At 71.5% G+C, this 57,671-nt stretch carries 33 protein-coding genes, 16 pseudogenes and 1 riboswitch; of the genes and pseudogenes, 31 read left to right on the forward strand and 18 right to left on the reverse strand.

Annotated elements, in window-relative coordinates:
• Window positions 1–96: 96 nt before the first annotated feature.
• The 3 genes from BJF85_RS13090 to BJF85_RS13100 form a co-directional block, all read right to left on the reverse strand.
• Window positions 97–564 (reverse strand): hypothetical protein, encoded by a 468-nt coding sequence (locus BJF85_RS13090; RefSeq protein ID WP_075847757.1) that lies wholly within the window; start codon window positions 562–564, stop codon window positions 97–99.
• Window positions 565–813: 249 nt separating this feature from the next.
• Complete coding sequence (locus tag BJF85_RS13095) at window positions 814–1,599, reverse strand: IclR family transcriptional regulator (RefSeq protein WP_075847759.1); 786 nt, start codon at window positions 1,597–1,599, stop codon at window positions 814–816.
• A 329-nt stretch (window positions 1,600–1,928) separates the two neighbouring features.
• A complete protein-coding gene (locus tag BJF85_RS13100) occupies window positions 1,929–2,852 on the reverse strand; it encodes a cobalamin biosynthesis protein (RefSeq protein WP_075847761.1) in 924 nt (307 codons plus the stop codon).
• 36 nt (window positions 2,853–2,888) lie between these two features.
• Between BJF85_RS13100 and BJF85_RS13105 the strand changes: the two are divergent.
• The 3 genes and pseudogenes from BJF85_RS13105 to BJF85_RS13115 all read left to right on the forward strand — a co-directional run bounded on the left by BJF85_RS13105 (window position 2,889) and on the right by BJF85_RS13115 (window position 5,382).
• A pseudogene (locus BJF85_RS13105) lies at window positions 2,889–3,550 on the forward strand (bifunctional adenosylcobinamide kinase/adenosylcobinamide-phosphate guanylyltransferase).
• Window positions 3,551–3,642: 92 nt separating this feature from the next.
• A pseudogene (gene cobT / locus BJF85_RS13110) lies at window positions 3,643–4,607 on the forward strand (nicotinate-nucleotide--dimethylbenzimidazole phosphoribosyltransferase).
• A gap of 16 nt (window positions 4,608–4,623) precedes the next feature.
• Entirely contained in the window at window positions 4,624–5,382 is a 759-nt protein-coding gene (locus BJF85_RS13115) for an adenosylcobinamide-GDP ribazoletransferase (protein WP_075847763.1), read from the forward strand.
• Window positions 5,383–5,419: 37 nt separating this feature from the next.
• Here the strand turns inward: BJF85_RS13115 and cobC are convergent.
• The 4 genes and pseudogenes from cobC to BJF85_RS13135 all read right to left on the reverse strand — a co-directional run bounded on the left by cobC (window position 5,420) and on the right by BJF85_RS13135 (window position 10,422).
• Window positions 5,420–6,426 (reverse strand): annotated as a pseudogene (gene cobC / locus BJF85_RS13120) (Rv2231c family pyridoxal phosphate-dependent protein CobC).
• Window positions 6,419–7,782 (reverse strand): annotated as a pseudogene (locus tag BJF85_RS13125) (cobyrinate a,c-diamide synthase). Before BJF85_RS13125 ends, cobC begins: the two co-directional pseudogenes overlap by 8 nt.
• Window positions 7,776–8,378: a cob(I)yrinic acid a,c-diamide adenosyltransferase gene (gene cobO / locus BJF85_RS13130; RefSeq protein WP_075847765.1), complete on the reverse strand. Its 603-nt coding sequence runs from the start codon at window positions 8,376–8,378 to the stop codon at window positions 7,776–7,778. The pseudogene BJF85_RS13125 and the gene cobO overlap by 7 nt, the downstream one beginning before the upstream one ends.
• Window positions 8,378–10,422: pseudogene (locus BJF85_RS13135) on the reverse strand (magnesium chelatase subunit D family protein). The gene cobO and the pseudogene BJF85_RS13135 overlap by 1 nt, the downstream one beginning before the upstream one ends.
• Window positions 10,423–10,486: 64 nt before the next feature.
• Window positions 10,487–10,579: riboswitch (adenosylcobalamin (AdoCbl) riboswitch) on the reverse strand.
• 68 nt (window positions 10,580–10,647) lie between these two features.
• On the opposite strand from BJF85_RS13135, the gene cbiE reads away from it, so the two are divergent.
• Genes cbiE through BJF85_RS13150 form a run of 3 tightly spaced genes read left to right on the forward strand, consistent with a single transcriptional unit; the run spans window position 10,648 to window position 13,294 of the window.
• Entirely contained in the window at window positions 10,648–11,844 is a 1,197-nt protein-coding gene (gene cbiE, locus BJF85_RS13140) for a precorrin-6y C5,15-methyltransferase (decarboxylating) subunit CbiE (RefSeq protein WP_255375603.1), read from the forward strand.
• 10 nt (window positions 11,845–11,854) lie between these two features.
• Entirely contained in the window at window positions 11,855–12,652 is a 798-nt protein-coding gene (gene cobM, locus BJF85_RS13145) for a precorrin-4 C(11)-methyltransferase (protein ID WP_075847769.1), read from the forward strand.
• Window positions 12,653–12,685: 33 nt separating this feature from the next.
• Window positions 12,686–13,294 carry a DedA family protein gene (locus tag BJF85_RS13150; protein WP_075847771.1) on the forward strand — a complete coding sequence of 203 codons (609 nt, stop codon included), beginning with the start codon at window positions 12,686–12,688 and terminating at the stop codon, window positions 13,292–13,294.
• Here BJF85_RS13150 and erm read toward each other — a convergent pair.
• Window positions 13,188–14,008, reverse strand: a pseudogene (gene erm, locus BJF85_RS13155) (23S ribosomal RNA methyltransferase Erm). The gene BJF85_RS13150 and the pseudogene erm overlap by 107 nt on opposite strands.
• 399 nt (window positions 14,009–14,407) lie before the next feature.
• On the opposite strand from erm, the gene BJF85_RS28470 reads away from it, so the two are divergent.
• Window positions 14,408–14,800 carry a hypothetical protein gene (locus BJF85_RS28470; protein WP_187346912.1) on the forward strand — a complete coding sequence of 131 codons (393 nt, stop codon included), beginning with the start codon at window positions 14,408–14,410 and terminating at the stop codon, window positions 14,798–14,800.
• A gap of 84 nt (window positions 14,801–14,884) precedes the next feature.
• Here BJF85_RS28470 and BJF85_RS13160 read toward each other — a convergent pair.
• Window positions 14,885–15,979, reverse strand: a pseudogene (locus BJF85_RS13160) (cobalt-precorrin-5B (C(1))-methyltransferase); the annotation flags it as partial.
• A gap of 57 nt (window positions 15,980–16,036) precedes the next feature.
• Between BJF85_RS13160 and BJF85_RS13165 the strand changes: the two are divergent.
• Window positions 16,037–16,816, forward strand: a complete 780-nt coding sequence (locus BJF85_RS13165; RefSeq protein WP_075847773.1) for a cobalt-precorrin-6A reductase — start codon at window positions 16,037–16,039, stop codon at window positions 16,814–16,816.
• A 149-nt stretch (window positions 16,817–16,965) separates the two neighbouring features.
• A pseudogene (locus tag BJF85_RS13170) lies at window positions 16,966–20,033 on the forward strand (arabinosyltransferase domain-containing protein).
• Window positions 20,034–20,129: 96 nt separating this feature from the next.
• On the opposite strand, the gene BJF85_RS13175 reads toward BJF85_RS13170, so the two are convergent.
• The 3 genes and pseudogenes from BJF85_RS13175 to BJF85_RS13185 all read right to left on the reverse strand — a co-directional run bounded on the left by BJF85_RS13175 (window position 20,130) and on the right by BJF85_RS13185 (window position 23,507).
• The gene (locus BJF85_RS13175) at window positions 20,130–21,647 is read right to left on the reverse strand and encodes a precorrin-2 C(20)-methyltransferase (RefSeq protein WP_075847775.1); all 1,518 of its coding nucleotides are present in this window, start codon (window positions 21,645–21,647) and stop codon (window positions 20,130–20,132) included.
• Window positions 21,644–22,272: pseudogene (locus tag BJF85_RS13180) on the reverse strand (precorrin-8X methylmutase). The gene BJF85_RS13175 and the pseudogene BJF85_RS13180 overlap by 4 nt, the downstream one beginning before the upstream one ends.
• Window positions 22,269–23,507 carry a hypothetical protein gene (locus BJF85_RS13185; RefSeq protein ID WP_083666343.1) on the reverse strand — a complete coding sequence of 413 codons (1,239 nt, stop codon included), beginning with the start codon at window positions 23,505–23,507 and terminating at the stop codon, window positions 22,269–22,271. Before BJF85_RS13185 ends, BJF85_RS13180 begins: the two are co-directional and overlap by 4 nt.
• Window positions 23,508–23,733: 226 nt before the next feature.
• Between BJF85_RS13185 and cobN the strand changes: the two are divergent.
• Window positions 23,734–27,356, forward strand: a pseudogene (cobN, locus tag BJF85_RS13190) (cobaltochelatase subunit CobN).
• Window positions 27,357–27,433: 77 nt separating this feature from the next.
• Here the strand turns inward: cobN and ilvD are convergent.
• Window positions 27,434–29,106 (reverse strand): annotated as a pseudogene (ilvD, locus tag BJF85_RS13195) (dihydroxy-acid dehydratase).
• A gap of 43 nt (window positions 29,107–29,149) precedes the next feature.
• Between ilvD and BJF85_RS13200 the strand changes: the two are divergent.
• Window positions 29,150–31,593, forward strand: a pseudogene (locus BJF85_RS13200) (Tex family protein); the annotation flags it as partial.
• Between the two features lie 155 nt (window positions 31,594–31,748).
• Window positions 31,749–32,213: a GreA/GreB family elongation factor gene (locus tag BJF85_RS13205; RefSeq protein WP_075847779.1), complete on the forward strand. Its 465-nt coding sequence runs from the start codon at window positions 31,749–31,751 to the stop codon at window positions 32,211–32,213.
• A gap of 6 nt (window positions 32,214–32,219) precedes the next feature.
• On the opposite strand, the gene BJF85_RS13210 is transcribed toward BJF85_RS13205, so the two are convergent.
• The 3 genes from BJF85_RS13210 to mftR all read right to left on the reverse strand — a co-directional run bounded on the left by BJF85_RS13210 (window position 32,220) and on the right by mftR (window position 35,673).
• A complete protein-coding gene (locus BJF85_RS13210) occupies window positions 32,220–33,044 on the reverse strand; it encodes an alpha/beta fold hydrolase (RefSeq protein WP_075847781.1) in 825 nt (274 codons plus the stop codon).
• A gap of 82 nt (window positions 33,045–33,126) precedes the next feature.
• Entirely contained in the window at window positions 33,127–34,959 is a 1,833-nt protein-coding gene (locus BJF85_RS13215) for an NPCBM/NEW2 domain-containing protein (protein ID WP_075847783.1), read from the reverse strand.
• A 96-nt stretch (window positions 34,960–35,055) separates the two neighbouring features.
• Window positions 35,056–35,673, reverse strand: a complete 618-nt coding sequence (mftR, locus tag BJF85_RS13220) for a mycofactocin system transcriptional regulator (protein ID WP_075847785.1) — start codon at window positions 35,671–35,673, stop codon at window positions 35,056–35,058.
• A gap of 65 nt (window positions 35,674–35,738) precedes the next feature.
• Here mftR and mftA point away from each other — a divergent pair, with 65 nt between their 5' ends.
• From mftA to BJF85_RS13280, 12 genes and pseudogenes are all read left to right on the forward strand, one after another.
• A complete protein-coding gene (gene mftA, locus BJF85_RS13225) occupies window positions 35,739–35,894 on the forward strand; it encodes a mycofactocin precursor MftA (protein WP_075847787.1) in 156 nt (51 codons plus the stop codon).
• Between the two features lie 109 nt (window positions 35,895–36,003).
• Window positions 36,004–36,309, forward strand: coding sequence for a mycofactocin biosynthesis chaperone MftB (gene mftB / locus BJF85_RS13230; protein ID WP_075847789.1), 306 nt, complete (start codon window positions 36,004–36,006; stop codon window positions 36,307–36,309).
• Window positions 36,306–37,550 carry a mycofactocin radical SAM maturase gene (gene mftC, locus BJF85_RS13235; protein WP_075847791.1) on the forward strand — a complete coding sequence of 415 codons (1,245 nt, stop codon included), beginning with the start codon at window positions 36,306–36,308 and terminating at the stop codon, window positions 37,548–37,550. Before mftB ends, mftC begins: the two co-directional genes overlap by 4 nt.
• Window positions 37,550–38,720 (forward strand): annotated as a pseudogene (gene mftD, locus BJF85_RS13240) (pre-mycofactocin synthase MftD). Before mftC ends, mftD begins: the two are co-directional and overlap by 1 nt.
• Before the next feature lie 5 nt (window positions 38,721–38,725).
• Window positions 38,726–39,520: a mycofactocin-coupled SDR family oxidoreductase gene (locus tag BJF85_RS13245; RefSeq protein WP_255375606.1), complete on the forward strand. Its 795-nt coding sequence runs from the start codon at window positions 38,726–38,728 to the stop codon at window positions 39,518–39,520.
• Window positions 39,517–40,851: a mycofactocin biosynthesis glycosyltransferase MftF gene (mftF, locus tag BJF85_RS13250; protein WP_075847793.1), complete on the forward strand. Its 1,335-nt coding sequence runs from the start codon at window positions 39,517–39,519 to the stop codon at window positions 40,849–40,851. Before BJF85_RS13245 ends, mftF begins: the two co-directional genes overlap by 4 nt.
• Window positions 40,852–41,237: 386 nt before the next feature.
• On the forward strand, window positions 41,238–42,089 hold the full coding sequence (locus BJF85_RS13255; protein WP_075847795.1) for an SAM-dependent methyltransferase: 852 nt from the start codon (window positions 41,238–41,240) through the stop codon (window positions 42,087–42,089).
• Window positions 42,090–42,221: 132 nt separating this feature from the next.
• Complete coding sequence (locus BJF85_RS13260) at window positions 42,222–43,652, forward strand: FAD-binding oxidoreductase (RefSeq protein ID WP_075847797.1); 1,431 nt, start codon at window positions 42,222–42,224, stop codon at window positions 43,650–43,652.
• Window positions 43,653–43,659: 7 nt separating this feature from the next.
• Window positions 43,660–44,996 (forward strand): annotated as a pseudogene (locus BJF85_RS13265) (class I SAM-dependent methyltransferase).
• A 3-nt stretch (window positions 44,997–44,999) separates the two neighbouring features.
• Window positions 45,000–45,206, forward strand: coding sequence for a hypothetical protein (locus tag BJF85_RS13270; protein WP_075847799.1), 207 nt, complete (start codon window positions 45,000–45,002; stop codon window positions 45,204–45,206).
• A 35-nt stretch (window positions 45,207–45,241) separates the two neighbouring features.
• On the forward strand, window positions 45,242–46,072 hold the full coding sequence (locus BJF85_RS13275; protein WP_075847816.1) for an alpha/beta fold hydrolase: 831 nt from the start codon (window positions 45,242–45,244) through the stop codon (window positions 46,070–46,072).
• Between the two features lie 188 nt (window positions 46,073–46,260).
• The gene (locus BJF85_RS13280; protein WP_083666344.1) at window positions 46,261–48,303 is read left to right on the forward strand and encodes a neutral/alkaline ceramidase; all 2,043 of its coding nucleotides are present in this window, start codon (window positions 46,261–46,263) and stop codon (window positions 48,301–48,303) included.
• 49 nt (window positions 48,304–48,352) lie between these two features.
• Here BJF85_RS13280 and BJF85_RS13285 read toward each other — a convergent pair.
• Window positions 48,353–50,142, reverse strand: a pseudogene (locus tag BJF85_RS13285) (thiamine pyrophosphate-requiring protein).
• A gap of 74 nt (window positions 50,143–50,216) precedes the next feature.
• Here BJF85_RS13285 and BJF85_RS13290 point away from each other — a divergent pair.
• Window positions 50,217–51,061 (forward strand): annotated as a pseudogene (locus BJF85_RS13290) (phosphoribosylaminoimidazolesuccinocarboxamide synthase).
• 16 nt (window positions 51,062–51,077) lie between these two features.
• Here BJF85_RS13290 and BJF85_RS13295 read toward each other — a convergent pair.
• Window positions 51,078–51,410, reverse strand: a complete 333-nt coding sequence (locus BJF85_RS13295) for a DUF3040 domain-containing protein (protein ID WP_075847803.1) — start codon at window positions 51,408–51,410, stop codon at window positions 51,078–51,080.
• 324 nt (window positions 51,411–51,734) lie between these two features.
• Here BJF85_RS13295 and urtA point away from each other — a divergent pair, with 324 nt between their 5' ends.
• The 6 genes from urtA to BJF85_RS13325 are packed head-to-tail and all read left to right on the forward strand — an operon-like array spanning window position 51,735 to window position 57,343.
• Window positions 51,735–52,967 (forward strand): urea ABC transporter substrate-binding protein, encoded by a 1,233-nt coding sequence (gene urtA / locus BJF85_RS13300; RefSeq protein ID WP_255375607.1) that lies wholly within the window; start codon window positions 51,735–51,737, stop codon window positions 52,965–52,967.
• 43 nt (window positions 52,968–53,010) lie between these two features.
• On the forward strand, window positions 53,011–53,895 hold the full coding sequence (gene urtB, locus BJF85_RS13305; RefSeq protein WP_075847805.1) for an urea ABC transporter permease subunit UrtB: 885 nt from the start codon (window positions 53,011–53,013) through the stop codon (window positions 53,893–53,895).
• Complete coding sequence (gene urtC / locus BJF85_RS13310; RefSeq protein ID WP_075847807.1) at window positions 53,892–54,965, forward strand: urea ABC transporter permease subunit UrtC; 1,074 nt, start codon at window positions 53,892–53,894, stop codon at window positions 54,963–54,965. Before urtB ends, urtC begins: the two co-directional genes overlap by 4 nt.
• Window positions 54,962–55,720: an urea ABC transporter ATP-binding protein UrtD gene (gene urtD, locus BJF85_RS13315; RefSeq protein WP_255375608.1), complete on the forward strand. Its 759-nt coding sequence runs from the start codon at window positions 54,962–54,964 to the stop codon at window positions 55,718–55,720. The genes urtC and urtD overlap by 4 nt, the downstream gene beginning before the upstream one ends.
• Window positions 55,720–56,406: an urea ABC transporter ATP-binding subunit UrtE gene (gene urtE, locus BJF85_RS13320; protein ID WP_075847811.1), complete on the forward strand. Its 687-nt coding sequence runs from the start codon at window positions 55,720–55,722 to the stop codon at window positions 56,404–56,406. Before urtD ends, urtE begins: the two co-directional genes overlap by 1 nt.
• Before the next feature lie 28 nt (window positions 56,407–56,434).
• Window positions 56,435–57,343: an RluA family pseudouridine synthase gene (locus tag BJF85_RS13325; RefSeq protein ID WP_075847813.1), complete on the forward strand. Its 909-nt coding sequence runs from the start codon at window positions 56,435–56,437 to the stop codon at window positions 57,341–57,343.
• Window positions 57,344–57,671 lie beyond the last annotated feature (328 nt).

The raw sequence follows: 57,671 nt of genomic DNA on the forward strand, positions 1-57,671 counted from the left end.
CCGCCGGCGTCGCTCACTCATCGTCGTCGAGTCCTCCTGCGCCCATCATCGGGCATCGGACTCTCACAACAACCGGACCACCACCCGGGGATCAGGTCACACCGACGTGCCGTAGTTCCAACCCCACAGCTCACCGAAGAGGAGCCCGCCCTGGACCAAGACTGTCGAAAGGAGGAAGACCATCCAGATCACGGTCACCGCCGCGAACACGACCCTCAGCCCCGGCGACGAGAAACGGTCGGCGAAGTATTCGGGGATCGTGAACCGGCCGTACCTGCGCAATCGTGGACCGACCGCGAAGCAGATAACAAGCCACGAGAACGCCACGCCCAGCGGAATCCAGTGCGCGGAGAAGCCCGTCCGGTGATACGAGCTGATCAGGCCGAAGAACGTCGCACCCGAGACGGTAGAGGCGATCAGGGAGCCCGCGATCAGCCACCAAGGAGCCGCTCGTCCGGCGACCAGGAAATCGGCGGAACTTCCGGTCTTGCGGTACCCGTGCCACGCCGACCATACGATGAGCAGCGCGAAGGCGGCCACGCAGAACAGAACGGTGTTACTCATGCATCATCACCGTCCTTTCGCCTCCTGCGAAGCAAATAGCCACCAAGGATGAACGCGGCGGCCATTTGCACCACCGCCAAGATCAATAACGGAACAGCATCGGCGAGCACGCCCATAGCGGACGCTCCTTGACCGATAGATGAACAGGGAGCTGCAATAATTCGTTTCAGCGTCCGTGTGTCACGAACGCTTGTGGCAGAGACAAATTCGACCGAGGGCAAGTCCGAGCGCTTCTACCCCGGGAAACCATCACATTCCGGATGGTCGAGTACCGAGGGTCTCCGACAGGTGACCAGCGGCATCGTTGAGTTCGTCGAGCCAGTCCCACGGCTTGAAACGTGACACGGGCCCCGCAACGCTGAGCGCTGCCGCGATCCGCCCATGCCGGTCCCGGACCGGAACCGCTATGCCACGCACCTCGTCGTGATACTCCTCGTCGGTCGTCGCGTATCCCTGCTTGCGAACGTCCTCCAGCTGCCGGAGCAGCGCCGCCTTGGTCCGCAACGTGTACCTGGTGATCGCAGGAAGCGAATCCGTCGGAAACATTGCATCCAACTCGTCGGCATCCATCTCGGACAAAAACAGCTTTCCGGATCCGCAACTGTGCACCGGCATCCGTGTTCCGATGCGAATCTCGGCCCTGAGCACACTCGCGCTCTCGAACCGCTGCACGATGATCGCGTCCCGTCCCCGGTGGATGGCCAGCGATACAGCCTCCCCGGAACGGTCGGCGATCCTCCGCATCGGTACCGCGAGCGCCCCACCGAACCGGGAGCTCTCCGGCACGGCGGAACCGACCTCGAAGGCAGCGATGCCCAGTCGATAGGTCCCGTTGCCCCTACGCTCGACAAAATCGTGGTCGGCCATGGTCGCGAGCAATAGATGCGCAGTGCTTTTACCCAAGCCGAGCCGAGTGGCCAGCTCCGATACACCCAACCCGTCCGGATTCTCGGCGAGCAGGGCGAGCACACGGAGCGCGTTGCCGACGCTGTTGAGCCGGCGAGGCGCGTGCAGCTGGTGCGATTCGTTCGGCATAGGCGAACACCTTTCGGTATCTGCGAATGCAAGCTAAGAAGCCCTCGGCCGCAGAGGCAAGGGCTACAGCGCGCCGAAACACGTTGTTGACCGAAACCCGTTCGTCCATGACGAACCCGACGGAACGCGGTGTACGCGTGTCGGCATGCAGATCTCGCAGGTCGACGTGCAGATCTGGCCCAGGCGCAGACCACGTGGACAACAGCAGCGCTACGGCCAGCGACCGGAGCTTCCGATCCGGAAACGCCAACACGGCGACGTGGGGTGCTGACACGCCCGCGCGAAGTGCTGACACAGCGACGTGGGGTGCTGACACGGCCGCGTGGGGGTCAGCGGGCGGCGGTTGTGGCTGCGACTCCCAGGGCCGCCAGGCCGACCAGCCTGGACAGGCGGACCGCGCGGCGCAGGTCGGCCGCACGCGGGGGCTCGCCGTCGCCCAGGGTGCCTCGGTCCTCGACCGTGCCGCCGTAGACGTTCGTGCCGCCCAGGCGCACGCCCAGCGAACCCGCGAACGCGGCCTCGACCGGACCGGCGTTGGGGCTCGGGTGCCGGTGGGCGTCGCGGCGCCAGGCGCGCAGCGCCTGCCGCGGACGTCCGCCCGTCGCCGCCGCGGCCACGGCCGACAGCCGCGACGGGACGAGGTTGGCGACGTCGTCGCCGCGCGCGGACGCCCAGCCGAAGCGTTCGTACCGCGCGGTGCGGTGCCCGACCATGGCATCGAGCGTGTTCAGCGCGCGGTAGCCCAGCAGTCCCGGCAGTCCGGCGATGCCGCCCCACACCAGCGGCGCGACGACGGCGTCGGAGGTGTTCTCGGCGATCGACTCGGTGGCCGCGCGCGCCAGCCCCTCCTCGTCCAGCGTCGTCGCGTCCCGGCCGCACAGGTGGCCGAGTCGCGCGCGTGCGGCGGGCAGCTCGCCGGCGGTGAGGTGCCGGGTCATCGCGTCGCCCTCGCGCGCCAGTCCCGTCCCGCCGAGGACGGCCCAGGTCGCGGCCGCGGTGGTGACGAAACGCACGAGTGGCCGACGTCGCGTCGCGGTCTGCAGCGCCGCTCCCAACGCGGTCGCGGCGCCCACGCACAGGCCCGCGTACGCCGCACCGCGGGGCCGCGAGTCGGCCCACATGCGCCGTTCCAGCGCACTCGCCGCCGCGCCGAACAGGGCGACGGGATGCCCGCGCCGCGGATCGCCGACGACGACGTCGGCCGCGTACCCAGCGACGATCCCGGCGGCGGTGACAGCTTGAACACGGACCACAGCGCTCACCCTAACGAGTGGTCCAGAATGCCCGGCATGACGAATGATCCGAAGCTCCGACTCGGCCGGTTCGCGGCGGACCGCCTCGACGCGCGGCCACCCGGCTCCGCGGTCTCGGCGGACCCACCGGACCCGGAGCACCCCGCAACGCCGCGGACGGACCGGCCGGAGGCAGAACGCTCGTGCTCGGCGGCGTGCGCTCCGGCAAATCCCGCTACGCCGAGGAGATCTGCGCCCAGCACCCGCGCGTGATCTACATCGCCGCGGGCATGGCCCCCACCGACGACGACCCCGACTGGCGCGCCCGCGTCGAGGCGCACCGCGCGCGGCGCCCCGACACCTGGAGCACCGTCGAGACCGGCGACATCACCACCGCCCTGCGCGAGGCGGACCGCCCCGTGCTCATCGACTGCCTCGGCACCTGGTTGACTCGGGTGCTCGACGAGTCGGGCGCGTGGGAGCAACGCGAGGGGTGGCAGAAGCTCGTCGACGAACGGCTCGGTGCGTTCACCGAGGCGTGGCAGGCCACGACGCTTCCCGTGGTCGCGGTGAGCAACGAGGTCGGCAGCGGCGTGGTCCCGGCCAGCGCGTCCGGCAGGATCTTCCGCGACGTCCTCGGCGCCCTCAACACCGCCGTGGCCGCGCAGTCCGACCACGTCCGGCTCGTCGTCGCCGGACGGGTCCTGACCCTCGACTAGGAGATCTGGTGGACCCAGTGGACAAGCCGGTGGAGATTCCCGCGCTCGACGCGGCCGCCCACGCCGAGGCCTGCACCCAGCTCGACGGGCTGGTGAAGCCGACCGGCGCGCTGGGCAGGCTCGAGGAGCTGGCCGCGTGGCTGTGCGCCGCCCACGGGCAGGTGCCGCCGCGGCCCCTCGACGACGTGCGGGTCGTCGTGTTCGCCGGCGACCACGGCGTCACCGGCGTCACCACGTCGGGAGCGGTATCGGCCTACCCTCGGCATCTCACCGCGGCATGGTGCGGGTGTTCCTCGCGGGCGACTCGGGCGTCAGCGTGCTCGCGCGCGAGGTGGGCGCCCAGGTGCGCGTGCTCGACCTCGCGGTCGACGACCCGCTCGACGACGTCCCCGACGACGTGCGCCGGTACAAGATCCGCCGCGGTTCGGAGTCCATCGACGTCGCCGACGCGCTGGCGCCCGGTGAGGCGCGGCGCGCCTTCGACGCCGGCGCCGCGGCCGCCGACGCCGAGATCGACGACGGTGCCGACCTGCTGATCCCCGGCGACATGGGCATCGGCAACACGACGATCGCCGCGGCGCTCGTGGCCGCCACGCTCGGCGTGCCCGCCGACGACGTCGTCGGCACCGGAACCGGCATCGACGACGAGGGACGCGCCCACAAGGTCGCCGTGTTGCAGCGCGCGTTCGCCCGGCGCGACGTCGACGGCCCGTTCGACACGCTCACCTCGCTCGGCAGCGCCTGCTCGGCGGCGACCGCGGGCTTCCTCGTCCGCGCGTCCGCCCGGCGCGTGCCGGTGATCCTGGACGGCGTGTTCCCGTGCGCGGCCGCGGTCGTCGCACGGGAGATCGCCCCGGGTGCCGAACGGTGGTGGGTCGCCGGTCACCGGTCGACCGAACCAGCGCAAGCGTTTGCCCTCAAGGCGCTCGGACTCGAGCCGATCCTCGACCTCGGGCTCCGGCTCGGCGAGGGCAGCGGCGCCGTGCAGGCCGTGCCCGTCCTGCGCAACGCGCGCGCCGTGCTCGCCGGCATGGGGAGGCTGGCCGACCTTGGCTGAGCAGGCCCGGTCCGCGGTGGTCCGCGACGGCCTGCGGATGGCCGTCGGGACGTTGACCGCACTGCCCGTGCCCGCTCCGACGTCCATCGACCGCCGGGTCGCCGGCACGGCCATGGCGTTCGCCCCGCTCGCCGGCGTCGTGCTCGCCGCCGCCGCGGGACTCGTCGTGGGCCTCGGTGTGCTCGTCGGTCTGCCCGCGCTCGTCGTGGCCGTTCTCGGCCTCGGCACGGTCGCGCTCGCCACGCGGGGACTGCACCTCGACGGGCTCGCCGACACCGCCGACGGGCTCGGCGCGTCCTACGACCGCGAACGCGCGCTCGAGATCATGCGGCGCGGCGACGCGGGCCCCACCGGCGTCGCCACGCTGCTGTTCGTCGTCCTGCTGCAGGTCGGGGCCCTGGCGGCCGCGATCTCGGCCGGGGTCGGCGTTGTCGCGATCGTCGTCGCGGTGATCGCCAGCCGCGTCATGGTGCCGCTGTGCTGCACGCGGTTCGTCCCGTCGGCCCGGCCCGAGGGGCTCGGCGCGACCGTGTCCGGCGCCGTGGCGGTGCCGATCGCGGCCGGCATCGCCGTCGCCGTGGCCGCGGTGTCCACAGTGGCGTTGTTCGCGGGACTCGCTTGGTGGCAGGGACCCGTCGCCGTCGTCGTCGGCTGGTGCGTCGCGGCCGTCCTGCTCGCGCGCTGCATCCGCCGGCTGGGCGGCATGACCGGGGACGTCCTCGGCGGCTGCGTCGAGGTGTCCCTGGCCGCCACGCTCGCGATTCTCGCCGTGTGACGGCAGATCTCGCGGGGCCGGCTGCAGGTCTCGCGGGTCAGAGGAGGGTGCGGAGCGCCTCGAGGAATGCCGACATGTCGCTGCGCACCGCGATGCGCAGCCAGTCGCGCCGAGGCCCGGGAAGGTGTCGGCCCTGCGCACGGCGTAGCCGGCCTCGCGCAGCGCCACCCGGATCTTCTCCCCGTTCGGGATCCGCACCAGGACGAACGGCGCGCGGGGCTGCCCGACGACCTCGACCCCGAGCTCCCGCAGCTCCCCTACGAGCCGCACGCGGTCCTGCTCGGCCTCCTGCGCCAGGCGTTCGGCCTCGGCGACCGCGTGCGGACGGCTGCACTCGACCATCGCCACGGCCGCGGGCGTCGACACCGACCACGGCGGCTGCACCGCCCGCAACCGCTCGATCACCTCGGGCTCGGCCAGCACGTACCCGGCGCGCAGCCCGGCGATCCCCCACGTCTTCGTCAGGCTCCGCACCACCGCGATACCGCGGATCCGTTCCCCGGCAAGGCTTTCCGGTTCCCCGGGAATCGCGTCGAGGAACGCCTCGTCGACCACGACCAGCCGGCCGGGCCGCACCAGGTCGCGGATCGCGGTCGCCGGGTGCAGCACCGACGTCGGGTTCGTCGGGTTGCCCACGAACACCAGATCCGCGTCCTCGGGCACCACCGACGGGTCGAGCCGGTAGCCGTCCGATTCGGACAACACCGCGCGCGTCACGTCGCGGCCCGCGGCCAGCAACGCGGCCTCGGGTTCGGTGAACTGGGGATGCACGACCACCGGCCTGCGCGCGGGCCACGCGCGTGCGAGCAGTGTGAAGGCCTCCGCGCCGCCCGCGGTGGGCAGCACGTCGGACACCGCACGGCCGTGCCGCTCAGCGATCGCCGCGCTCGCACCCGCGACGTCCGGATAGGCGGCCACAGTGGACAGACTCTCCGTGAGCCGCGTGAGCAGCCAGTCCGGCGGGGCCGTGACCCGCACGTTCACCGCGAGGTCGACGAGTCCGTCGCCGACCTCCCGGTCACCGTGGTGCCACAAATCAACCATGCGCCTGCTCGGGGTTCTGCGCTCGGCGCTGGGCGGCGCGGGCGAACGCCTGCGCCAGTTCCGGATGTCCGGCCCAGTGGACGTGCAGGTACGACGCGTGCAGGGTCGAGGTGGCGAACCCTTCCGGGTCGTCGTGCCACGTCCACGCGGCCGTCGCGCCCGCCCGGGGTTCGACGACGGTGCGGTGGAACTCGTGGCCGCGCGCGGTGTCCCCTGTGGACGCCAGGACGTTGTCGGAGGCCGCCGTGGCGGTGCGGTAGCCCAGCGCGCCGCGGCGGGTCATCCGCGCCGTCGCGTCGATCGCGCCGACCATCGGCAACCCGTCGAGTTCGCGGCACAGGTACAGCAGGCCTGCGCATTCGGCGACCGCGGGCATCCCGCCCGCCAACTCCCCGGCCAGCTGGGTGCGCAACGACTCGTTGGCCGACAACGCCTCCAGGTGCGCCTCGGGGAAACCCCCGCCGAAGTACACGCCGTGACATGCGGCCGGAAGCCGCTCGTCGTGCAGCGGGTCGATGTCCACCACGTCGACCCCGAGGGCCGCGAGCAGCTCGGTGTTCTCGGTGTAGCGGAAGGTGAACGCCTCCCCCGCCGCGGCCGCCACCACCGCGCGCGTCCCGGCGGGACCCACGACGTCGGTCGCCGACCACGGCGTGCCGTGCAGCGGCGGGGCCTCGCGGGCCGCCCGAACAATCGCGTCGAGGTCGACGCCGCCGGAGATCCACTCGGCGAGCTTCGGCAGCAGCTTCCGCGAATCGGTCTCCCGTTCCGTGGCGGGCACGAGGCCCAGATGCCGGCTCGGCGCGTGGATCTCGTCGCTGCGCCGCAACGCCCCGAGCACCGGGATACCCGTCGGCGCCAGCGCGCCGCGGATCTCGTCCTCGTGCCGCTGCGAACCCAACTTGTTGAGGATGACGCCCGCCAACCGCACCTGCGGGTCGTACGAGGCGAACCCGAGCACCAGCGCGGCAACGCTGCGGCTCGCGGCGCTCGCGTCCACGACCAGCACCACCGGCGCGTCGACCAGCTTCGCGACGTGCGCCGTCGAGGCGTAGCCGTCCGTGCCGAGGGCGCCGTCGAACAGGCCCATCACGCCCTCGATCACCGCGACCTCGGCGCCGGCCGCACCGTGCAACAGCAACGGCACCAACCGGTCCTCGCCCTGCAGGAACGGATCGAGATTGCGCGGCGGACGTCCCGTCGCCAACGCGTGATAGCCCGGGTCGATGTAGTCGGGACCGACCTTGTGCCCGGACACGTTCGTCCCGCGCGCCCGCAACGCGGCCATCAGACCGTCGCGACCGTCGTCTTGCCGTGCCCCGAACCCGGGGCCGCGACGACGACCCGCGCTACCACTCGATGCCCCGCTGGCCCTTTTGTCCCGCGTCCATCGGGTGCTTGACCTTCGACATCTCGGCGACCAGATCGGCCGCGTCCAGCAGCGCCTCCGGCGCGTTGCGGCCCGTGATCACCACATGCTGGCGGCCCGGCCGCTCCCGCAACGCCGCGACCACGTCGTCCACGTCGATCCAGCCCCAGTGCAGCGGATAGGTGAACTCGTCCAGCACGTAGAAGTCGTGGGTCTCCTCGGCGAGCCGGCGCTTGATCTCCGCCCAGCCCTCACGCGCGTTCTCGGCGTGATCGTCCTCGGTGCCCTTCTTGCGCGACCAGCTCCAGCCCTCGCCCATCTTGTGCCACTCGACGGGGCCGCCCTGACCGCTCTCGCCCAACGTGCGCAGCGCGGTCTCCTCGCCCACGCGCCACTTGGCCGACTTCACGAACTGGAACACGCCGATGTTCCAGCCCTGGTTCCACGCCCGCAGCGCCATCCCGAACGCAGCCGTGGACTTGCCCTTCATCGGTCCGGTGTGGACGGCTACGATGGGCCGGTTGCGCCGCTGCCGCGTGGTCAGTCCGTCGTCCGGCACCGTCTCCGGCTTCCCCTGCGGCATCAGGCCGCCCTCCGTTTCACCTCGTCGGTCAGCTTCTCGGCAGCAACATCCCCCAGCGCCACGTGCTCGCCCCCCAGCCGGGCGGCGAGGGTCGCCGCGAGCCCGAGCCGCATCCGGCCCGTCTCGCAGTCCATGACCACAGTGGACACCCCGGTGCGCGCGATCCCGTCCGCGGCGGCGTGGGCACGCTGCAATGGCTCGGGGCCGCTCGTGCGCGCCCGTCGGTCACGACCACCAACAGCGGCCGCCGATTCCCGTCGCGCAACGCCTCGACCCGCAGCACCTCGGCGGCCCGCGTGAGCCCCTCGGCCAGCGGCGTCCGCCCACCGGTGGGCAGCTCCTCCAGCCGCGCGGCCGCGACGTCGACACTGCCCGTCGGCGGCAACGCGACCTCCGCCTCGGACGCCCGGAACGTCACCAGCCCGACCTTGTCGCGCCGCTGGTAGGCGTCGAGCAGCAGCGACAGCACCGCCGTCTTCACCTCGCGCATCCGCGACCGCGCGCCCATCGACCCCGACGAGTCGACGCACAGCAGGACGAGGTTGCCCTCCTTGCCCTCCTTGCGGGCGTAGCGCACGTCGCGCGGGAGCACGAGCAGGCCGCCGTCGGCGCGGGCGCCGCGTTCGGGCCGGTTCCGCGCGGCGGTGCGCAGCGTCGCGACCAGGTGCGGCGATCCGCCACCTCGGGCGGTACCGCCCGCACCGGGCCGCACGCCGACGGTGCGACCGCGGTCGCCCTCGGCGCGGGAACGCCTTCCGTCCGCTCCCGTGCCGGTCCCGTCGACCGTGAACAGCTTGGCCCGGTACGGCGTCTCCGCCCCGACCCGCTGCTGCTTCGACTGCCCGTCGCCGGACTCGCCCTCGCCGGCACCCGACGGCGGTGTCTGCGCGCCGTTTCGGGACGTGCCACCGGAACCGTCGGCGTTGTCGGCCGGGTCGGGCGCGCCGCCGCCGGGGCCGTCGTCGTCCGGGCCGTCCGGCCCGTCTCCGTTGTCGCCGCTGTCGCTGTCGTCGGAGCCGCTGTCGCTGTCCTCGGGCGGCTGGGAGTTCCGCAGCGCCTCGTCGAGCTGGTCGGAGTCGATGCCGGGAGCGTCGAACGGGTTGCGCCTGCGCCGGTGCGGCAACGCGAGCCGCGCCGCGACGCGGATGTCCTCTGTGGACACGGTGTCGCGGCCGCACCAGGCGGCGTGCGCGGCGGCCGTGCGAGCGGTGACGATGTCGGCCCGCATGCCGTCGACCTCGAACGCGGCGCAGACCTCGGCGATCTGCAGCAGGGCCTCGTCGGTGAGCGTCACCGACGGCAGCAGGGCCCGGGCAGCGGCGATCTCGGCCGCCAGCGCCTCGTCGTCGGCCGCGTAGCCTGCGGCGAACGCGTCGGGGTCGGCCTCGTACGCCAGCCGGCGGCGGACGACCTGCACGCGTTCGGCGGCGTCGCGACTGGAGGCGACCTCGACGGTCAGTCCGAAACGGTCGAGCAGCTGCGGCCGGAGTTCACCCTCCTCGGGGTTCATCGTTCCGATGAGGACGAACCGGGCCGCGTGCGACACCGACACGCCCTCGCGTTCGACCGTCACCCGGCCCATGGCCGCGGCGTCGAGCAGGGTGTCGACCAGGTGGTCGTGCAGCAGGTTGACCTCGTCGACGTAGAGCATGCCGCGGTGCGCACCGGCCAGCAGGCCGGGTTGGAAGTCGGTCACCCCGTCGCGCAAGGCGCGCTCGAGGTCCAGCGAGCCGACGACGCGCTCCTCCGCCGCCCCCACCGGAAGTTCGACCAGCCGCGCCGGGCGCCGTCCGGACTCCGGTGTCGAGTGTGGACCGTCGGGGCACGCGGCGTCGGGCGCGGTGGGATCACAGGAGAACCGGCAGCCGTCGACAACGTCCACTTCGGGCAGCAGCCCCGCGAGGGCGCGCACCATCGTGGATTTCGCGGTGCCCTTCTCCCCGCGGACCAGCACGCCGCCGATCGACGGTGAGATGGTGCACAGCACCAGGGCCAACCGGAGCTCGGCCATACCGACGACTGCCGTGAACGGGTACGGCCGCATGCACTACTCCCTTGCTCGACGGCGGGTTTCCACGCCCACCGGGTTCTCCACCACGCAAGCATTCCGCGGCCGCCGAAGCTCTGACTCCCGGCCGGGAAACGGCCGGTCACAGTGGCGGGACCGTCCCGGATTCGCACCGGGTTCCACGGCGACCACGCATGCGCATCATCGCACAGGTTCCACCGGCCGCGGATGTTCGTCGGAACACAACTACCGTGACCGAACGTGAGGATCACCGTGGTGGGCATCGGCGCGGACGGCTGGCAGGCACTGCCGGCGACGACCCGCGCCGAGCTCGAGACATGCGACGTGCTGCTGGGAGGACCGAGACAGCTCGACCTCGTGCCCGACGGCCCGTACGAGAAGCGCGGCTGGCCCAGTCCGCTGCTGCCGGCGCTCGACGACGTGCTGGCCGAGCTGGAGGGCCGGCGCGTCGTGGTGCTCGCCAGCGGCGACCCGCTGCTGTCCGGTATCGGCGGCACGCTCGTGCGCAGGCTGGGCGCCGACGCGGTGCGCATCGTGCCGGCGGTGTCGTCGGTGACGCTGGCCCGCGCGCGACTCGGCTGGACCGCCGAGGAGACCGACGTCGTCAGCGCCGTCGGCCGCGACGGCAGGCGCGTCCTGCGGGCGCTGGCACCGGGCCGGCGCGTGCTGGTGCTCAGCTCGGACGCCGACACGCCCGCGGCACTGGCCCGGCTGCTCACCGAGCACGGCTTCGGCGCCAGCACGATGACGGCGCTGGAGAACCTGGGCGCAGCGGACGAACGCCGCGTCGACGGCACGGCCCGCACCTGGGACCACGAGGTCGCGCCGCTCAACGTCGTCGCGATCACGTGCGCCGGCGAGGCGTACTCGCTGGTCGGCGGCCTTCCCGACGAGGCGTTCGAGCACGACGGACAGCTCACCAAACGCGATCTGCGCGCGAGTGCGCTGGCCCGGCTCGCCCCGACGCCCGGACAGTTGTTGTGGGACGTCGGCGCCGGGGCGGGCAGCGTCGCCGTCGAATGGTGCCGGGTGCATCCGGCCAACCGGGCGATCGCCGTCGAGTCCCGTCCCGAACGCGCGGAGCGCATCGCCCGCAACGCCGGCACCCTCGGCGTGCCCGATGTGCGGGTCGTCACCGGACGGGCGCCCGACGTGCTCGCCGACCTCGACACCCCCGACGCCGTGTTCGTCGGCGGCGGCGTCGCCGGGGAGGGCGTGCTCACGACGTGCTGGCAGGCGCTGCGTCCGGGTGGCAGGCTCGTCGCGCACGGCGTGACCCTCGAGGCCGAACAGGCGCTCGCCGCGCGCTACGCCGCCCACGGCGGCGAGCTGACGAGGATCTCGGTGGAACGCGCCGCCCCGCTCGGCGGCCTCACCGGATGGACGCCGGCCAGGGCCGTGACCCAGTGGAGCGCCACGAAACCGGACGAACAGTGAGGACACAGCGATGACCCCGACACCGACCGTGCACTTCATCGGCGCGGGGCCGGGTGCCGCCGACCTGATCACCGTGCGCGGCCAGCAGCTGCTCGCCTCGTGCGGCGTGTGCCTGTACCCGGGCAGCCTCACCCCCACCGACCTGCTGGCGCACTGCCCGCCCGGCGCCACGCTGGTCGACACCGCCGACCTGACCCTCGACGAGATCATCGACACCCTCGTCACCGCGTGCCGCGACGGGCACGACGTCGCCCGGCTGTGCTCGGGCGACCCGGCCGTCTACAGCGCGGTCGCCGAGCAGATGCGCCGTCTCGACGCCGCCGGCGTGGCCTACGACGTCACCCCGGGCGTGCCCGCCTTCTCCGCGGCCGCGGCCGTCCTCGGCCGGGAGCTGACCGTGCCGACGGTCGGTCAGAGTCTGGTGCTGACCCGGGCGCAGGCGCGGTCGACGTCGATGCCCGCCGGCGAGGAACTCGCCACGTTCGCCGCCTCGGGCACCACGTTGGCGCTGCACCTGGCGATCAACCGGGTCGAGCAGGTCGTCGACGAGCTGCTGCCCCACTACGGCGCCGACTGCCCCGCCGCCGTCGTCGCCAAGGCGACCCAGCCCGGCGAGACCGTGCTGCGCGGCACACTCGGCGACATCGCCGGGCAGGTGCGCGAGGCCGGTATCAACCGTGCCGCGCTGATCTTCGTCGGACGCGTGCTCGGCGCCGAGAACTTCCCCGACAGCTTCCTGTACTCGGCGGGCAGGGAACGCCACGCACCCGGCGACCCCTACTGCGAGAACGGGGGCCAGCCCCACTGACCGCGGCGCCGGTCCGCAGGCACGGTGGAGGTCATGACAGGCGATCTCCTGGGCAGCGTGTGGCTGCTGCCGGTACTGGCCCTGGCCGTACTGGCCGACGGCCCGCTGCCGTTCCTGCCCAGCGAACCGCTGCTCATGTCGGCCGTCGCCGTGGCACCCGACGCCGCCCGGATCGCCGTGCTCGCCGCGGCCGCGTTCGCCGGCTCGCTCGCCGGTGACGCGCTGCTGTACGCGCTCGGCCGTGGTTCGCACCGGTTCCTGCGCGGCAGGCGCGACGGCACTTGGGTGCGCCGCCACCTGCACCGCAGGCCGATCCTGACGCTCGTCGCCGTGCGGTTCGTGCCGGGCGGACGTCTGGTGAGCGTCGCGGCGGCCGGTCGCGTGCGGCTGCCCGTCCGGCGGTTCCTGCCGGCCACGATCGCCAGCTCGGCCGTGTGGTGCGGCTACATGAGCGGCATGGGACTGCTGATCGCGCCGCTGACCCAGGGCGATCCGCTGTGGTCGCTGGCCGCCGGCATCGCGATGGCGGTCGTCATCAGCGTCGCCGGCGAGTTCGGCCGGAGGATCGTCGTGCGGCTCCGGACGCCCGCACCTGCGCCGACCCGGCCAGTGCGTGCAACGCTGCCCACTGCCGTGCGGTGAGCCTCCGCGGCAGCGCTGCGGGCTGCACGCCGTGCTCGGCGAGCCACCGGCGCACCACGCCGGGCCGACCCAGCCGGCGGGTGAGGATGTCCTCGATGCCCCGCCCGGGTCCGGTGAACACGCCGTGGACCAGGTCGGCGTAGGCCCGCCGCTGCGCCGCCGGCACGAGCGGATCGCGCCGGCGGGTGATCGTGACCAGCCCGCCGTCGACGTCGGGGCGGGGTCGGAACGCCGAGGCCGGCACGCGCCGGTCGAGACCGAACTCGAACCACGGCCACCACTGCGCGGTCATCATGCTCGCCCCGCCGACGGCCGCGCGGCGCCGGGCGACCTCCCATTGCACGAGCAGCACGGCGTCGGTCCAGTGCTCGGCCGTGAGGATGCGGCGGAGCATGCCGGTGGTGCGGTGGAACGGCAGGTTGCCGACCAGCACGTGCGGCGCGGCGGGCAGGGCGAACCGGCCGAAGTCGGCGCGCACGACACGGGTGCGCGGGCCCACGCGGTCGCGCAGCGCCGCGGCGAGGCGTTCGTCGATCTCGACCGCCGTGATCGGCCGGTCGAGGGTTTCGAGCGGGACGGTGAGCGATCCCGAACCGGGGCCGATCTCGACGATCGGACCTGCGGTGCGGCGACCAGGTCGACGATGCGGGTGATCGTCTCTCGGTCGATGAGGAAGTTCTGGCCGAGTTCGCGGCGGCCACCATGACGGGACATGAGCGGTGCTTCTCCGAGCCGGGAGTGGGGTGGACCCGGGCAGCACGACATCGCCGCCCGGCGGGACCTGCCGGCGGCGGCCACGGTGAACCACGCTGCTGAGCACCGCGCGGCGTCGAATGCCGGCGCGTGCGTCGAATCGCTGGTGGGGCCGCCGCTTACGCGCGACGCAGGCGCGCGAACACGGCGATGGAGAGAGCACCCATGCCCCTCACCGTAGCGAGCGGCCCGCCCGCGGAGCGACCGATTTTCGTCCCGCCCGGCTGCTCCCGAGGACCCACGCCACTGGCGTGCCACGGAGGCGCCACGCGCCGGCGGCACCGTCGGAGGTGATCGACGTGCGTACCCACGCGGAGCGCACGAACGAGAACTGCATGTAGGGAAACAACTGGAGGGTTCATGCGCAGCGTCACCCGTCACGTCGCCGTCGCACTCGGCGCGATCGCACTCGCCGGCTCGGTGGGACTGACCGCCCACGCCGACAGCGCACAGGAAACGCCGGCCGCACCGCATGCGGGTTCGGACGAGGGCTACACGATCACCGGTTTCTGCCCGTCGGTCGACGATCCGACGATCCCCGGTGGCCGGGCCCACTGGGAACTCGTGTGCGCCGACGGCGGGGTCAACTTCTTCGGCTGGGTCGAGGACACCCTGCCGGACAACCGCAACGTGTGCGTCGACACCGCCGACGGCACCGGTGTCGCGTGGACGACGGGCTTCAACACCCGGGAGAGCTTCAACTACCGCGTCGCCAACACCAACCGCGTCGAGCTGCTGCTCAAGCACTGCTGACCACCGGCGGAGAAGCTCCCGAGGGCCCCATAGTCGCGTTGAACGCAACCAAAGGGCCCTCGGGAGCTTCCTCCGGGGGTCAGGGGCGCGGCCGACTATGGTTCCGCCGCGGTCCACGGCCACGACGTCGACCGTCACCGGGGCCTCGCCCAGGACCGCGGCCGCCTCGGCGCGCGCCCGCTCGGCCACGAGGTCGCCCAGGCGCAGACCGGCGCCCGCGGCGATCTCCAACGCGTGCAGTGCCGTGTTGGCGCCGCGGATCGGTTCCGCCAGATCGCCGCGGCCCGCCTCCTCGGCCAGCGTCGCCACCAGTCCGAGGTCGACCTGCGAACGCTTCGAGTGCAGGTCCAGATGTCCGGCCGCGAGCTTCGACAGTTTCGCGAACCCGCCTGCCAGCGTCAGCCGCGGCACCGGATGCCGCCGCAGGTACTTCAGCACCGCACCGGCGAAGTCGCCCATGTCGAGCAGCGCCGTGTCGGGCAGCGAGTACAGCTCCTGCACGACGCGTTCCGATGTCGACCCGACCGCGCCCGCCACGTGCTCGTGCCCGAGCGCGCGAGCGACGTCGACGCCCCGCCGGATGCTGTCGATCCACGCCGAGCACGAGTACGGCACCACGACACCCGTGGTGCCCAACACCGACAGTCCGCCGACGATGCCGAGCCGCGGGTTCCACGTCTGCCGCGCCATCTCCTCGCCGCCGTCGATGGAGATCTCGACGAGCACGTCCGGAACGCCGGCCTCACCGACACCGGTACCGCCGACCCCGGCTCCGTGCTCGGCGGCGACCCGTTGGAGCGCCTCGGTCATCAGCCGCCGCGGCACCGGGTTGATCGCCGGCTCCCCCACGTCCAACGGCAGCCCGGGCAACGTGACGGTGCCGACCCCCGGCCCTGCGCGGAACGTCACCCCGCCGCCGGCCGGACCGCGCCGCACGGTGGAGATCACCAGCGCGCCGTGGGTGACGTCGGGGTCGTCGCCGGCGTCCTTGACCACCCCGGCGCTCGCCTCGTCGGCGCCGAGCCGTTCGGTGGCCAGGGCGAACGTGGGCCGACGGTCCTTCGGCAACCGCACCTCGACCGGGTCGGGGAACTCGCCGGTCAGCAACGCCGTGTACGCGGCGGTCGTCGCCGCCGTCGCACACGCACCGGTCGTCCACCCGAAGCGGAGGTCGGTCACACGTCCTCCGTCACACGATCACTCGATCCCACACCCACTCAGCCAGACTGTCGAGTCATGAGTATCGCTCCCCGCGTGCTGGTCCTCGGCGGCACGTCCGAGGCCCGCGCGCTCGCCGCCGAACTCGTCGACCGCGACATCCCGGTGACATCGTCCCTCGCGGGCCGCGTGGCCGCGCCGCGCCTGCCGAAGGGTGACATTCGAGTGGGTGGTTTCGGCGGCCCGGACGGACTCGCGACGTGGCTCACCGACAATCGTGTGACGGCCGTCGTCGACGCGACGCACCCGTTCGCGGAGCGGATCTCGGAGTCCGCGGCGTCGGCGACAACGGCCGCGGACGTGCCGGTGCTGCGGCTGGAACGGCCCGGGTGGGAGGCCGGACCCGGCGACGACTGGCACTGGGTCGACACGCTCGCCGACGCGGCGCGGCTGCTGCCCCGGCTCGGTACGCGCGCGTTCCTCACCAGCGGCCGCCAGGGCCTCGCCGCGTTCGCCGACGTACCTCTGTGGATGCTCGTACGCTGCGTGGATCCGCCCGAACCGCCCCTCCCGCGACACCTCGAGGTCGTCCTGTCCCGCGGCCCGTACCGGGTCGAGGACGAGACCGAGCTGTTGCGGCGGCACCGCATCGACGTGCTGGTCACGAAGGACAGCGGCGGCGCCATGACCGAGGCGAAACTGCGTGCCGCCCGGAAGGTCGGCATTCCGGTGATCGTGGTGCGCCGTCCGCCGCGTCCGGAGATGCGCCGTGTGGCCGATGTGAAATCGGCTGTGCGCTGGGTTGTCGCACACATGAACGCCCATCCCCACGACAGTGCGTCGGGGAGCTCCCGCTAGCGTGACGTCCGATGTGCCCAGCGATCTCGACTTCGATGGACAAATCCGGCGATCCCCCGGGCAAGCCCGGCGCGCCCACCGAAGGCCCCCGACCACGTGCGAACACCCAGAAGAAGTGGCTCGCCACGATCCTGGGTGTCGTCGCCGCGGTGTGCGCGATCGCCTACCCGTTCCTGCCCGTCGTCCAGGACACGGCGCAGATCACCTGGCCGAACGGCGGCAACACCGAACAGGTCAACGCGCCGCTGGCCGGTTACTGGGCACAGGAGCTCGACGCCGAGATCCCGTGCGAGACCGCACGGTCGATCGACCAGCGCAACACCGGTGAGACGACGCTGCTCTCGACCGTGCCGCCCGACCGGCTGGAGCACGGTGCCGGGCTGCAGCTGCGGGTCAACGACAACACCCTCATCGCCACGAGCCGCGGCGAGCAGGTCGCGCGCCAGCAGCTGCCGGGCGGCGACTGCGCCGTCACCGTCAACTCGACGGCGGAGCAGACGACGCTGGCCGTCGCGGGCACTCCGGTGTACTCCGAGGACGGCGACGTGCGCCCGCGCGTCGTCGGCATCTACTCGTCCGTCGACTCCGCCCAGGACCCCACCGAGGGCCTGAGCGTGCAGATCACGCCGGACACGCGCTACCAGTCCGAGGCGACGGTGCTCAAGCTCGTCGTCGGCGGTATCGGCATCGCTTCGCTCGTGACATGCCTGTTCTTCGTCAACCGGCTCGACCGCGGGTTCGCCAGACGCGCGCCCCGCTGGGCACCGGTCGGCTGGTGGCACCTGACCGGACGCGACGCGGTCGTGATCGGCGTGCTCGGTGTGTGGGTGTTCATCGGCCCGGTGACCGCCGACGACGGCTACATCCTGTCGATGGCGCGGGTCGCCGAGGACGCCGGCTATCTCACGAACTACCACCGATGGTTCGGTGTCGCGGAGGCGCCGTTCGGCTGGTTCTACCACGTCTACGAGCTGATGGCGCAGGTAAGCACCGTCGCTCCGTGGATAAGACTGCCCTCGTTCCTGCTGGGCGTGCTGTGTTGGTTGCTGATCAGCCGTGAGGTCATGCCGCGGCTCGGCAAGGCCGTGCGCTCGAGCCGCGCCGCAGGCTGGGCCGCGGCGATGGTCTTCCTCGTGTGGTGGATGACCTACAACACGGGCACCCGCCCCGAGCCGGTCGCGGCGCTCGGTTCGCTGCTGGCCATCTGCGCCGTCGAACGAGCGCTGGTCACCCGACGACTGCTACCGGTGTGTCTGGGTCTGCTCGCGGCCGCGTTCACGCTCGCCGCCACCCCGACCGGCCTGATCGCGGTCGCCCCGTTCCTCGTCGCCGCGAAGCCGCTGTTCCAGCTGGTGCGCCAGCGCGCCCGCGACAACGGCTGGCTGCCGCTGCTCGGACCGATCGCCGGCTCGGGCCTGCTGGTGCTGTTCGTCGTGTTCGCCGACCAGACCTTCGCCACGGTGATGGAAGGCACACGCCTGCGCACCGCGGTCGGCCCGAGCCTGTCGTGGTTCCAGGAGCTCAACCGCTACCAGCTGCTGTTCGCCGACTCGGCCGACGGCAGCGCCACGCGCCGATTCCCGGTGCTGCTGCTGTTGCTGTGCACGGCGGCCTGCCTGGCGGTGCTGCTGCGCAAGAGCCGCATCAAGGGCGCCGCGCTCGGCCCGAGCAGGCGCCTGATCGGCACGACCGCCGTGTTCTTCCTGCTGATGGCGCTGACGCCGACCAAGTTCACGCACCACTTCGGCGCGTTCGCCGCGGTCGGCGGCGCGATGGCGGCGTTGACGGCACTGGCGGTGAGCGCCTCGGTCCTGCAATCGAGGCGCAACCAGGCGATATTCGTATCCGGGTTGCTCGCCGTGGGAGCCTGGCGTTGACCGGGCCGAACGCCTATTGGTTCATCTCCAGACTCGGCGTGCCCTGGTGGAACATGGCACCGGAGCTGTTCGGCATCCAGTTCTCGACCGTCCTGCTCGCCGGTGCGGCGGCGTTCGCCCTGTACGCGTTCGTCGAGAACATCCGGGCCAGGGCGCCCGAGGAGTCGATGATCTCCCAGCACCGCAAGCTGTTCCGCGGTTCGCTGGCGTTCGTGGTGATCAGCGGTCTGTTCGTGGCGGCCGAGGTCGGCTCGATGGCCAAGGCGATCCACTCCCAACGAGACACCTACTCGTTCGGCAAGGCCAACGTCGAGCACGTGACCGGGTCGAGCTGCGGTCTGGGCGACTACGTGATGGTCGAGACCGATCCGGTGTCGAGCATGCTCACCCGCCTGCCCCCTCCCGAGCAGCGCACGGCGCCGCCGCAGGAGGAGGCCCAGGACCAACCGCAGAACGAGCAGAACCAGGACGGTCCGGCCCTGCCCAGTCCCGAGGAGGACAACGGCCCGACGCAGACCGGCTTCCACAACCGGCCGATCGGCGACGGCGACGCTCTCGCCGACCCGCCGCACGGCTTCACCGCCGAGTCGGTGCCCATGTGGAGCAGCTACAACGAGGTCGCCAACCCGACCGGCGATCTGCGCACCGAGTGGTTCGGACTCGGCGAACGCGAGGAGGGCGACCAGATCGTGCTGTCGGCCTACTCGCCGAGCGGCCGGGCCACGCACATCGACGTCGAGTTCGGCAGGCCGACCCCGCAGGGCTTCGAGGTCACCGGCACCGAGCGGGTGCTCAACCCGGGCAGCGGGTCCGGCGAGTGGACCGACGTTCGGGTGAACCTCGACGACGCGCCGGGCGACGCCACGGCCGTGCGGGTCGTGGCCGGCGACGACGACATCACCGAGGACGGCTGGGTCGCGGTGACCGGTCCGCGGATCCCGACGTTCACGACCCTGACCGACCGGGTCGGCGACGCGCCGGTCTACATCGACTGGCCCGCCTCGTTCGTCTACCCGTGCCTGAACCCGATGAAGATCCGCAACGGCATCTACGAGATGCCCGAGTACCGGATCGTCTCCGAACCGCTGGCCAACGAGTCCAACATCGCCAGCAGCCAGGGCGGCGGGCCGATCGGCAACATCGAGGAGGTCGGCGACGAACCCGAGGTGCCCAGCTTCGTGAAGGGCAACCCGAGCCAGGCGTGGGGTTCGCTGTACGAGGTCCGGCCGTACCAGCAGGGCACGGAACCGGCCGTGGAGACCGGCCAGGAGACGCTGTGGGGCTGGGAGGAACTCAGCCCGGGCCCGCAGCAGCCCGACGGGTCGTCGACCAGCAAGTAGGCCGTGAACATGAGTGCGGGGCACCGGAGATCCGGTGCCCCGCACTCGTTTGTGTGCCTCTGTTCGGTGCTCTGTATTCGTGCCTGCTCGCTCGGGTCAGTCGTAGCTGCGCGGGGTCCAGACGAGCGCGGTGCCGTCGGACTGCGTGCGCACGCGCGTGCGCGAGGAGCCGACGATGAGCACGCAGCGCATGTCGACCTCGGCCGGGTCGAGCTCGCCCAGGCTCGTCACGCGCACCGACTCCTCGGGTCCCCCGACGTCGCGGGCGAGCACCACGGGCGTCTCGGCGGCGCGGTGGCGCAGCAGGACCTCGCGTGCGGTCGCCAGCTGCGTCGAGCGGCTCTTCGACGCCGGGTTGTACAGCGCGACGACCAGATCGGCCGTGCCGATGGCCTCGAGCCTGCGCTCGATGACGTCCCACGGCTTGAGCCGGTCCGACAGCGAGACCATGGCGAAGTCGTGGCCCAGCGGGGCTCCCACGCGGGACGCGGCGGCCTGCGCGGCCGACACCCCCGGCACGACGCGCACCGAGACGTCGGCGAACTCCGGGTCCTCGGCCTGCTCCAGCACTGCCGAGGCCATCGCGAACACGCCCGGGTCGCCCGAGGACACGACGGCCACACGCTCGCCGTCGGCGGCCAGCCGCAGCGCCTCGCGCGCCCGGTCGGCCTCCACCCGGTTGCCCGACGCGTGCCGCTGCTGGCCCGCGCGCTGCGGCACCTTCGCGACGTACGGGCCGTAGCCGACGACGTGGTCGACCTCGCGCAACGCCTCGTCGGCCTCCGGCGTCAGCCACTCCGGACCGGCGGGGCCGAGGCCGACGACCACCACGTCGCCCCGCGCCGACGTCGCGGCCGCGCGGGGTTCGGCGGCGCCGGACGTGCGCGCCGCGTACGCCGGGCTGGGCACAACGGCCAGGGAGAAGTAGGGCACGGTCTCCGGGTCGACGTCGGCCAGCGGTTCGACGCGCTGGGCCTGCCAGCTCGCCCGCTCGACGTAGAACGCCTCGTCCAACCGGCCCGACTCGGTCAGCGCCTCGTGCACCGCGCCGAACGTGCGCCCGAGCTTGAGCACCGCGGCGGCCTCGGTGTCGGCCAGCCTGCGCGCCAGCTCCGGCGCGGGCAGCGTGCCCGGCAGCAGCGTCAGCACCTCGTCGCGCTGCACGAGCGGACGGCCCAACTCGGCCGAGGCCCCGCTGACCGACGTCACGCCGGGCACCACGTGCGCCTCGTAGCGGTCGGCGAGGCGTTCGTGCATGTACATGTAGGAGCCGTAGAAGAACGGATCGCCCTCGCACAGCAGCACCACGTCGCGGCCCTCGTCGAGGTGCTCGGCCAGCCGCTTCGCCGCGAGCTCGTAGAACTCGGCGATCGCACCCTCGTAACCGCCGGGATGGTTCGTGGTCTCCGTCGTCACCGGGTACATGAGGCGCTCCTCGAGCTGGCCCTCACGCAGGTACGGCTCGGCCACCGAACGCGCGATGCTGCGCCCGTGGCGGGCGCAGTGGTAGGCGATGACGTCCGCGTCGCCGATCAGCCGCGCGGCCTTGACCGTCACGAGCTCCGGATCGCCCGGCCCGAGACCGACGCCGTACAGGACACCGGCCGACGTCACAGGATCTCCTCCTTGGTCGCCAGCGCGTTGACCGCGGCCACGGCCATCGCGCTGCCGCCGCGGCGTCCGCGCAGCGCCAGGTACGGCGTGGGGGCGCGCGTGATGAGCAGGTCCTTGGACTCGACGGCACCGACGAACCCGACGGGCATCCCGATGATCGCCGCCGGCTTGCCGACCCCCTCGTTGATCAGCTCGATCAGGCGGAACAGCGCGGTCGGCGCGTTGCCGATCGCGACGACGACCCGGGAAGGCGGTCGCGCCACAACTCGAGCGCGGCGGCCGAGCGCGTGTTGTTCAGCTGTTCGGCCAGGCGCGGGACCCGCTCGTCGGTCAACGTGCAGATGACCTCGTTGTCCGCGGGAAGCCTGCTGCGGGTGATACCGCTGGCGATCATGGTCGCGTCGCACAGGATCGGCGCGCCGCCCTCGAGCGCCCCGCGCGCCGCGTCGACGATGTCGAGGCTGTAGGCAAGGTCGTCGACGAGATCGGTCATCCCGCAGGTGTGGATCATCCGCACCGCCACTGTCGCGATGTCGTCCGGCAGCACGGCGAGATCGGCCTCCTCCCGAATCATGGCGAACGAGTGACGGTAGATCTCCGCGCCGTCGCGGATGTAATCGATCACTGCAGTCCTTCCCGTGTGTGTGCCTGTGCGGACAGGGCCTCGGCGACCCGGTCGAGCCCGACGAACGTACCCCCGACGTGGTAACCGCCCTCCGCGGCGACCACGTCGATGTGAGATCCGCCCGGTCGTCCACACCGCCGCGAGCAGCCCGCGAAGTGCGCGGCGAGACCCGGTCCCGCCGTCGTGCCGGCCTCGCCGGTCCCGGTGCCGGGCTCGCTGCCGAGCACCGCCGCGGCGTCGGCGCGCACGTCGGCGTGCGATTTCGCGCAGTGCGGGGCGCCGATGCAGGCGCTCACCCCGACGAGCGGGTCGGCGGGGTCCACGACGAGGTCGGCATGGCCCCCGACCTCGCAGTATCGATCCGTCGCCGGCTCCGTGGACGTGTCGTGCACCACCACGGTCCGCCACGGGGTGACGGTGATCGCGTACCCGGCCCGGCCGATCGCGCCCAGGGTGCCGGCGGTCAGCTCCCCGAACCGCGGGGCGGCCACCACGGCCGCCACGGCCCCGGTCGCGTCCTCCACCGGCCCCACCCGGGGCGGCGGCGCCGACGTCCACTCCCCCGGTTCGACGGTGTCTCCGGTCCCGGTGCCGCCTGCCTCGGTACGCATGGCCTCGGTGCGCATGGCCTCGACAACCGGTGCCGGGTCGATCTCGCGCAGGCGCCACGCGGCGCCGCGGACCAGGTCGAACGCGCGCGCACCGGCGACGAGCGCTGCGACGGCCCGGTCCGGCGGCACGCGCAGGCCCGTGTCGACGCCGGCGGCGAGGATCGCCCCGGTGTCGGAGGTCACGGCACGCCAGCACAGGTCGGCCTCCGGTGCCGTGCTGCCTGCGGCGACATCGCCGCGGCCGTCGTCGAGGGCGAACAGGAACCGTCCGGGCAGGTCGGTCAGATCGGACGCGCCGCACAGGGCGGCGTCGAGACGGCCGACGAGGTCCCGGACGTCGCGCACTCCCCCGGCGATTCCGGACAACGGCGAGGCGAGGACGTTGCGGATCCGCTCGTGGGCGGGCGAGGGCAGCAGGCCCGCGGCGGCCAGCCTGGTGACGAGGGCGTCGACGTCCCGCACCGCGCGCAGCTGCAGGTTGGCGCGGGAGGTGAGGTGGATCCGGCCGTCGGCGAGGCCCTCGGCGCACGCGGCGAGGGCGACGGCCTGCTCGGGCCGCAGCGCGCCGCCGGGCAGTCGGATGCGCGCCAGGGCTCCGTCGGCGGCCTCGTGGGTGGCCAGCACGCCGGGACACACGTCGCGCGGAGGCGCTGCGGTGGCTCGGCGGGGGACGTGGACATGCCCACACCTTAGGCAGCCGCAGCGGCCGCCCTGCCCCCGAACGAGCGAACCCGGTGGCGCGAACGGTCCGTTCGCGCCACCGCCCCCAGGTCAACGACGTGGAGCGCAGTACGTCACCTTGACGCCGTGATCGCCACCCCGGGAGAGTGAGCCGCGAGGAGGAAATTCTGTGATCTTGCTTCTGTCCACGTCGGACACCGACCTGTTGAGTGCGCGCTCGTGTGGCGCCGATTACCGCCTTGCCAACCCCGCCCGGCTCGAACTGTCCGAGCTGTCGGGGCTGCTCGACGGCGCATCGATCGTCGTCGTGCGCATCCTCGGCACGGAGCGCACCTGGCCCGAGGGGCTTCGCACCGTGCGGGAGAGTGGTGCCCATGTGGTGGTCCTCGGTGGCGAGCAGTCGCCGGACGCCGAGCTCATGGCGCTGTCGACCGTGCCGGTGGGCATCGCGACCGAGGCGCACACCTACCTCGCGCACGGCGGGCCCGAGAATCTGGCTCAACTGCACCGTTTCCTCTCCGACACGCTGCTGCTGACCGGCGACGGCTTCGAACCGCCAGCCGAGCAACCCTCGTGGGGCCTGCTGCCCAGGCAGGAGAGCGCCGGTGACGGTCCGCTCGTCGCGATCCTCTACTACCGGGCACACCACCTGTCCGGGAACACCGCGTTCGTGCACACCCTCGCCGACCAGGTCGAGGCGGCGGGCGGGCGCGCGATGCCGATCTACTGCGCATCGCTGCGCTCCCGCGAGCCGGAGATGATGGCCGAGCTCGAGAAGGCCGACGCGATGTTGGTCACCGTGCTCGCCGCGGGCGGCACCCGGCCGTCCGAGGTCGGCGCGGGCGGCGACGACGAGGCGTGGGACGTGGCCGAGCTGGCCGCCCTGGACATCCCGACGTTGCAGGCCATGTGCCTGACGAGCGACCGCGACACGTGGCTCGACAACGACGAGGGCCTCTCGCCGATGGACGCGGGCAACCAGATGGCGGTGCCCGAGTTCGACGGCAGGCTCATCACCGTGCCGTTCTCGTTCAAGGAACTCGACGAGGACGGACTGCCCCACTATGTCCCCGACCCGGAACGCGCGTCGCGCGTGGCGGGGATCGCGCTCGCCCACGCGCGCCTGCGGCACACCGCGCCCGCGGACCGCAGGGTCGCGCTGATGCTCTCGGCCTACCCGACGAAGCACTCGCGCGTCGGCAACGCGGTGGGTCTCGACACCCCGGCGTCCGCGGTCGAACTGCTGCGGCGGTTGCGCGCGCAGGGCTACGACCTGGGCCCGGACGCCTTCCCCGGCGTCGACCCGACCGGCACGGACCAGCCCGACGGCGACGCGCTCATCCACGCACTGATCGAGGCGGGCGGCCAGGACCCGGAGTGGCTGAGCGACGAGACTCTCGCCGGCAACCCGATCCGCGTGCCGGCCGAGCGCTACCGCGAGTGGTTCGCCGAGCTGCCGGAGGAACTCCGGGAGGCGATGATCGAGCACTGGGGGCAGCCGCCCGGTGAGCTCTACGTCGACGGCGGGAAGAACGGCGACATCGTGCTGGCCTCGCTGCAGGCCGGCAACGTCGTGCTGATGATCCAGCCGCCGCGCGGGTTCGGCGAGAACCCGGTGGCGATCTACCACAATCCGGACCTGCCGCCGAGCCACCACTACCTGGCGACCTACCGCTGGCTGGAGGAGGAGTTCGGCGCCCACGCCGTGGTCCACCTCGGCAAGCACGGTTCGCTGGAGTGGCTGCCCGGCAAGACCGCCGGCCTGTCCGCCGCGTGCGCACCCGACGCGGTGCTGGGCAACCTGCCGATGATCTACCCGTTCCTCATCAACGACCCCGGTGAGGGCGCACAGGCCAAGCGCAGGGCGCACGCCACGATCGTCGACCACCTCGTGCCGCCCATGGCGCGGGCCGAGAGCTACGGCGACATCGCCAAGCTCGAACAGCTCCTCGACGAGCACGCCAACATCTCGGCGATGGACCCGGCCAAGCTGCCCGCGATCCGCCAGCAGATCTGGACGCTGATGCAGGCCGCCAAGCTCGACCACGACCTCGGCCTCGAGGAACGGCCGCACGAGTCCGAGTTCGACGACATGCTGCTGCACGTCGACGGCTGGCTGTGCGAGGTGAAGGACGCACAGATCCGCGACGGTCTGCACATCCTCGGCGCGGCACCGACCGGTGAGGCGCGGGTCAACCTCGTGCTGTCGATGTTGCGGGCCAACCAGATGTGGGGCGGCACCCAGGCCGCAGTGCCCGGGCTGCGCACCGCCCTCGGTCTCACCGACCAGGCCCCGAAGTCCGATGTGGACACCATCGAGACGACGGCCCACGGTCTCGTCGCGGCGATGGAGGACCACGACTGGGCGCCGACCGCGGTCGAGGCGGTGTGCGCGGACGTGCCCGCCGACCGGCGCGAGGCCGTCGCGTCGGTGCTGCGCTTCGCGGCCGAGGAGGTCGTTCCCCGACTCGCCGGCACCAGCGGCGAGATGGACGCCGTGCTGCACGCGCTCGAGGGCGGCTACATCCCGGCCGGTCCGAGCGGTTCGCCGCTGCGCGGTCTGGTCAACGTGCTGCCGACCGGACGGAACTTCTACACCGTCGACCCGAAGGCGATCCCGAGCCAACTGGCCTGGGAGACCGGCCAGTCGCTGGCCGAATCGCTGCTGAGCCGCTACCGCAGCGACCACGCCGGCGCCGAGTCCGGAGGCGAGTCCGAGGGCGAGTGGCCGCGGTCGGTCGGGCTGTCGGTGTGGGGCACGTCGGCGATGCGCACGTCGGGTGACGACGCCGCCGAGGTGCTCGCGCTGCTCGGCGTCCGCCCGGTGTGGGACGAGCCTCGCGGCGCGTCACGGGGATCGAGCCGATCCCCCTGGACGAACTGGGCAGGCCGCGGATCGACGTGACCGTACGGATCAGCGGGTTCTTCCGCGACGCCTTCCCGCACGTGGTGAACCTGATCGACGACGCGGTGCGCCTCGTGGCCTCGCTCGACGAACCGGAGTCGCAGAACTTCGTGCGCGCGCACGCGCAGGCGGATCTGGCCGACCACGGCGACGAACGTCGTGCCACGACCCGGATCTTCGGCTCGAAGCCCGGCGCGTACGGCGCCGGGATCCTGCCGCTGATCGACACGGGCAACTGGCGCGACGACTCCGACCTCGCCGAGGTGTACGCGGTGTGGGGCGGGTACGCCTACGGCCGCGGGCTCGACGGGGCCGAGGCGCGCACGGACATGGAGTCGTCCTACCGGCGGATCTCGATCGCGGCGAAGAACACCGACACCCGCGAGCACGACATCGCCGACTCGGACGACTACTTCCAGTACCACGGCGGCATGATCGCCGCGGTCCGGGCGCTGACGGGCAGCGCACCGCGTTCGTACATCGGCGACAGCACCAGTCCCGACTCGGTGCGCACCCGGTCGCTGTCCGAGGAGACCGCTCGCGTGTTCCGGGCACGCGTGGTCAACCCCCGGTGGCTGGCCGCAATGCGCAGGCACGGCTACAAGGGCGCGTTCGAACAGGCCGCCACGGTGGACTACCTGTTCGGCTACGACGCGACCGCGGGCGTCGTCGACGACTGGATGTACGAGAAGCTCACCGAGTCGTACGTGCTGGACAAGGAGAACCAGGACTTCCTGGCCCAGGCCAACCCGTGGGCACTGCGCGGAATCATCGAACGGCTCAACGAGGCCGCCGAGCGCGGCCTGTGGGCCGAGCCGGACCAGGAGCTGATGACCGCGATGCAGGAGGTCTACCTGCGGATCGAGGGTGATCTCGAGGACCGCTGACGCCATCGCCCGTGGGTGCATGACGGGCCGTCCCCGTCATGCACCCACGGCGCTCGTCGCGAACCGCTGAGGCGGCCTCACGAGCACACGGCTCCCTTCGCCGCTGTTCCGACGGTCTTCGCGTACTTGGCGAGCACGCCCTTCCTGCGGGGCACCGGCGGCATCTCCCAGCCCTCGGCCCTGCGCGCGAGTTCCTCCGCGCTCACGCCGACGTCGAGCGTGCGCCGCTCCATGTCGAGCGTGATCGGGTCGCCGTCGCGGACGAACGCGATGGGCCCGCCGTGCGCGGCCTCGGGCGCCACGTGTCCGATGCACAGGCCGGTGGTGCCGCCGGAGAACCGGCCGTCGGTGAGCAGCAGCACGTCCTTGCCGAGCCCGGCGCCCTTGATCGCACCGGTCACCGCGAGCATCTCCCGCATCCCCGGACCACCCCGCGGCCCCTCGTTGCGGATGACCACGACGTCGCCGGGCTGCAGCGAACCGAGCGCGTCCATGGCGGCCTGCTCGCCGTCGAACACCCGGGCAGTGCCCTCGAACCGGGCCGAGTCGAAGCCCGCGCTCTTCACCACGGCGCCCTCGGGCGCGAGGCTGCCGTGCAGGATCGTCAGCCCGCCCGTCGGGTGGATGGGCTCGCTGAGCCTGCGGATGACGTCGCCGTCCAGCTCGGGCGGCTCCAGCTCGGCGAGGTTCTCGGAAAGGGTCTTCCCGGTGACGGTCAGGCAGTCGCCGTGCAGCAGGCCCGCGTCGAGCAGCGCCTTCATCACGACGGGCACGCCGCCCACCCGGTCGACGGCGGTCATCACGTGCTGCCCGAACGGCTTGACGTCGGCCAGGTGCGGCACCCGGTCGCCGACGCGCGAGAAGTCGTCGAGCGTGAGTTCCACCTCGGCCTCGGCCGCGATGGCCAGCAGGTGCAGCACCGCATTCGTCGAACCGCCGAGCGCCATGACGACCGCGATCGCGTTCTCGAACGCCTCGCGGGTGAGGATGTCGCGGGCGCTGATGCCCTTCTCCAGCAGTCCGACGACGGCCTCGCCGCTCGCCCTGGCGAACCGGTCGCGCCGCCGGTCCACCGACGGCGGGCTCGCCGAGCCCGGCAGCGACATGCCCAGCGCCTCGGCGGCACACGCCATCGTGTTCGCCGTGTACATGCCGCCGCACGCACCCTCGCCGGGGCAGATGGCGCGTTCGACCTTGTCGACCTCCTCGCGGGTGATCAGCCCCCGCGCGCAGGCCCCGACCGCCTCGAAGGCGTCGACGATCGTCACCTCGCGGCCGTCGACACTGCCGGGCAGGGTCGAGCCCGCGTACAGGAACACCGACGCCACGTCGAGGCGGGCGGCCGCCATGAGCATGCCGGGCAGGCTCTTGTCGCACCCGGCGAGCAGCACGGCACCGTCGAGGCGTTCGGCCTCCATCACCGTCTCCACCGAGTCGGCGATCACCTCCCGCGACACGAGCGAGAAGTGCATGCCTCGTGCCCCATCGAGATCCCGTCCGACACCGAGATGGTGCCGAACTCCATCGGGAACCCGCCCCCGCCGTGCACCCCGTGCTTGCTCGCCTCGGCCAGCCGGTCGAGGGACAGGTTGCAGGGGGTGATCTCGTTCCACGACGAGGCGATCCCGATCTGCGGCTTCGTGAAGTCCTCGTCGTCCATCCCGACCGCTCGCAGCATCCCGCGAGCCGCCGCACGTTCCATCCCGTCGGTCACCTCGCGACTGCGAGGTTTTACGTCGTGTTCGGCCATGGAGGAGATCCTCCCCCGAATCCGGCCCGACCGGCAGGGCACAATGCCGTTCGTGGTTCAGACGGTGTCCATCCCCCAGAAGATCGCCGACGAGCTCGGTGTCGCTCCCGGTCAGGTCCAGTCCGCTGTCGCGTTGCTCGACGACGGGGCGACCGTGCCCTTCATCGCCAGGTACCGCAAGGAGGTGACCGGCACCCTCGACGACACGCAGCTGCGCACCCTCGAGGAACGCCTGCGCTACCTGCGCGAACTCGAGGAACGACGGACGGCGATCCTCGAGTCGATCGACTCGCAGGGCAAGCTCGACGACGAGCTCAAGGCCAGCATCATGGCCGCCGACACCAAGGCGCGCCTCGAGGACATCTACCTGCCGTACAAGCCGAAGCGGCGCACCAAGGCCCAGATCGCCCGCGAGGCCGGCCTCGAACCGCTCGCCGACGGGCTGCTGTCCGACCCGACGACCGAGCCGCAGGCCGCGGCCGCCGTGTTCGTCGACGCCGACAAGGGCGTCGCCGACGCCCAGGCCGCGCTCGACGGCGCCAGGGCCATCCTCGTGGAACGCTTCGCCGAGGACGCCGACCTGATCGGCGAACTGCGTGAGCGCATGTGGACCCACGGGTGGATGACCTCGAAGGTCCGCCAGGGCAAGGAGACCGAGGGCGCCAAGTTCGCCGACTACTTCGACTTCTCCGAGCCGCTCACCAAGCTCCCCTCCCACCGCGTGCTGGCCCTGCTGCGCGGCGAGAAGGAGGAGATCCTCGACCTCACGACCGAACCGGAGCAGCCGGCCGGTCCCGACGAGGAGCCGCGCACCGGCCCCACCGAGTACGAGATGCGGATCGCGCAGCGCTTCGGCATCGCCGACGAGGGCCGGCCCGCCGACACGTGGCTCACCGGCACCGTCCGCTGGGCGTGGCGCACCAAGATCCTCCTGCACCTGGGCATCGACCTGCGGATGCGGCTGCGGCAGAACGCCGAGGACGAGGCGGTCCGCGTGTTCGCCGCGAACCTGCGCGACCTGCTGCTCGCCGCCCCGGCGGGCACGCGCGCCACGATGGGCCTCGACCCCGGCTACCGCACCGGCGTGAAGGTGGCCGTGGCCGATGCCACCGGCAAGGTCGTGGCCACCGACACGATCTACCCGCACAAGCCGCAGGCCCGCTGGGACGAATCGCTGGCGACGCTGGAGAGGTTGGCGCGGGAGCACGACGTCGACCTGATCGCCATCGGCAACGGCACCGCCTCGCGCGAGACCGACAAGCTCGCCGGCGACCTGGTGAAGGCCGCGTCGGACCTGTCGCTGACCAAGGTGATGGTCTCGGAGGCCGGCGCGTCGGTGTACTCGGCGTCGGCCTACGCGGCCCGCGAGCTGCCCGATCTCGACGTGTCGCTGCGCGGCGCCGTGTCGATCGCCCGCAGGCTCCAGGACCCGCTGGCCGAACTGGTGAAGATCGACCCGAAGTCGATCGGCGTCGGTCAGTATCAGCACGACCTGGCGGAGTCGAAGCTGTCACGCTCGCTCGACGCGGTCGTCGAGGACTGTGTGAACGCCGTCGGCGTCGATCTCAACACCGCATCGGTGCCGCTGCTCTCCCGGGTGTCGGGCATCAGCACGTCGCTGGCGGAGAACATCGTGGCCCACCGCGATTCGACGGGCCGGTTCCGCAGCCGGGACGGACTCAAGGGCGTCGCCCGGCTCGGGCCGAAGGCGTTCGAGCAGTGCGCCGGCTTCCTGCGCATCACCGACGGCGACGACCCGCTCGACGCCTCGTCGGTGCACCCCGAGTCCTACCCCGTGGTGCGGCGCATCGTCGACGAGACCGGCACGGGTATCAGCGAGTTGATCGGCAACGCGCGGGCGCTCAAGGGCGTGCGGCCCGAGCAGTTCGTCGACGACACGTTCGGCCTGCCGACCGTGACCGACATCCTGGTCGAGTTGGAGAAGCCGGGACGCGACCCGCGGCCGGAGTTCACGACCGCGACGTTCGCCGACGGCGTCGAGAAGATCGCCGACCTCGAACCGGGGATGCGCCTGGAGGGCGTCGTCACCAACGTGGCCGCGTTCGGCGCGTTCGTCGACGTCGGCGTGCACCAGGACGGCCTCGTGCACGTCTCGGCGATGTCGCGCGAGTTCGTCAGCGATCCGCGGGACGTCGTCAAACCCGGTGACGTGGTGAAGGTCAAGGTCCTCGACGTCGACGTGGAGCGCAAGCGCATCTCGCTGACGCTGCGCCTGGACGACGAGGTCGCGTCCGGCACCGGTTCCGACGGTGCGGCCGGCAAGCCCAGGCAGGGCGGCGGCGTCCCGGCGGTGGCAGGCAGGGCGGCCGGCCCGGCCCGCAGGGCAACACGGGCGGTCACGGCGGAGGCGGCAACGGCGGCAACAAGGGCGGCGGCGGTAAGCAGGGCAGGCAGAACCGTCAGGGCGGCGGCCAGTCCGCCGCGGGCGGTGCGATGGCCGACGCGCTGCGCAAGGCCGGTTACGGCGCTGAACGCCGCCACGCCGGGTCGCCACCGGCCCCCGCACGTGATCATCGTCGCGCCGCAACGCCCGGGTTAACACGTGGCGAGCCGGCGGCGGAGGACTCACAATGTCGTAGATCGCGGCGCGAACGTCGTCGGATCACGTGAGGGAGGGCCGGATGACGTCGACCGGAGGAATGAGCGCGGGCACCCGCGAACGACTCGAGCAGGAGCTCGAGACGTTGCGGCAACAGCGCGAATCCCTCGCCCCACGGTTGGGGGAGGATCCGCTGGGAGACAGCGCCGACCAGGCGGATCTGCTGGAGCGGGCCGAGTCGGTGTCGAAGCTGGACCGGCGGATCGCCGAGATCACCGATCTGCTGCACGGGGGCCCGAGCGCGGAGCAGGACCAGAACCTGCTGCCGTCGGGCACGCGCGTGACGTTGAAGTTCGCCGACGGCGACGTCGAGGACATGGTCATCGTCGCGTTCGCCGCCGAGGCGGACGACGAGTTCTCGAGCGTCACCGCCGACAGCCCGCTGGGCAGGGCCATCGCAGGGCACGGCAAGGGCGACACGATCACCTACCGCACGCCCGCGGGCCAGGTCACGGCCGAGATCGTGTCCCTGACCGAACCCGCCTGACCCCGATCAGTCGCCGGCCCGGGCCGTGAGCCAGCGGTGCAGCCGGGTCGCGAGGCGAGCCGGCTCGTCGAGCTGGATGAGGTGCCCCGCGCCGTCGACGACGTCGAGTTCGGCGCCGGGGATCAGCTGCGCGAGCCGGTGGGCCCGGTCGACGGGGATCCACGTGTCCGCCCCGCCCCACACGACGAGCACGGGCAGGTCGAGCTCGTCGTAGCGGGGTTCGACCTCGTCGGTGTAGCGCTGGTCGGCCTGCGCGATCTGCCGGTAGAACGCCTGCTGCCCCACCTCGCCCAGCCACGGGCGGGCGAGCGCGTCGAGGTCGGCCTCGCGCAGGCCGCGGTGGCTCGCCCCGGCGATGTAGGTGCGCACGAGGTTGTCGTGGATGGCCGCGGGCAGGTTCGTGAACGCCTCCGGCGTCGCGCGCACCTGACGGAAGAACGGCGAGCCCCACGGCGCCAACGCGACGACGTCCACGAGCGCGAGCGAGGCGAACGGCCTGCCGTGCACCAGCCGCGCCCGCAGCGACACCGCTCCCCCGTAGTCGTGCGCGACCACGTGCGGCCGGTCGAGCCGCCAGTACGCGAGCAGGTCGACCAGCAGTTCGCCCTGCACGTCGAGGGACACGTCGTGCTCGGCGTCCATCGAGGACGCCCCGTAGCCGGGCATGTCCCACAGGTACACCGTGAACTCGGCCGACAACGCATCGGCGAACGGCGCCCACAACCACGACGACCACGGCGTTCCGTGGCAGAACACCACGGGCGGTCCCTGGCCCGCACGGGCCCAGCGCACGGTGCGCCCGCGCCATGCGAACGTCTCCGTCAACTCCACGACGTCAACTCCCCCTGTCCGTCCCTGCCCGTCCGGCCGTGCCGCGGGCCCGATCCGAGGGGCCCGGGGCGAACGCGCCGGATCAGCAGGTCAGGGTCGGCGCGCCCCAGTCAGCGTAGTCGCCGACGGAGCTGCCGTCGGCGTCCTCGACGATCAGGCTCACCGTGTCGGCACCGTCGAGCGCGACGTCCACCGACACCGGCGGCTCGCCCTGGTGGACGACGTCGCTGCGGTAGACCTCCTCGCCGTCGGCCTCGACGACGAACACGACGTCGCCGGCTTCGCCGTCCGGGAACGGCCGGCGCTGGGATCCCTGCGGGATGACGTCGTCCAGCCCGGCGGTCGCGGTGAGCCGGGAGCACACGCCACCGGTGTGGATCGTGGCCGACGCCGGGGCGAGCATGCCGAGGCCGTGGTCGTAGGTGACCCCGTCCATGGTGATCGGCCCGCCGTCGCCGGCGGCCGGGCCGCCGTTGGTGCGGTCGCGTTCGATCGGGCCGTGGGTGTTGGACGCGGCCAACCACGGCAACGTGGACACCCGCGTCGGTCCGTTCGGGGCCACGGCGATCTCGACCTCGGAGCTCGCCCTTGCTACGGTGCGGCCGGCACCGTCCCGCACGACCACGTCGACCGTGTCCGTGCCGGAGGTCTCGGGCGCGTGCAGCGTCCAGGTCGCCCGTTCGCGCTGGCCCGGCTGGACGGGGCCGATGGGCCGCGTCGTGTCCTGCTCGGCGCGCCAGCCGTCCGGCAGGTCGAGCTCGACGCTCGCGCCGCCGAGCGCGCCGTTCCCGATGTGGGCGACCGTGGCGGTCACGTCGATCGATCCGCCGGGGGCGACCACCTCGGCCGCGGGCTCCAGCGTGGCCGTCGACTTCCCGGGGCCCTGCGGCGCCCGGTCGACCGTCAGCTCGTTGATCACGCTGCCGTCGCTCGCGTCGCGTGCCCGTACCACCGCGCCGTCTGCGCCGGTCGTGACCTGGATGTACTGGTGGTTCAACACCGCACCGCTGTCCACCGCGGTGAACCCGTCGGGGTGGCCGCCGGGCACCTGCACCCGCGTGGCCCACCAGTCCTCGCCGATGTCGGCGTGGGTGTGGCCGGACATCAACACCGCCTGCGGGTGGTCGCCGAGGATCTCGCGGATCTCGGCCTCCATCAGGTGGTAGCGCCCCGCGTCCCCGTCGGACTGGGTGACCGTGTCGGACAGCGGATAGTGCGTGAAGACGAAGAACGGCGTGCCGCTGCGGCTGTGCGTGGCGACGCGGTCGCGGAACCACTCCAGCTGCTCCTCGCCGAGGTGCACGTGGTCGTCGAGGTTCGCGTCCTCCCACCACATCAGCTTGTCCGGGCCGATGCCGAGCAGCGGCACCCCGTTCACGATGCGCTCGCCGTAGACCTTGTCCGTGCCGGCGAAGTCGAAGTAGGTGCCGTAGAGGTCGTCGGGGGTGAAACCGTTGGGCCAGCTCGCCTGGCACAGCGTCTCCTGGTCGCACCACGCCGGCGCGTACGCCTCGTGGTTGCCGAACGTGGCCAGCAGCGGCTGGTCGCGGTCGTGGGCGGCCATGGTGTCGCTGACCTCCGCGTACTCCTCGGCGTAGCCGCGGTCGACGATGTCGCCGTTGATCACGGTCGCGGCGGAGTCGGGTGCGGCCTGCGCCGCGTCGGCGAGCACGTCGTCCCACGGGTCCAGGTGGCCCTGGATGTCGCTGAAGACGTCGAACGTGGTCGTCCCCGGATCACCCGGGCGATAGTCGACGTCCGCGGCGGCCGCACCCGCGTCCCCGCTCGTAGTGGGCACGCTCGCGGTCGCGATACCGGGCTGGGCCAACAGGACCGCACCGGTCACGACGGCGAGCAACCGCATACCGGGACGGTGCTTGCCGGGACGGGAGGAGTGGAGGCGCTGCGAGGACATGGAGGCAGCCTTGCCCAGCAATCGGACGAACCGACGACACCGAGACGATCTTCATCCCTCCACCGGGTGAACGGAGGGGATCGTCGCGAACGTCCGCTATGAGGCGAATCCGGTTGCCAGGTCGGTGAATGCCCCGTCGAGGGCGTCGCACAGGTCGACGCCGGGCGTGGCGAGCCAGTGCTCGTAGGTGGCCAGCGCCGTGCCGAGTGCGGCGTGCGCGACCGCCTGCGGGCGCAGCGCGTCGACCGGCTCACCGAGGCGCGCGGCGGCGAACTCGGCGACGACGGCGCACCAGTCCCGGTATCGCAGCGTCGAGTGGGCCTGCAATGCGGGCACCCGCAGGATCAGCTCGAGCCGCCTGCGGTGTCGTTCGGTCTCCTCGGGAGCGACGCGGTTGAACTCGACGACCACCACGCGCAGCGCGTCCATGAGCGGTTCGTCGGCGGGCCGGTCGGCGAAGCGCCCGCGCATGTGGCCGAGCTGCTCGGTGAACGCGCCCCACACCACGTCGTTCTTCGAGTCGAAGTAGCGGAAGAAGGTGCGTCTGCTGATGCCGGCGGCCTTCGCGATGTCGTCCACCGTGGTCTCGTCGAAACCCGTGCGGGCGAAGAGCTCGAACGCGACCCGTTCCAGTTCGCCGTGACTGGTCGACGGCCGCCGACCGGGCCGGCCCGGAGTACTCGCGACGCCGCCTTCCACGCCGCCCCCTTCCATTTGGCACCCGGTGTCATTATTGTGGTGTGCACTGGCCCACACAACGACGTGACAAGGAGCTTGCCATGCCGGACACCCCTATCCGCACCGCCGTGCTCGAGGCCGATCCGACCGAAGGCAGCGGACCCGACGGGGGAACCGACACCGAACTCGACCACATCGTCGACGAGGACCTGCTGGTCGAAGAGGTCTCCATCGACGGAATGTGCGGTGTCTACTGAGAGGGGCATTCACCGTCTGGCGGATCGGGCCACCTGGAGCCCTGCGGAAGGTGGCTCGCAGCCGCCAGACGCAGGTGCCACGCGTACGAGTGGTACCGAATCGCCAGAGGTGAATGGGCCTCTCCCGGAATCGAACACTGAGGCATTCGCCCCGGACCGGCCGTATCGGCTCTCGCCGAGTGTCGCTCTGCGGCCGGAACCGTTCGGGGCGCTCGTGTACGACTTCACCACCCGGAAACTGTCCTTCCTGAAGACCCGGCTGCTCGTCGACGTCGTCCGCGCGCTGGACGAGGCACCCGACGCCCGCCAGGCGCTGGCCGCGGCCGAGGTGCCCGACGCCGAGCACGACCGGTACCTGTCCGCCCTCGCGGGCCTGGCGTCCGCGGGCACGATCGAGGACCGAGGTGAGTCATGAAACTCGTGGACCATTTCCAGAGCGGCCTCGACGCACCCATCTGCCTGACGTGGGAGCTGACCTACGCCTGCAACCTGTCGTGCGTGCACTGTCTTTCGTCGTCCGGCCGCCGCGATCCCCGTGAGCTGTCCACAGCGGAATGCAAGGCCGTCGTCGACGAACTGCAGCGGCTGCAGGTGTTCTACGTCAACATCGGCGGTGGTGAGCCGACGATCCGTTCGGATTTCTGGGAGATCGTCGAGTACGCCGTCGATCACCAGGTGGGCGTCAAGTTCTCCACCAACGGCGTGCGGATCACGCCCGAACGCGCGCGGTGGCTCGCCGACGCCGACTACGTCGACGTGCAGCTCTCGCTCGACGGCGCCACGCCCGAGGTCAACGACCCGGTCCGCGGTGCGGGGTCGTTCGACACGACCATGACCGCGATGCGCAATCTGCGCGATGCCGGGTTCACCGGGTTCAAGATCAGCGTGGTCATGACCCGGCACAACATCGGCCAACTGGACGAGTTCAAGCGCATCGCCGACGAGTTCGACGCGCAGCTGCGCATCACGCGGCTGCGTCCGTCCGGCCGCGGCGCCGACACGTGGGACGAGCTGCACCCCACCCAGGACCAGCAGCTCGAGCTGTACGACTGGCTCGTTGCCCACGGCGAGGACGTGCTGACCGGGGACTCGTTCTTCCACCTCAACGCGCTGGGCTCGACCCCGTTGCCGGGGCTGAACCTGTGCGGCGCGGGCCGGGTGGTGTGCCTGATCGACCCGGTCGGCGACGTCTACGCCTGCCCGTTCGCGATCCACGACGAGTTCCTGGCCGGCAATGTGCGCGACGAGGGCGGATTCACCGCCGTGTGGCGCGAGTCCGAGCTGTTCGCCCGGCTGCGTGAACCGCAGACCGGCGGGGCGTGCACCTCCTGCTCGGCCTACGACTCGTGCCAGGGCGGGTGCATGGCGGCGAAGTTCTTCACCGGCCTGCCGCTGGACGGCCCGGATCCGGAGTGCGTCAAGGGCAACGGCGAGCGGGCGCTCGAACTCGTCGGCGCGGGCGCGAAACCGGCCCCGGACAAGGACCACTCCCGCACCGGGCGGAAGAAGCAGACGGGCGTGCCGGTCGCGATCGGGTGGGGTCCGCCCGAACCGGAACGCCTGCCCGACCGGGCCTGCGACACGAGCCCGCTCGCCGGCATGCCCACGCCCCGCGCGGCGACGACAGCGACGACAGCAGCGACCGGGGAGCACTGATGGCCAGCACGAAAGACTGGTTCGAAACGGTCGCCGAGGCGCGCGAGCGGGCGCGCAGGACGCTGCCGTCGTCGGTGTTCCTGGCCCTGCACGCCGGGTCGGAGGCGGGCGGCACGCTCGCCGACAACACGGCCGCGTTCGGCGAACTCGGGCTGCGCCCGCGGATCGCCGATCTGCCCGCCGAACGCCGTCAGGCGACGACGGTCCTCGGGGTCGACATCTCGCTTCCCGTGCTCGTCTCGCCGACGGGGTGCAGGCGGTGCACCCCGACGGTGAGGTCGCCGTCGCGCGGGGCGCGGCCCGGTCGGGCACGGCGATCGGGCTGAGCTCGTTCGGGTCGAAACCCGTCGAGGAGGTCGTGGCCGCGGGCGGCGACACGTTCTTCCAGATCTACTGGCAGGGCAGCCGCGACGACATGCTCGCCCGCATGGACCGGGCGGCGCAGGCGGGCGCCAAGGCGTTGATCGTGACGCTCGACTGGGTGTTCGCCACGGCCCGGGACTGGGGCTCCCCGCCGATCCCGGCGAAGATCGACCTGAAGACGGCGATGACCTTCGCCCCGCAGGTGCTGCGGAAACCGCGTTGGCTCGCCGGGTACCTGCGCTCCGGAAAACTGCCCGACCTGACCACTCCCAACATCGTGCCGCGCGGTCAGCAGGTCCGGGCTTCTTCGACGCCTACGGCGAGTGGATGGGCACCCCGCCGCCGTCGTGGGAGGACCTGGAGTGGCTGCGCAGCCGGTGGGACGGCCCGTTCGTCGTCAAGGGCGTCTACCGCCCCGACGACGCCAAACGTGCGGTCGACATCGGGGCGAGCGCGATCTCGGTGTCCAACCACGGCGGCAACAACCTCGACTCCACCCCGGCCTCGATCCGCGCGCTGCCCGGGGTCGCCGAGGCCGTCGGCGGGCAGGTCGAGGTGCTGCTGGACGGCGGCATCCGCCGCGGCAGCGACGTCGTCAAGGCACTCGCGCTGGGCGCGGACGCCGTCATGATCGGGCGGGCCTACCTGTGGGGCCTGGCCGCGGGCGGCGAGCAGGGTGTGCACAACGTGCTGGAGATCCTGCGACAGGGCATCGACAGCACGTTGTACGGACTCGGCAAGGCCTCGATCGACGACCTCGACGCCGGTGACGTCGTCGTGCCTGCCGACTTCACCCGAGGACTGTGACGCCGGTGGACAGCGCCGCCGTGGACCGTGCCGGCGTCGCACTGGTCACCGGGGCGGCGCGCGGTATCGGCGCCGCCACCACCCGCCGGCTCGCCTCGGCCGGCTGGCGGGTGGTGGCCGTCGACATCGGCGACACCCCGCCGGCCGCACCGCACCCGCTGGGCACTCGGGAGCAACTGTCCACTGTGGCCGCCGAGTTCCCGGGCGCGGTGCTCGACGTCGTGGCCGACGTGCGCGACGTCGAGGCCCTGCGCGCGGCGGTCGCGACGGCGGAGGCCGAGTTCGGCGGCCTGGACGCGGCGGTGGCCTGCGCCGCGGTGATCGCGGGCGGCACACCGCTGTGGGAGACCTCGGACACGGAGTGGTCGGCGTTGTTCGACACGGGCGTCACGGGGGTGGCGAACCTGGCGCGCGCGGCCGTGCCCGCACTGCTGCGGTCGCCGCGCGGACGGTTCGTCGCACTCGCCTCCGCCGCGGCCCATCACGGGCTGTGGCATCTGGCCGGGTACAACGCGGCGAAGCACGCCGTGGTCGGGCTGATCAAGGGCCTGGCCGCCGACCTGCGCGGCACGGGCGTGTGCGCGACGGCGGTGTCGCCGGGATCGACCCGCACCGACCTCCTCACCGAAACGGCCCGCCTCTACGATCTGGAGAGTATGGAGGAGTTCGCCCGGCACCAGCTGCACGAGCGGCTCCTCGATCCGGATGAGATCGCCGCCGTCGTCGCATTCCTGTGCTCGACGGAGTCCTCGGCGATCACCGGTTCGGTCGTCCACGCCGACGGAGGTTTCCAGCCGTGAAGCCAGGCACGCGGTTCACCCTCGACGTCGCAGCGCGCCGCACGGGTCCCGTCGTGATCGGCGGTTCGCCGCTACGGCTCGTCCGACTGGGTTCGGCGGGCACCCGGATGCTCGACAACTGGACGTCCGGGGAGCCGCTGACCGATTCGCCCGGGCAGATCCGTTTGGCCCGCAAACTCGTCGACGCGGGCATTCTGCACCCGAAGCCGCCCGCCGGGCCCGAGGCGGCCGACGTGACGATCGTCGTCCCGGTCAAGGACGACGCCGACCGCCTCGCCCGGATCCTCGACGCGACCGGCGACTGCGGCGCGCGCATCGTCGTCGACGACGGGTCGCACGTCCCGGTGCCGGACGCGACGGTGCGCCACGACGAGCCGCGAGGCCCCGCCGCCGCTCGCAATGCCGGCTGGCGGGCAGCGCGCACCGAGTTCGTGGCGTTCCTCGACGCCGACACGATCCCCGAGCCCGGCTGGCTCGAATGGCTGTTGCCGCACTTCAGCGACCCGTCGGTGGTGGCCGTAGCGCCGCGGGTGCAGAGCTCGCCCGGCGACGGCCTGCTCGCCCGCTACGAACTCGAACAGTCCAGTTTGGACCTCGGGACGAATCCGGCTCCGGTACGGCCGATGAGCAAGGTCAGCTACGTGCCGACCGCGGCGCTCGTGGTGCGCCGCAGCGCCCTGGCCACGACGAACGGTTTCGACGAGGAGTTGCGCTACGGCGAGGACGTCGACCTGGTGTGGCGCCTGCTCGACGTCGGCGCGGTGCGCTACGAACCGGCGTCGATCGTCCGCCACGAACCACGTCCGACGGTGACGTCGTGGTTGCGGCAGCGGTTCGACTACGGCACGTCGGCGGCGCCGCTGTCGGAACGGCATCCGGAACGGCTCGCGCCCGCGCGCGTGTCGGCGTGGACGACGGCGGCGTGGGCCCTGGCGGCCCTCGGACGTCCGCTGCCGGCCGTCGCGGTCGCCGCCGCGGCGACCGCGATCCTCACCCGCAGACTGACGACGTCCACCCGCGACGTCCCGACCGAGGAGGTCGTGCGGCTCGCGGCCCGCGGCCAGCTCGGCGCGGGCCGGTTGCTCGCGGCGGCCTCACGGCGCGTGTGGTGGCCTTTGCTGTTGCCATCCCGGCGCGGACGCCGGGTACTGGCCGCGGCGTACACGCCGTTCGCCGTGCAGACCGCCTCACCCGGGCGGCTCGCGCTGCGGATCGCCGACGACCTCGCCTACGGCGCCGGCGTGTGGACCGGCTGCGTGCGACACCGCACCGCAACTCCCCTGCTGCCCCAGTTCACCGAGCGCCCCTTCGCCCAGGGTCGGGGCCGCTAGGCGACTGTCCAACTGCGCCGCCCGGTGCTGCAGCCGCATGCCGAGCCGGTGCAGATGCTCGCCGAGCACCCGTAGCCCGTCCGGCGGCAGCTCGCCGCCGTCCTGCCGGGCGAGCAGGTCCACGACGGCCTCGCCCAACCACGTGTTCACCGCGGACAGATCGGCGAGCAGCTCCCGATCGCGCCTGATCATCGTGTCCCCCGATTCCTGCCCGGTCATCGCGTCTCCCGGGGACCGTACCACCGCACACCGACGCGGTGCAGCGCGGTCCATACCTCGCGTATCCGTCCATGCGGTCGCCGGAGATTCCCCGAATCGGGTGCCGTCAATCATTCCGGGGATGCGATCATCACCGGTGCCCCGCCGGCCGACGAAGGAGACGTGCGTTGAGCAGCACAGACCGCGACAGCGCGTTGCGCGCCATCGAGGAGAGCCTGGACAAGCCGTCCGCTGCCCGGATCTACGACTACTTCATCGGCGGCGACACGAACTACGCCATCGACCGGGCATTCGCCGAGAAGGCCCGCGAGCGCATCCCGTTGCTCGGCGAGTACTGCCGTACGAGCCGGCAGTTCCTCGGCCGCACCGTGCGCTGGCTCGCCGGAGAGGCGGGCATCCGGCAGTTCGTCGACCTCGGTTCCGGCCTGCCGACCGCGGGCAACGTGCACGAGGTCGCCGACGAGGCCCGGCCCGCCCACGACACGCGCGTCGTCTACACCGACAACGAGCCGATCGCCCTGACGCATTCGGCGATGCTGTTGGCCGACACGGCCGATCCCGAGCGGCACATCGCCATCGCGGCCGACCTCATGGACCCCGACGAGCTGTGGTCACGGGTCATGGCCACCAAGCTCATCGACCGCGACGAGCCGGTCGCCCTGCTGGTCAACGCGGTGCTGCACTTCGTCAAGGACGCCCGCGACCCCGACCGGCTGCTCGAGTTCTACCGCGACCACCTGCCGTCGGGCTCCCTGCTGGTGCTCTCGCAGATGACCAACGAGAACCCGACGAGCGACGCCGAGCGCCAGGCCCTCGAGGACCTGGCCGACTACTACGAGAACACGACGAACCCGGGCCAGCTGCGCACGTCCGAGGAGTTCGCGCGATTCTTCGGCGACTTCGAGCTGGTCGAGCCGGGCCTGGTGTACGCGCCCGCGTGGCGCCCGGACGCCGACACCCTGTTCGCGAAGACCCCGTCGGAATCCCGCGTCATCGGCGGAGTGGCCCGCAAACCGTAACCCGCGTGTCAGCACCCCACGTCGCCGTGTCAGCACCTCACGACGCCGTGTTGGCATCCCGCGTCGCCGTGTTGTTCCCCTGAGTGCCGGAATCCACTGGCACACCGGGCCGAACAGGGCGATCATGGGTGGATGGCCTTCGGTGCCGCCGCCCCCACGGGGCCGGGTCACGCGGGACACGCCGGCTACGCCGAGCGCGTCGCGACCCTGCGCGCCCGGCTGGCGGAGATCCCGGCCGGGACGCCGGTGCGCCTGGCGAAACGCACGTCGAACCTGTTCCGCCCGCGCACTCGGCGGGCACCGGCGGGGCTCGACGTGTCGGACTTCGACCACGTCCTGTCGGTCGACCCGCAGACCCGCACCGCGGACGTCGAGGGCATGGTCACCTACGAACGGCTCGTCGACGCCACGCTGCCGCACGGGCTGATGCCGCTGGTCGTTCCGCAGCTCAAGACGATCACGTTGGGCGGGGCGGTCACGGGGCTCGGCATCGAGTCGTCGTCGTTCCGCGCGGGCATGCCGCACGAGTCGGTGCTGGAGATGGACATCCTCACCGGTGCGGGCGACGTCGTCACGGCGACCCCGGACGGCGAGCACCGCGACCTGTTCCACGGTTTCCCCAACTCCTACGGCACGCTGGGATACGCGCTGCGCCTGCGCATCGAACTGGCCCCGGTGCGCCCGTACGTGCGGCTCGAGCACGTGCACTTCTCCGATCGGCGGCGCTTCGTCGAACGACTCCGGAGCGCCTGCCGGGACCGGGAGGCCGACTTCGTCGACGGCACGGTGTTCGGCCCGCACGAGATGTACCTGACGCTGGCCTCCTTCACCGGCGAACCCGACGACGCCGACGCGATCGGCGACTACACGTGGCTCGACATCTACTACCGCTCGATCCGGGAGAAGTCGGTCGATCACCTGCCGATCCGCGACTACCTGTGGCGGTGGGACACCGACTGGTTCTGGTGCTCGCGGGCCCTCGGGGCGCAGAACCGGCTCGTGCGCCTGCTCGCCGGGCCGCGGCTGCTGCGTTCCGATGTGTACTGGAAGGTCGTCGCCGCCGAACGCCGGTACGGCATCCTGGCGCGCGTCCGGCGCCTGTTCGGCCGCCCGGAGCGCGAGGCGGTGATGCAGGACATCGAGGTGCCCGCCCGGCACGCCGAAGCGTTCCTCGCGTTCCTGCACCGGGAGATCCCGCTGTCCCCGATCTGGGTCTGTCCCCTGCAGAACCGGGATCGGCGCCGATGGCCGCTGTACGACCTCGACCCGGACGAGCTGTACGTCAACGTCGGATTCTGGGGCACCGTGCCGCTCGCGCCCGGTGAGGCGCAGGGCTCGCACAACCGTCGGGTGGAATCGGTGGTTACGGAACTCGGCGGGAGGAAATCCCTGTACTCGGAGAGTTTCTACGACCGGGACACATTCTGGCGGCTCTACGGCGGCGGTACCGACGACGACGAGGGCGACGACGACGCAGGCTCGACGTACCACGCCCTGAAACGCCGGTACGACCCGAACGGGAGATTGCTGGACCTGTACGCCAAGTGCGTCCAAGCGAGGTGAGGAAGCCATGCGCGCGTCCACAACGGACACCACAGAACGCGGAACGGGGCACGGCACGACCACCGGAACGACAGCGACCGCGGGCACGGCGCTCACCGCGATCCTGCGCCGCGCCCTCGGCGCCGACCCGCCGCTGACCGTGACGGCGTTCGACGGCACGGTCGTCGGCGACCCGGACGGCCCGCTGCGCCTGCACATCCGCACGCCGACCGCCATGAGTTACGTACTGACCTCGCCCAACGAACTCGGCGTGGCGCGGGCGTACGTCACGGGACACCTCGACGTCACGGGCGATCTGCACGCGATCCTGCGGGAAGGCACGGCGGCGGCCGAACGGCTCACCACGGCGGACCGGTTGTGGCTGCTGGCCCGGCTGGCGCGCGATTTCACCGACCGGCTGCGGCCGGTGCCGATCCCGGTCGAGGAGGCCCCGTCGCGGCTGCGCCGGACCGCCCGCGGGCTGCGGCATTCCAAGGCGCGCGACAGCGACGCGATCTCCCGGCACTACGACGTGTCGAATCGCTTCTACGAGCTGGTGCTGGGTCCGTCGATGGCCTACACCTGCGCCTGTTATCCCGACGGGTCGGCGACCCTCGAGCAGGCGCAGGCCCACAAGTTCGACCTCGTGTGCCGCAAGCTCGGCCTGAAACCGGGAATGCGGCTGCTGGACGTCGGCTGCGGCTGGGGCGGCATGGTGGCGCACGCGGCCGAGCACTACGGCGTGCGAGCCCTCGGCGTGACCCTGTCGCGGCAGCAGGCCGAGTGGGCGCAGCGGGATCTGCGGGAGCGCGGCCTGGCCGATAGCGCCGAGGTCCGTCATCTGGACTACCGCGACGTCGGCGAGTCCGGGTTCGACGCGGTGTCCTCGATCGGTCTGACCGAGCACGTCGCGCGCGCAACCTGCCGGCGTACTTCCGCTTCCTGCACGCGAAACTGCGGACGGGCGGGCGGTTGTTGAACCACTGCATCGTGCGGCCGCACACCTACGACGCGCACCGGACGGGCCCGTTCATCGACCGGTACGTCTTCCCCGACGGCGAGCTCGAGGGAGTCGGCACGATCGTGTCGGCCATGCAGGACAACGGCTTCGAGGTCCGTCACTCGGAGAACCTGCGCGAGCACTACGCCCGCACGCTCGCCGCGTGGTGCGCCAACCTCGACACGCACTGGGACGCCGCGGTCGCCGAGGCCGGCCTCCAGCGGGCGCGCGTGTGGGCGTTGTACATGGCGGCCTCGCGGCTGTCGTTCGAACGTCACGAGCTCGAACTGCAGCAGGTGCTCGGCGTGAAACCCGACGCGGCGGGCGAGGCATCGATGCCGCTGCGCCCGGACTGGGGAGTGTGAGCCGTGCGCGTGCCACCGCCCCAGACCGGTGCCGCACCGGACGCGGCCGACTACGCCTCCGCGTTCCGTGTGCCGACCCCGGCGGCCCGCACACGGTCGCCGCGGGAATGGACGCGGCTGGTGTTCGAGGGTGCGCCCACACCGTTGGCGGTCCTCGTCGCGATCCCCTATCTGCTGCGGCGAGCGGTGCGGCGCACGGAACGGGAGTGAACCGGATTGTCGGCGGGATCGGCTACCGTGCGGGCGTGACCGAGCATCTGAGCATCCCCACGCCGGCGGGCGATTTCGACGCGATCGCGGCCGGTCCGCACGACGGACGTCCGGTTCTGCTGCTGCACGGTTTCCCCGAGGCGGCGATCGAATGGGAACACCAGGTCGCGCGGCTGGGCGCGGAGGGCTTCCGGGCCGTGGCCCCCGACCAGCGGGGCTGCTCCCCCGGCGTCCGCCCGGACGACGTCGCGGCGTACGCGATGGACGAGCTGGTCGGCGACGTCGTCGCGATGGCGGATGCGTTGGAGTGGTCGCGATTCGACCTCGTCGGCCACGACTGGGGCGGCGCGGTCGCGTGGTGGACCGCCGACCGGCATCCCGACCGGTTGCGCAGCCTGACGGCCGTGTCCACCCCGCATCCCCGGGCGCTCGGCCGGGCGCTGCGGGAGGACGAGGACCAGGCGCTGCGCTCGCAGTACATGCGCGACTGGCAGAGCTCCCGCACCGAGCAGCGCATGTTGGCCGACGACGCGGACGCGCTACGCCGAATGTACGAGTGGAAGGTGCCGCGCGGACACGTCGACGACTACGTCGAGCGGTTGTCCGAACCGGGTGCCCTGACGGCGGCGCTCAACTGGTACCGGGCGCCGAACCCGAAGGAGCGGATGGGCGAGGTCACCGTGCCGACGCTGTACGTGTGGAGCACCGAGGACGTGGCGTTCGGGTCGACGGCCGCGCTGGCCACCGGCGACTGGGTGAGCGGTCCGTACGAGTTCCAGATGCTCGAGGACGTGACGCACTGGGTGCCGGAGGAAGCGCCCGAGCAGCTCACGGCACTGCTGCTGGACCACCTGAACCGGCGCTGACCGGCCGCCCGACACCCCGCCCGCCGCTGTCTGGCCCGGCCGACTCCCGCCTGGTCCGGGCCGCTCCGAGGTAACCGGATCGGAGCAAGCCGCGCGATTTTTCTTGCGTTCACGGTCCCGAACGCGGAAGGTCACCCCCAGGAGATTTGAATTTCCTTCATGTTAGGCGGGTTGGGGTTTCGATGAGAATGCGCGCGCTGGCTCTGCTCACGACGGTGGCCATCGGCTCGTCCCTGCTCACCGCGACGCCCGCGAGGGGCGCCGAGCCGGGCGCGGAACCGGAGGGACGCGAGGAGCCGCGCGCGGCCGAGCCCTACCTCGTCGGCCGCGGCATCGCGGACGCGACCGGCGAGATCGCCGAGATCGGCATGATGGGCTACGGCCGCATCGACCAGCAGGCCGCCGGTATGCACAACCGGCTGCACGCACGGTCGTTCGTCGTCGCCGATCCGGAGACCTCGGAACGCGTGCTGATGGTGGTCGTCGACGCCGCCATGATCTTCGACAGCGTGCGCCAGGAGGTGCTGAGCCGGCTCGCCGAGCGCTACGGCGACACCTACACCGAGCGCAACGTGCTGCTGACCGCGACCCACACGCACGCCGGACCGGGCGGCCACTCCCATCACCTGCTGTACAACGTCACCACGCTCGGGTTCCACGACAAGACGTTCGACGCCATGGTCGACGGCATCGTCGAATCGGTCGAGGCGGCGCACTCCGACCTCGCACCCGGCTCGTTGACGCTCACCCACGACGAGCTCGCCGACGCCGGTGTGAACCGCTCGCGCGAGGCGTTCGAGCGCAACCCCGACGAGGACAAGGCCCGGCTGCCCGAGGGCATCGACCCGCAGACCTCGCTGCTGCGCGTCGAACGCGAGGGCGAGCCGGTCGGCGCGATCAACTGGTTCGCCAGCCACGCCACCAGCATGTCCGGCGACAACCGGCTGATCAGCGGCGACAACAAGGGCTACGCCGCCTACCGGTGGGAGCAGGAACGCAACGGCAACAACAGCAACGGCGGTGACCCGTTCGTCGCGGCGTTCGCCCAGACCAATCCCGGTGACGTCTCGCCGAACCTCGACCTGACCCCGCCCACCACGCCCGAGGACTTCGATCGGACGCGGGAGAACGGCCAGCGGCAGTACGAGGCCGCCGCGCGCCAGCTCGACGCGACCGGCACGCAGCTGTCGGGCGGTGTCGACTCCCGCATCGTCTACGTCGATCTGTCCGATGTGGAGGTGCGACCCGAGTTCACGGGCGACGGGCGCACCCACCGCACGTGCACACCGGCGGTCGGCGCGGCCATGGCTGCAGGCAGTACCGAGGACGGGCCGGCGTTCCCCGGGTTCGGCGAGGGCGACAACCCGCTGTGGGACGCGATCTCGCATTCGGTGCTCTATCAGGCGTCGCCGCAGCTGGAGGCCTGCCAGGCGCCGAAGGGCGTGTTCGCCCCGATCGGCGCGATGAACCGCATCTACCCGTGGGTGCAGGAGAAGTTCCCCGTCCAGCTGATGCGGGTCGGCGAGCTGTATCTGGTCGGCGTGCCGGGTGAGGCGACGGTGGCGTCCGGGTTGCGGCTGCGGCAGACGGTCGCCGACGCCGTCGGAGCCGATCTGGACAACGTCCTCGTGGCGGGCTTCAGCAACGCCTACTTCCACTACGTGACCACGCCGGAGGAGTACGACGCCCAGCACTACGAGGGCGGCAGCACCCTGTTCGGCCGGTGGCAGCTGCCGGCGCTGCAGCAGACCGCGCACGGCCTCGCGACCGCGATGCGCGACGGCAAGAACGTGCCGATCGGCGACACGCCCGCCGATCTGTCCGGCAAGCAGCTGCGGCTGCAGCCGGGCGTGCTGGTGGACGCGCCGCCGCTCGGCAGGGACTTCGGTGACGTGTTGGAACCGCCTGCCGCCGAGTACGCGGCCGGGGACGAGGTGAGCGCGACGTTCGCGGGCGCCCATCCGAGCAACGACCTGCGGCGCGGCGGCACGTTCCTCGAGGTGCAGCGGTGGAACGGGCGCGCGTGGGTGACGGTGGCCGACGACCACGACTGGTCCACCAGCTTCGCGTGGAAACGGCGCGGCATCGCGGCCTCGCACGTCACGATCAGCTGGCGGACCCCGGACGACGCCGAGGGCAGCTACCGCATCCGCTACCAGGGCGACGCCAAGAGCGCCCTGGGCGGGATCTCCCCGTTCACCGGGGTGACGAAGGCCTTCGACGTCGGCTGAGTCGTCGGCCGAGCCGTCGACCGAGCCGTCGACCGGGGCTGGGCACCCGTCAGCGGCTGCCGGGCAGGAACTCCTGGAGTTTCGTCTTCGCGCCCTGCATCAACACGTGCCAGGCGTTCGGGTCGCCCTTGACGAGGGCCTGCGCGGTCGAGGTCATCTGCTCGAGGGTGGCGTGCGGCGGGATCGGCGGAACCTCCGGGTCGCAGTGCACGTCCAGCAGAGCCGGACCGCTGCCGCCGAGCACCCTGTCCCAGGCGGGACCGAGCTGGTCGGGATCGTCGATCGTGAGGGTGTCGAAGCCGAGCGCGGCGGCGAACGCCGCGTACGAGACGTCCGGCAACGTCTGCGACTCCTCGAATTTCGGTGCCCCGCCCATGGCGCGCAGCTCCCACGTCACCTGGTTGAGGTCGTGGTTGTGGAACACGCACACGATCATCCGTGGATCGGACCACGACTCCCGGTACCGGGCGACGGTCAACAGTTCGGCCAGGCCGTTCATCTGCATCGCGCCGTCCCCGACCAGCGCGACGACCGGGCGGTCCGGGTGCGCGAACTTCGCACCGATCGCGTACGGCACGCCCGCACCCATCGTGGCGAGAGTGCCGGACAGCGACGCCCGCATGTGCCCACGGATCCGCAGGTTGCGCGCGAACCAGTTCGTCGACGAACCGGAGTCGCCGGTGATGATCGCGTCCTCCGGCAACCGTGCCGACAGCTCGTGGACCACGCGCTGCGGATTCACCGGTTTCGCCTCGAGCATCGCCTGCTGCCGCATCGTGTCCCACCACTGAGCGACGCTCGACTCGATACCGGAACGCCACGACGTGGGGTTCTTGCGTTGCAGCTGGGGCAACAGGCGCGCAGGGTCGCCTTCGCCTCGCCCACCAGGTTCACCTCGGTCGGATACCGCATCCCGAGCACGCCGGGGTCCAGGTCGATCTGCACGGCACGCGCCCGGCCGAACTCGGGCAGGAACTGGCTGTAGGGCATGTTCGAACCCACGATGAGCAACGTGTCGCAGTCGCGCATCATCTCGTAGGTCGGCCGGGTGCCGAGCAGGCCGATCGCCCCGGTGACGTACGGAAGTTCGTCCGACAGCACGTCCTTGCCCAACAGCGCCTTCGCCACGCCCGCACTCGTCAGCTCGGCGGTCTGCATCACCTCGTGGGCGGCGTTGCGGGCACCCTGGCCGACGAGGATCGCCACCCGTTCGCCCGCGTTCAGCACCTCGGCCGCGCGGGCGATCTCGTCCTCGGGCGGCAGGACGACCGACCGTGGCGTGCTCGGCGGGCCGGAGGGCACGTGCTTGAACTCGTGCTGCGGCGGCTGGTACTCCTGTTCCTGCAGGTCGGCCGGAATGATCACCGCCGTGACGGTGCGCTCACCCCACGCCGTGCGCAGTGCGCGGTCGAGCGCGTTGGGCAACTGTTCGGCGGCGTTGACCTCCACGAGGTAGTCGGACGCCACGTCCGACAACAACGCCTGGAGATCGACCTCCTGCTGGTAGCTGCCGCCCATCGCGGTGCGCGCGGTCTGCCCGACGATCGCGACGACCGGCACGTGGTCGAGCTTGGCGTCGTAGAGCCCGTTCAACAGGTGGATGGCACCGGGACCGGACGTGGCCATGCACACGCCGACGTTGCCGCTGAACTTGGCGTAGCCCACGGCCTGGAACGCCGACATCTCCTCGTGCCGCGACTGGATGAACCGCGGCCGGTTGTCGGCCTCGCCGAACGCCGCGACGAGGCCGTTGATGCCGTCGCCCGGATAGCCGAACACCTGCTCGACGTCCCATTCACGCAGTTGCCGCAGTACCTGGTCGCCGACCGTTTCCGCCATCACGTCTCCTGTCCTCGACTCCTCGGGGCCGCCCCGGGACTACCCACCGGCCGCCGCGCCAACCCGGTCGTACGATGAGGCGCGTGAAGCACATCCACGCGGGCAAGGTCAGGGACCTCTACGACGACAACGGCGACATCCTGTTCGTCGCCTCGGACCGGATCTCGGTCTACGACGTGCCCCTGCCGACCCCGATCCCCGACAAGGGCGCGCTCCTGACGCAGCTGTCGCGCTGGTGGTTCGACCGGTTCGCCGATCTGGTGCCGAATCACGTCATCTCGGCCACGGACGTGCCGGAGGAGTTCGCGGGGCGCGCGCTGCGGTGCAGACCGCTGTCGATGGTGAAAGTGGAGTGCATCGCCCGCGGCTATCTGTCCGGGTCCGGTCTGAAGGAGTACCGCAAGCACGGCACGGTGTCCGGGATCGCGTTGCCGGACGGTCTGGTGGAGGGCAGCGAACTGCCGGAGCCGATCTTCACGCCGACGACGAAGGCCGACGAGGGGCACGACGAGGCGATCACCTTCGACGACGTCGTCGCCCAGGAGGGCGGCGAGACGGCCGAGCAGCTGCGCGAGTTGACGTTGGCGCTGTATCGCGCCGGGGCCCGGCACGCGGCCGACTGCGGCATCATCGTCGCCGACACCAAGCTCGAATTCGGGTGGGACGCGACGGCACCCTCACCCTCGGCGACGAGGTGTTGACGTCGGACTCGTCGCGGTTCTGGCCGGCCGACGAGTGGCAGCCGGGCCGCACACAGCACGCGTTCGACAAGCAGTTCGTGCGCGACTGGGCGACGTCCACCGGCTGGGACAAGACCCCGCCGGGCCCGGACCTGCCGATCGACGTGGTCGACGCGACCCGCGCCCGCTACGTCGAGGCGTTCGAGCGCATCACCGGGCAGACCTGGCGGCCGGCGTGATCACCGGCCGCCGGGGTTAGTTCCCGGCCGGCGGGGTCGGCGGGCCCGCGGCGTCCGCGCCGCCGTTCGGTTCGCCGGTGCCCGGCCATTCACCCCACCCTTGCGCGTGGGCGAACGCGGCGGCCACCAGCACGAAGGCGGCGACCAGCACGAGTCCGAAGTTGAGGGTCACCAGTCCGAGCACGATCAGCGCGCCGGCGAACAGTTCGAGGGCGCGCCGCAGGACCCGTCCGCCCGGCGACCGGCGCGGCGGCCCGCCGCGGCCGAAGGCCTCCGCCAGTTCCGGGTCGTCGTCGGACAGCTGCCCACCGATCCGTTCGAGTTCTTCGCGTTCGCGACGACTCAGCATTGACGTTCCCCGTCCTCGCATCACATCCGTCGGTCGTGTTCCCGCGACGGCTACCCGCACGGTCGCGCCGCTAACCGCCACCGACGCGGCACACGTAACGCGCAGATGTCCCGGTCGCCACGAACCGCGCGCGCTCGTGATCACCCGGCAATGAAGTAGCTCGGTTTCCGGAAACACGACGTTCCTAGCGTGTGCCGGCGGCGACACGATCGGCCACTCCGAAAGTCGGTCTCCCCACGTGTCGCCGGTCCCGGTCCCCGAGGGAAGGCGAAATCCGACGTGAAATCGGCGAGCACTGGTCTGCGGCGTGGCCGCGTACTGCGCGTGGCGACCCTGGCGGTCACCGCATCGTTGTTGTTGGTCTCGTGCGGCAACCGTGTCGACGACGCCGGCGGCGGCGACGCGGCGGCCGCGGAGTCCTGTGTCGACACCTCCGGCGACTCGATCAAGGTCGGGTTCGTCAACTCCTTGTCCGGAACCATGGCGATCAGTGAGCAGACGGTGCACGACTCGCTGCAACTGGCGGCGAAGCAGATCAACGACGACGGCGGTGTGCTCGGCAAGCAGCTCGACATCGTCAGCGAGGACGGCGCATCCGAGCCGACGGTGTTCGCCGAGAAGGCGGGCAAGCTGATCGGTGACGACTGCGTGGCCGCGATGTTCGGCGGCTGGACGTCGTCGTCGCGCAAGGCGATGCTGCCGATCGTCGAGGGCTCGGGCTCGCTGCTGTTCTACCCGGTGCAGTACGAGGGCCTCGAATCCTCGCCCAACATCTTCTACACGGGCGCGACGACGAACCAGCAGATCGTGCCGGCGCTGGACTATCTGGCCGAGCAGGGCGTCGAATCGCTGCACCTCGTCGGATCGGACTACGTGTTCCCGCGCACGGCCAACCGGATCATCACGCAGTACGCCGAGGCCCACGACATCGAGATCACCGGCGAGGACTACGCCCCGCTGGGCCACACCGACTTCTCGACGATCACCAACAAGGTGCGCCAGGCCGACGCCGACGCCGTGTTCAACACCCTCAACGGGGATTCCAACGTCGCGTTCTTCAAGGAGTACCGCAACGCCGGACTGTCGCCCGACGACATGCCGGTGATGTCGGTGTCGATCGCCGAGGAGGAGGTCGAAGGCATCGGCGCGCGCAACCTCGAGGGCCAGCTCACGGCGTGGAACTACTACCAGACCGTCGAGACCCCGGAGAACGAGCAGTTCGTCGAGGCCTTCCGCGACGAGTACGGCGACCAGCGGGTCACGTCCGACCCGATGGAGGCCGCGTACACGTCCCTGTTCCTGTGGAAGGAAATGGTCGAGCAGGCCGATTCCTTCGCCACCGAGGACATTCGTGCCGCGGCCGGCGGCGTCACGTTCGACGCCCCGGAGGGCACGGTCACGGTCGACGGCGACAACCAGCACATCGCGAAGACCTCCCGGATCGGCGAGATCGGCGACGACGGCCTGATCCACACCGTGTGGGACTCCGGGGAACCGATCGAGCCCGATCCGTACCTGCGGGGCTACGACTGGGCCGACGACCTGTCCGACGGCTGACCCGGCCTGCGCCCGCGCGGGCACCCACTCGAGAAGGACCTTCGTGGAAGCATTCTCCAGTCAGCTCTTCGCCGGGCTGTCGCTCGGATCCGTGCTGCTCCTGGCGGCACTCGGCCTGGCACTGACGTTCGGCCAGATGGGCGTCATCAACATGGCGCACGGCGAGTTCATCATGGCCGGCGCCTACACGGCTTTCGTCGTGCAGGGCCTCGTCGGCGACGCCGGCGTGTCGCTGTTCGTGTCGATCCCGGCGGGGTTCCTCGTCGGCGGCGCGTTGGGCGTGGTGCTCGAGGCGACGCTGTTGCACCGGATGTATCACCGTCCACTCGACACACTCCTGGTGACGTGGGGTGTGGCGTTGATCCTGCAACAGCTCGCCCGGGACATCTTCGGTGCGCCCAACGTCGACGTGGCCTCGCCGAGCTGGTTGTCCGGCAACGTCGACCTCGGGTTCGCCCAGGTGTCGGCGGCCCGGCTGTTCATCCTGGTGCTGGCGGTGGCCGCGGTCGTCGCCCTCGGGGTGCTGTTGAAGGCGTCGTCGTTGGGCAGGCGCATCCGGGCCACCGTGCAGAACCGTGATCTCGCGCAGACGGTCGGCATCTCGACGCGCACGACGGACCGGTTGACGTTCTTCATCGGATCGGGCCTGGCGGGTGTCGCCGGGGTCGCGTTGACCTTGCTCGGTTCGACGGGTCCGACGCTCGGGACGAACTACATCGTCGACGCGTTCCTCGTGGTGGTCGCCGGCGGCATCGGGCAGATCAAGGGCTGTGTGATCGCCGCGTTCGGACTCGGCCTGTTGCAGGCGACGTTCGAGTACTCCACGACCGCCAGCCTCGCGAAGGTCGCCGTGCTCGTCGCGGTCGTGATCTTCCTGCAGGTCCGGCCGCAGGGAATCTTCAGCGTGCGGACGAGGAGCCTGGTATGAGCACGTTCCGACGGCATGTGCCGGCGCTGTCCGGGTTCGTCGCGATCGCGGTCGCCCTGCTCGTCGTGGCACCGTCGGTGCTGTCGGCGTTCCGGCTGTCCCTGCTCGGCCAGTTCGTGTGTTTCGCGATGGTGGCCGTCGGTATCGGACTGGCGTGGGGCCGGGGCGGCATGTTGACCCTCGGCCAGGGCGTCTACTTCGGACTCGGCGCCTATGTGATGGCGATGCACATGAAGCTCGACGACGCGGGCCCCGGCGGCGTCCCCGACTTCATGGACCTCTACGGCAGCGGCGTGGTCCCGCTGTGGTGGGAACCGTTCCGCTCGCCGGTCGTCACGTTGGTCGCGATCGTGGCGATTCCCGCGGTCGTGGCGTTCACGCTCGGCTGGGCGATCTTCCGCAGACGGGTGCGGGGTGCCTACTTCGCGATCCTGTCGCAGGCGTTGGCGGCGGCGTTCGCGATCCTGCTCATCGGGCAGCAGACCACCACGGGCGGCACCAACGGTCTCAACGGTTTCCGCTCGTTCTTCGGCTACGACCTGTTCGACCCGGTGAACCGGCGGATGCTGTTCTTCATCGCCTCGGCCGCGCTGCTGGCGATGTTGGTGCTCGCGTGGCAGTTGTATCGCTCGCGGTACGGCGAGCTGTTGATCGCCGTACGGGACCAGGAGGAGCGGGTCCGGTTCCTCGGCTACGACCCGGCGATGGTCAAGACGGTCGCCTACGTCATCGCGGCGGTGATGGCCGGGATCGGCGGTGCGTTGTTCGCGCCGATCGCGGGGATCATCTCGCCGGAGGACGTGGGCGTGGTCCCGTCGATCGCGTTCCTCATCGGCGTGGCGATCGGCGGGCGGACGACGCTGTTCGGTCCTGCCCTGGGCGCGTTGGCGGTGGCCTGGGCGCAGACGTCGTTGTCGGAGAACTTCCCGTCGTTCTGGACGTACTTCCAGGGCGCCCTGTTCGTGGTGGTGGTCGCGTTCCTTCCGGGGGGGCTCGCCTCGTTGGCGGGTGTGTGGAAGCGGCGCAGGCGGGCGAGCGTCCCGGCCGAACGCGAGGAGGCGTCGACATGAGCATGACCGCCGACTATCTGGAACTGTCCGACGTGCGGGTCGAGTTCGACGGGTTCCGCGCGGTGGACGGGGTGTCGCTGACGGTGTTGCAGGGCGATCTGCGGTTTCTCATCGGGCCGAACGGCGCGGGCAAGACGACGCTGGTCGACGCGATCACCGGGCTCGCGAAGGCCACGGGGTCGATCCGGTTCGGCAGGACGGATCTGCTCGGCCGTCCGGTGCATCGCATCGCGCGGCTGGGAATCGGGCGCACGTTCCAGACGGCGAGCGTGTTCGAGGAGCTGTCGGTGTTGCAGAACCTGGACATCGCGGCGGGCGCGCATCGCAAGGCGTGGACGTTGTTGCGGGCGCGCGGATCGGTGCCGGCCGCGGTGGAGGCGGCGTTGGACACGGTGGGTCTGGCCGAGCACCGCGGCCGCAAGGCCGGCGAGTTGTCGCACGGGCAGAAGCAGTGGCTGGAGATCGGGATGCTGCTGGTGCAGGACGCGCGGGTGTTGTTGCTGGACGAACCGGTTGCGGGCATGAGCGGTGACGAGCGGCAGGCGACGGGCGAGTTGCTGCGCCGGGTGGGTGTCGACCGCACGGTGGTCGTGGTGGAGCACGACATGGAGTTCATGCGGGCGTTCGCGGATTCGGTGACCGTGTTGCACGGGGGCCGCGTGTTGTCGGAGGGCAGCGTGGCGGAGGTGCAGGCGGACAGGCGGGTTCAGGAGGTCTATCTCGGCACTGCCGCGTCGGACGGGGAGGTGGAGTGATGCTCGAGTTGGTCGACGTCCACGTCGGGTACGGGCGCACGACGGTCGTCCACGGCGCGAGCCTGTCGGTGCCGGAGGGCGGCGTCGCGGCGGTGTTGGGGCACAACGGGGCGGGCAAGACGACGTTGCTGCGTGCCGCGGTGGGGCTGCTGTCACCGACGTCGGGGCGGGTGCTGCTCGACGGCCGGGACGTGACCCGGGCGCGGACGAACAGGCGGGTGCGGCGCGGGATGGCGTACGTGCCGCAGGGTCAGCAGAGTTTTCCGCAGTTGACGACGGCCGAGAATCTGCAGTTGGTGGCCGATGCCCATCCGGGGGCTCGGGTGGACGACATGGTGGAGAAGTTCCCGGCGTTGACGGAGGTGCTGTCGCGGAAGGCCGGGTTGTTGTCCGGTGGGCAACGTCAGCAGCTCGCGATCGCCCGCGCACTGCTCACGGGGCCGCGGGTGTTGATCCTGGACGAGCCGACGGAGGGCATTCAGCCGTCGGTCGTGGCGGAGATCGAGCAGACGATCGTGGATCTGACGACGTCGGGTGATCTTTCGGTGTTGCTCGTGGAGCAGCATGTCGGGTTCGCGTTGTCGGCGGCGGAGCGTTATTACGTGTTGGCCTCGGGTCGGGTCGCGTCCTCCGGCGACGGGGGTGCCGGCGCGCACGATGCGGTGCGTGCGGCCATGGCCATCTAGGGCTGCGGGCGGCACTACCCTGGGGGCCATGAAGCGTCCTGTGTCTCCGTTGCCGCAGCGCAATGGGCTTGATGCCGCGCGGGTGCGGTTGCCGGTGGACGGGACGTGGGCGACGGTGCGGGACCATTTGGTGGAGCGGTTGCACCGGCTGGAGCCGGCATACATCGACGAGATGTTGGCGGCGGGCCGGTTCGTGACGGCCGCGGGTCCGGTGCGGGTGGACACTCCGTATGTGCCGGGTGATTTCGTCTGGTTCCACCGCGATCTTCCCGACGAGGTGCCGGTGCCGTTCGACATCGGTGTCGTCTACCGCGACGCCGATCTGGTGGTGGCTGACAAGCCGCATTTCCTGGCGACGATTCCGCGGGGCAAGCACGTCATGCAAACGGCGTTGGTGCGCCTTCGCGACGAGTTGGGCTTGCCGGAGTTGAGCCCGGCGCACCGCTTGGATCGGGTCACGGCGGGGTTGTTGATGTTCACGGTGCGCCGCGAGTTGCGCGGGCCGTATCAGAATCTGTTCCGGGACCGTGTGGTGCACAAGGAGTACGAGGCGATCGCGCCGTTCGACCCGGACCTGGTGTTGCCGCGGACGGTGCGCAGCCGGATCGTGAAGCGGCGCGAGGTGGTGACGGCCGAGGAGGTGCCGGGCGAACCGAACGCCGAGACGTACGTCGAGCTGCAGGAGCACCGCGACGGCCTCGGCCGCTACCGTCTGGTGCCGGCGACGGGCCGCACGCATCAGCTGCGCGTGCACCTGGCGTCGTTGGGTGTGCCGATCGTGGGCGATTCGTTCTACCCGGCGACATACGAGACGCCGTTGGACGATTTCAGTTCCCCGTTGCAGTTGTTGGCGAAGGTGCTGGAGTTCACGGACCCGTTGACGGGCGAGCGTCGTCGTTTCGAGAGCTGCCGCACCCTGTCCGCCTGGCCGGGTTGACGCCTGACGCCGCCGGTCAGGACGGCGGCGGGTCTGAGCCGGTGGTGCTTGCGGCCTCGGAGCGCGGCGTTGTCGACGGCGGTTGAGCCACCGTCTTTGGCCCACTGCTTGTGGTGGTCGAAGTCGCGGTGCCGGGCGGGCCGTCGGCACCAGGGGACGATGCACATGTGGTCGCGGACCTGGACGAGTGTGCGGATCGTCGAATTCGGACGATACGAGGATCGCCCCAGGTCAACGGGGTTACCGGTGGCGGGATCACACAGCACCTTCCGCCAGATCGACTTGGGGTTGGTCATGATCTCCCGTGCGTACGCGGCCGGGACTGGTC

The sequence above is a fragment of the Saccharomonospora sp. CUA-673 genome (genome assembly GCF_001942305.1).
In the GTDB taxonomy this organism is placed as follows: domain Bacteria; phylum Actinomycetota; class Actinomycetes; order Mycobacteriales; family Pseudonocardiaceae; genus Prauserella.

Bases quoted from the DNA above. Each gene is read 5' to 3' on its own strand.
- BJF85_RS13090 (WP_075847757.1), bottom strand. From the start codon at position 564: ATGAGTAACACCGTTCTGTTCTGCGTGGCCGCCTTCGCGCTGCTCATC.
- BJF85_RS13095 (WP_075847759.1), bottom strand. From the start codon at position 1,599: ATGCCGAACGAATCGCACCAGCTGCACGCGCCTCGCCGGCTCAACAGC.
- cobO (WP_075847765.1), bottom strand. From the start codon at position 8,378: ATGCCGCAGGGGAAGCCGGAGACGGTGCCGGACGACGGACTGACCACG.
- cobM (WP_075847769.1), top strand. From the start codon at position 11,855: ATGACCCCGACACCGACCGTGCACTTCATCGGCGCGGGGCCGGGTGCC.
- BJF85_RS13150 (WP_075847771.1), top strand. From the start codon at position 12,686: ATGACAGGCGATCTCCTGGGCAGCGTGTGGCTGCTGCCGGTACTGGCC.
- BJF85_RS28470 (WP_187346912.1), top strand. From the start codon at position 14,408: ATGCGCAGCGTCACCCGTCACGTCGCCGTCGCACTCGGCGCGATCGCA.
- BJF85_RS13165 (WP_075847773.1), top strand. From the start codon at position 16,037: ATGAGTATCGCTCCCCGCGTGCTGGTCCTCGGCGGCACGTCCGAGGCC.
- BJF85_RS13205 (WP_075847779.1), top strand. From the start codon at position 31,749: ATGACGTCGACCGGAGGAATGAGCGCGGGCACCCGCGAACGACTCGAG.
- BJF85_RS13215 (WP_075847783.1), bottom strand. From the start codon at position 34,959: ATGTCCTCGCAGCGCCTCCACTCCTCCCGTCCCGGCAAGCACCGTCCC.
- mftR (WP_075847785.1), bottom strand. From the start codon at position 35,673: ATGGAAGGGGGCGGCGTGGAAGGCGGCGTCGCGAGTACTCCGGGCCGG.
- mftA (WP_075847787.1), top strand. From the start codon at position 35,739: ATGCCGGACACCCCTATCCGCACCGCCGTGCTCGAGGCCGATCCGACC.
- mftC (WP_075847791.1), top strand. From the start codon at position 36,306: ATGAAACTCGTGGACCATTTCCAGAGCGGCCTCGACGCACCCATCTGC.
- BJF85_RS13260 (WP_075847797.1), top strand. From the start codon at position 42,222: ATGGCCTTCGGTGCCGCCGCCCCCACGGGGCCGGGTCACGCGGGACAC.
- BJF85_RS13280 (WP_083666344.1), top strand. From the start codon at position 46,261: ATGCGCGCGCTGGCTCTGCTCACGACGGTGGCCATCGGCTCGTCCCTG.
- BJF85_RS13295 (WP_075847803.1), bottom strand. From the start codon at position 51,410: ATGCTGAGTCGTCGCGAACGCGAAGAACTCGAACGGATCGGTGGGCAG.
- urtC (WP_075847807.1), top strand. From the start codon at position 53,892: ATGAGCACGTTCCGACGGCATGTGCCGGCGCTGTCCGGGTTCGTCGCG.
- urtD (WP_255375608.1), top strand. From the start codon at position 54,962: ATGAGCATGACCGCCGACTATCTGGAACTGTCCGACGTGCGGGTCGAG.
- urtE (WP_075847811.1), top strand. From the start codon at position 55,720: ATGCTCGAGTTGGTCGACGTCCACGTCGGGTACGGGCGCACGACGGTC.
- BJF85_RS13325 (WP_075847813.1), top strand. From the start codon at position 56,435: ATGAAGCGTCCTGTGTCTCCGTTGCCGCAGCGCAATGGGCTTGATGCC.